Raw genomic sequence first — 57671 nt, forward strand, 5'->3', positions numbered from 1 at the left:
GCATCCAAAGGAAAAGGCCGATACGGTTACTGTGCTCGAAAAAATAGGCCACTTCATCGATACTGAAAACCAGGGCTTGTTCGATCAGTACAAACGTGAGGGATTAGATGATAACATGGAGATCAGTAAGCTTATAGCTAATGATATGGATGTTGCCAAGATCCTCCGTAAATCGGCCAAGAACTGGGATGGCGGTTATACTATTGCCGGGATCCTTGGCCACGGAGATGCCTTTGTAATGCGCGATCCGGTGGGTATCCGTCCGGCATTTTATTATTATAATGATGAGATCGTTGTTGCAGCATCTGAACGCCCTGCTATCCAAACGGCATTTAACGTGCCGATGGAGGAGATCAGGGAAATTCGCCCCGGCCATGCGTTGATCGTTAAAAAGAATGGTAAGATAACCGAGGATATGTTCAGTGAGCCAAAAGAAAAGAAAGCCTGTTCTTTTGAGCGGATCTACTTTTCGCGCGGCAGCGACTCGGCCATTTACCGTGAGCGTAAGCAATTAGGTCGCCTGCTTTGCCCGCAGATATTGGATTTTGTTAATCATGACATTAAAAATACGGTATTCTCTTACATACCCAACACCGCCGAAGTTGCCTTTTATGGTATGGTTGAGGGTATGCATAAGTATGTAAAGAAATATCAGTACGAAAAACTGCTTGAGCTTGGAAGCGACATTACCGAAGAAAAGCTTACCGAAATATTACAGGTAGCCCCAAGGGTTGAAAAAATAGCCATTAAGGATGTTAAACTGCGTACTTTCATCACCCAGGACGCGGATCGCAGCGAAATGGTGGCCCACGTATACGATACTACTTACGGATTGATCAGAAAAGGCACCGATACCTTAGTGGTATTGGATGACTCTATAGTTCGTGGTACTACACTGAAACAAAGTATCCTGAAAATTCTTGACAGGCTTGGCCCTAAAAAAGTAGTTGTGGTTTCATCTGCTCCGCAGATCCGTTACCCCGATTGCTATGGGATTGACATGTCACGTATGGGTGAATTTGTTGCATTTGAAGCAGCAATCAGTTTGTTAAAAGAGATGGGTAGGGAAGATGTGATCCTGGATGTTTATCAAAAATGTAAAGACAGCCAGAAACTGCCGAAGGAAGAAGTTGAAAATTATGTGAAAGAGATTTATGCCTTGTTTACCGATCAGCAGATCTCTGACCGTATTGCGCAGATCATCACACCTAAAAATGTGAATTGCGAGGTACAGGTAATTTATCAAACATTAGATAACCTGCACATAGCCTGTCCTGATAATCTGGGCGATTGGTACTTTAGCGGTGATTACCCAACTCCGGGTGGTAACAAGGTTGTTAACCGCGCCTTTGTTAACTGGATGGAAGGTAAAAACCAAAGAGCTTATATGTAATGCCCCCTAACCCCCTAAAGGGGGAATGATATACGAGGCGATGAGTTTTTCATCGCCTTTTTTGTTAATTGATCGTAGGTGAAATTATAAATGAGACTTGAGCGATCAATATCATTATAAAAAAACTTCAAAAAGAAGAATGAAAAAATCCTTAAACCAGTAGCCATAAATCGCTTGTTTTGTTCGGTCGTAATTCGGTTTATTCTTTTTATTACTAAATAATTAAACCAAAAATGAATAAGGATCGGCGCGAAGGCAATAATAGTTATTGGGGCAACAAAACCGAACGGTAAAAGGAAACTCGGGTTGAACAGGTGTAATAGTATAAATAGAACTAACGTTGCGCCAATCAAATTAAACTGGGTGTTGCTGAACCAACTCTTTTTATGAAGTTTCGAGTATACCAGTAGATCGGTCACTATTGCGAATAGCAAGTAGGCGAATTTGAGTAACATTATGATAAGGTTTAAAAATGGCTAAGGTTGAAATATGTAACTATTTACGATCCTGCCGGCGCTGCAAATACAAAATGCGTAACCAGCTTATCAATCAGCACCAACGAGGCAATAATAAGCGCAATGCCGGCAACCTCATTTAAACGGTGAATAAACTTAACCGAAATACGTGCCCGGAGTTTATTGGCATAAAAAGCTTTGAGGGTATCCATACCAAACTGGATGATCAGTATGGTTAAAAACATAACAGCTATATGAAACGACCTGTGCGGGGTGCCCACCAGGAATGTTGTACTGGCCGCGCCGATCACCACCGTCCAGTGGAAGAGGAGGGTAGGGTTAAAAATGCACATCAGGAAACCTTTAAGTATGTAACCAAAGCGGTCGGCGCCTGATGGTACTTTATTTTCATAATTGATCTCGCTTTTCTTGAACATGTAATATAGGCCAAGCGCGAATAATATGGCGCTGCCTACAACGCCTGCTATAACTTTGGTATGGTCAGATACATCGATATATTGCGAACCAAACAGGATTGCGCCCACAAAAACCACATCGCTGCAAACCACACCAAGGGCAAGCGAAACACCGGCATGAAACCCTTTTTCGATACTGGTTTTAATGAGCGCAAAAAAACCGGGCCGGTAATAAATGTAAGTACTAATCCAAACCCGATACCCGAAACAATGGCTTTTATCATTAAGTTAAGCTTTGTTCTTTTTTGAACATTGCGAATATGCAATTTTATCTCATAAACAACGAAAGTTAAAATTGTGATTTAATTTATTTAAAAAAGAGGTGAGACTTTTACCAAAATTGAATTATGTTTAGAGATTCAAAAATCAAATTAGTACAACCTATTTTACAAATGGAACAAAACGACAAAAAAAATTACGGGTCGGCGTTGCTCACGTTAATTACCGTATTTTTCTTCTGGGGCTTCGTGGCCGCAAGTAATGACATTTTAATACCCGTATTTAAAGAAAAACTAAGCTTAGCACAATGGCAATCACAAATGATTTCATTTGCCTTTTATTTAGCTTATACTGTTGGTTCAATTATATACTTCTTTGTTTCAAAGGCAAGTGGCGGCGATATCTTAAATAAGTATGGTTATAAGAATGGAATTGCTGCCGGTCTTATTTTATCCGCTTTGGGTACATTATTATTTTACCCGGCTGCCGAAACAGCTTCATTTTATTTGATGATTACGGGTTTGTTCATTGTTGGCTTAGGTTTTTCGCTTCAACAAATTGCTGCCAATGCGTTAGTGGTAGCACTTGGTGATCCTAAAACAGGTGCACAACGCTTGAGCTTAACCGGTGGGGTAAATAATTTTGGTACTACTATTGGGCCGCTGTTGGTTAGTTTGGCAATATTTGGCCAGGTTGGCGGTGCTACGCACGTAGCAAGCATCAGCGCTGTTAAATTTCCATACCTTATTTTGGGTGCTTTATTTTTAGTAGTTGCTGTTATCTTCAAATTCTCATCTGTTCCTAATAAAATAGCTTCAGTAACGGATGAGGATGTGATCAGCTCCCCAACAGATATTTCAAAAGGTGTAAAACCTGTCGGTAAAAAAGCGCGCTAAGCTATCTGCAATTATCATTGGGTATGATAGCAATATTTGTTTATGTTGGGGTTGAAGTATCGACGGCAAGTAACCTGCCGGAATATATGAAAGAAAAGCTCCATACTGAAACGGGCAATATTGCTCCTTTTATATCTCTTTATTGGGCAAGTTTAATGATAGGCAGGTGGACAGCCTCAATAGGCGCGTTTAATCTTGCAGGTGGTGCTAAAAAGATATTAAGAGTTGTAATGCCTTATATTGCTTTTGCAGTATTCCTCGCCGTTAATAAGCTTGCGCAGCATGATGTTACTCCTTTTTATATATATGCGTTTGTCATTGTTGTATTGATCGTTGCCGATTTGTTGAGCCGCGGCAACCCCGCCCGTCAATTATTAATATTCTCGGGCTGTGCAATTACCGCTTTGTTCATAGGTATGTTATCAAGCGGCATGGTTAGCGTTTTCGCGTTTATTAGTGTTGGCTTATTTTGCTCAACATTATGGCCATGTATCTATACGCTTGCTGTAACTGGTTTGGGTAACCATACCAACGAAGGTTCAAGTTTCCTTATCATGATGATTATGGGTGGCGGTTTCATAAGCTTATTACAAGGTTATTTGGGTGGTCCGGACCTAATCGGCATCCAATGGTCATATTTAGTTGGTGTTGCTTGTTTTGCCTACCTTGCATTTTATGCAATTAAAGCTAAAAGTGTATTAAAGCAGCAAGGTATCGACTTTGATACTGTTGAAGTTAAAGGCGGACATTAATATTTAACCAGTCACTAATCATTATTGGGTCATTAAGTCATTTTTAAATGAAGTAATGACCCAATGATATTTAATGACATAATGATTTTAAACTATGAAACCCAGCTTTGATCAGATTTTTATGAACCTGGCCACTGATCTGGCCGAGCGGTCGCATTGTGTTAAAGCACATGTTGGGGCGGTTTTAACGCGTGATACGCGGATTATTTCTATAGGCTATAACGGTCCGCCGGCTGGAACACATAATTGTGATGTGGAATGGCCCGAAACAGGTTGTGCGCGCGATTCAAAAGGCAGCTGTTCACTTGCCCTGCATGCCGAAGAAAACGCGATACTTTATGCGGTAAAAAACGGGGCACGACTTGAAGGCGCTACGTTGTATACCACGCTGTCGCCATGTTTGCCTTGCGCAAGGCTCATCTATTCGGCGGGTATAACCCATGTGTATTACGATAAATCTTATGCCGAATACAAAGGCCTGGCAAGCGATGAAGGGGTGGATTTTTTAAACAGGTTTGGGGTTAAGGCGGAGAAGTTTAAGCAGAACCATGATTCACTTGATTAAGGGATTTCTTGATAGGCTTTAAATATCAAGAAATCCTTAAATCCTAAAAATCATGGTTCATTACTCCGCAATAAACGGTTCAATATGGCTTATGGCAAACATCAATTGCTCATCCTGGCTTAGGTCGGTGTTGTCTAATATAATGGCATCTTCGGCGCGGGTAAGGGGGCTTTCCTCGCGCGTGGTATCCTGGTAGTCGCGGTGTGCCAGGTTATCAAAAACCTCTTCTAAAGTAATGTTAGGGTTGGTTGGTAATAACTCTTTATAACGGCGTTCGGCGCGAATCTTTGGATCGGCAGTCATGAACAGTTTCACCTGGGCATCAGGGAATACTACCGTACCGATATCGCGGCCATCCATAATAATATTTTTAGAGCGGCCTAAACGCTGCTGTTGCCTTACCATGGCTGCGCGCACTTCTTTTATAGCTGCTACCGAGCTAACTTTATCAGCAACGTGCATCTGGCGAATCTCTTCAGACACGTCCTCTTCATTTAAGGTAATAAAGGTTTTATGGTTTTGCGTATGAAAATTAAGATGGATATTATGCAACGCGTCCGCTATCTGGGCATGATCTTCAAGATCAATATTATGCCTTAAAAAGTATAAGGTTACGGCACGATACATAGCGCCGCTATCAACATAGATAAAATGAAGCTCTTTTGCTAAAGCTTTTGCCAGGGTGCTTTTCCCGCACGAAGAATAACCATCAATGGCTACTACGATATTGTTGTTCATAGAGCTGCTAAAATAGCAAATTATTAGCAAATGGCCCGATAGCGGTAACTCAATAAGGCTTATTTTTGAAGATGAATTTTAACAAAGCCGATCTCCAAAAGGAAACGAGCTACAAAACATCAAGAAGCGGGGAAAGGGCGGCCAAAACGTAAATAAGGTTTCGAGCAAGGTTGAACTGTTATTTTCAATAGGTTCGTCCGCTTTGTTTAACGATGAGGAAAAGCTGCTGCTAACCGAAAAACTGCAGAACAGGCTTAACAAAGATGGTTACGTGCAGGTAATATGTGATGAAGAGCGAAGCCAGTATCTCAATAAAGAAAAAGCAATTGAAAGGTTAACAACGCTGCTAACAAAAGCCCTTCAAAAGCCCAAAGTGCGTAAACCCACTAAAGTGAGTAAAGCCGCAAAAGCGGCAAGATTGGACAGCAAGAAAAGGCAATCGGTAAAGAAGGAGAATAGGAAAAATGATTTTGGTGAGTAGTTAAGCGAACTCTCTAAAGCTATGTCATTGCGCAGCGTGGCAATCGCATACTCTACAGAGTGGCAATGCTTCCGTGCGATTGCTTCGTTCCTCGCAATGACATGATGGTTCAGGTAGCGGTTCTTCTAATCACTAACCTCCAACCTCTAATCTCTTTACTTAAATCTGTAAAGCCCGGTAATTGAACCCCATTGGTGCGAGCGGAGCATTTCCTTAGTGTCTTTGGTATGGAATATTGCCGCTATATCAAAAGCGAAACGGCTGGTTGTAAAAGCTACACCTACCTGTTGGCTAAATATAAACGGTTTCTTTTCTGAAACAACTTCCAGGCTGTTTGGGTCGTCATGTTTGCGGAACAGGCTGCCCTGGATGGTTGCATCATAACCAACCAAATTGGCTAAGGGCTTGTAGTAAAAAAAGATCTCGTGCTTGTGCAGTAATTTTTCCTCACCGCCGGTTGATACCGTACTTTGGGTACTGATGGAATTGAATAGCTGGTTGAAATTTCCCAGGCGTACCATCCCCCGGCGCCAGCGCCGGTAAAGCCGTTACCCAGGTTGGCATATGAGCTAAAGCTCAGGTCAATCCATGAGGCACGGGCCAGCAGCTTATTATACTCGGCCGAAAGATTGAGCTCTAAATCATTTTTGACCTGGTATTGCCAGCCGTTAAGTTTGTAAAAACCGAAAGTATTGTGAATAAGTTTCTGCACAGGTTCGCCGCCCGCGGCCGGGCCTACCAAGCCTATCTGGGCGCCAAGCTTCAGGTTACTTTCGTTTTTGTAAAGCAAGTTAAGTGTGGAGCCTAAATAAGTATACGCTGCAAACGGCCTGTCAATATCAAATGGTCCGCGTACAAAGCCCGATTGGGGGTTGAACATTTTTTGCCCTAACTCAAATCCTAAAACTTTGTTTTGGAGTGAATTTTCGGACGGTTTTACGGTTAACGCCTTTCGGTAGTAAAAGAAAATACCATTGGTGTAATACCTGTCAGATCCCTGACCAAGGAACGAATCATTGTCAGTTTGAATACCAAATTCATGACCGCGGGTTTGTGCAAATAAACAGGTAGCGCTTAACAGGCATACCAGTGTTAAAAATAGTTTATTAGGCATTGGGGTTTATATAGTATAATAGTATATATGTGCGCTAATATATAAAAAACCCGATGCAAATAAAGCAGTTATAAATTTAGGGAATGTTACAGTTTAAAATTTGGTTGATGAGAAAGAAATGAATTAGGGTTTTACTAAAAATAAAACGAAATTTAAAAAGCAAAGCAAGCAACCCATAATCCCATATTTTATATGAACGTGCAGCAACAAACCGAAGAGTATATTACCAGCCAACCCGAACCCAAACGTGGTGATATGCAAATTTTACATAGACATATACTTCAAATATTACCGGGATGTAAATTATGGTTTGAGGACGGCAGAAACGCTGAAGGCCGGATTGTTAGCAACCCTAACGTGGGATATGGATCTTACACCATAAAATACGCTAACGGAACAACCAGGGAGTTTTTTCAGGTTGGTATGAGCGCCAACACTACGGGGATTTCTATCTATATCCTGGGTATTAAGGATAAAAAATATTTACCCCAAACATATGGAAAAGAGATAGGCAAGGCCAGCGTGACAGGGTATTGTATTAAGTTCAATAATTTAAAAGATATAAACATTGATATACTTGAAGTGGCAATAAGGGATGGGGTTGAGATTACAAATGAAAATTAAACTTCGAGCCGCGAACACTATTTTAAGTTGGGCATTATGTTTCGATACCTTGTCATGAAGAACTTCTAAAACAAAAAAGTTTTACAGCGCATAACTGTAAAACTTTTGTTTTATGCCAGAAAATAGTCCTGCTTTAGTTAATTGCTGCTTTCTCGTCTTCTTTAACGGTAAGATTTATTGGATTTTTAACCTTTTCATTAAGCAGGGCCAGCGTTATCACGTCCCTCATATCGGTAACGTAATGAAAGCTAAGGTCTTTGATGTAATCTTCCTTAATTTCCAGAATATCTTTTTGGTTCGATTTGCACAGGATGATCTCTTTTATGTTGGCACGTTTTGCAGCCAGGATCTTTTCTTTGATACCGCCCACAGGCAAAACCCGACCCCGGAGGGTGATCTCGCCCGTCATGGCCAAATTGGGCTTTACTTTACGCTGTGTAAATGCCGAAACCAGTGCTGTAAGCATGGTAACACCTGCCGACGGGCCATCTTTAGGGGTAGCGCCTGCCGGTACGTGTACATGCACATCCCACTGATCAAACAGTTTAGGGTTGATGTCAAAATCGGCAGCATGAGCGCGCAGGTAAGCGAGGGCTATAGTTACCGACTCTTTCATTACATCGCCAAGGCTGCCTGTAAGTGTTAAGCGGCCTTTTCCGGGGCTTAAACTGGCTTCAATGAACAGGATGTCGCCGCCTACAGAAGTCCAGGCCAGGCCTGTTACAACGCCTGCTACGTCATTGCCTTCATAAAGGTCTTTATCAAAAATAGGTGCGCCCAGTATCTTTTCGATATCTTTTTTACTTACAACACTGTTGTAAGGCTCTTCCATGGCTATGTTCTTAGCCACGCCGCGCACAACCGAACCTATCTTTTTCTCCAGTGAACGTACCCCCGATTCGCGGGTGTAATCAACTATCACCTTTTCGATAACATCTGCTTTAAGACTTACATCTTTTATTTTTAAGCCATGTGCTTCGCGCTGTTTAGGTACAAGGTGTTGCTTTGCTATCTCAATTTTTTCTTCAATGGTATAGCCGTTCACTTCAATGATCTCCATCCTGTCTAACAAGGCAGGTTGGATAGTGCTCAGTGAGTTGGCAGTAGCTATAAACATTACGTTTGAAAGGTCGTAGTCCATTTCAACATAGTGATCAGAGAAGGTGCCGTTTTGCTCGGGGTCAAGTACTTCAAGCAGGGCCGACGATGGATCGCCCCTGAAATCGTTGCCTACTTTATCTATCTCATCCAAAATAAATACCGGGTTTGAAGCGCCCGCCTTTTTTATCGACTGGATAATGCGGCCCGGCATAGCACCAATATATGTTTTACGGTGACCGCGGATCTCGGCTTCATCACGGATACCGCCTAATGCCATGCGTACATATTTACGGCCTAAAGCCTTGGCTATTGATTTACCCAGCGATGTTTTACCAACTCCCGGAGGGCCAACCAAACAAAGAATAGGCGCTTTCATGTCATGCTTCAACTTAAGCACAGCCAGGTATTCAATAATACGTTGTTTTACCTTATCCAAGCCAAAGTGATCTTTATCAAGGATTCTTTGCGCACGCTTAAGGTCAAAGTTATCTTTGGTAAACTCGTTCCATGGTAAATCAAGCAGCAGTTCAAGATAATTGATCTGAACCGAGTAATCGGCTGCTGCGGGATTGGTACGGCTCAGTTTTTCAAGCTCTTTGTTAAAATGATCTTTAACTTCCTTTGCCCATTTCTTTTTGATGCCACGCTGGCGCAGGCTCTCAATTTCCAGGTCGGGCGTATTGCCGCCCAGTTCTTCCTGTATAGTTTTTAGCTGCTGGTTAAGGAAATAATCCCTTTGCTGTTTGTCAAGGTCAACGCGTACTTTGGTCTGGATCTGGTTTTTTAATTCCAGCATTTGCAGGTCGAGCGTTAAATGCTCAAGCACAAGGTTGGCACGTTCGCGCAGGTTGGCAATTTCAAGCAGGTGTTGCTTAGCGGTCATATCAGCGTTCATATTTGATGATATGAAGTTGATCAGGAACGATGTGCTTTCGATATTGCGGATTGCGATCCCTGCTTCACTCGGGATATTTGGCGAAAGCTGGATAATATTCATGGCCATATCCTTAATGGATGATACCATGGCTTTAAACTCTTTATCTTCCTTGATTTTTATCTCATGAAAGGGCTCAACTGTGGCTTTTATATAGGGTTCGCTCTGTACTTCTTCTTTTAAATAAAAACGTTTTTTGCCCTGGATGATAACGGTGGTGTTTCCATCAGGCATTTGCAGCATTTTTATAATGAGTGCTATAGTGCCAACTTTGTTAAGCTGGTTAAAAGTAGGGTCTTCAATCCCCACATCCTGTTGCGAAACCACCCCAATCATGCGGCTGCCTTTATTAGCATCGCGAATTAGTTTTATTGATTTATCCCTGCCAACTGTAATTGGGATCACAACACCCGGGAAAAGTACAGTATTGCGCAAGGGTAAAATAGGCATTACATCGGGCAGTTCCTCATTATTCATCTCCTCCTCATCTTCCGATGACATTAGCGGGAAAAATTCTGAATCCTCGTTTATAACCGGTAAAGCATTTTTAAAATCAAACGGATCGAAATTCATTATTATATTTTAGTAGAATAAAACGTCATGTTGTCAGCCTGTAAGATAGTTTCCACTTCAATTACAGGTTAAATTGCGATTATCAATCGCACATAACTATGGTTCAAGAGCTGTGCCAAGTTACGATAATAAATAGCAACAATTAATCTGGTGATTTAACGTACTGGTTACATGTTTGTTACAAATTTGTAAAACGAATTGTAAATAAATAAGATTTTATTGGTAAAGATGAAAAAAAGTCATAGTATCGCTTTGCTTAAATTATTTGTACGTGTGAAAAATTTTATATAAAACCACAATATGGCATAATAATTTAGGATATTAATAGTTAATATTATACCATTTTTGTTTTACCAGTAATCCGTTTAATGAAGTTATCAGTTATCCTGCCCCTTCTGATCATGTCTTCGCTCGAGTCGGCTATAGCACAAAACGCTTATGTACGGCTCGGCCAGCAGGCGCTCATGGATGGCGATTTCCGTTCGGCGGTGTCACACCTGGAAAAGGCGTGCATAACTGATTCAACAAATGCAAACGCTATGTGGATGCTGGGCTACTCATACTACCACAGCGATAACTACAAAAAATCGATACTGGCATATACCAAGGTAATTGCCGTAAAGCCGGCAGATGCTACTGCTTATTATTACAGGGCAAGGGCAAAAAGCTACCTGGGGAGAGACAGCCAGGCTTCGGCGGCGGATAAGGAACTATACCTGTTAGGCGCTATTGTGGATCTTACAAAGGCCATCTCTATTAACAGCGATCTCAGGGATAACAAATACTACCAAAACAGGGGCATAGCTTACCGCGACTACGGTATGTTTAAATTGCAGGCGACATCTCGTTTTTATGACAAAGCAAGGGGAATAAACTCGTTAAAGGCTTCAGTTGCCGATCTGGAAAAAGTACTGGCAGATAATCCGGGCCGCATGGACATTTCCGCACTGATCGATCAGTCAAAAGAGAAACTCATCCAGGCTACTACAGGGGTTAATACTTTAGTGAAGCAGCACTAAAATCCGGTTAAACTTTCTCTTTTACCTTTTAGGCAGGGTTCCCTGCACCTTGTAATCGTTCCGGCCCATCAATTTCACATGTTGCGTTTTTTGGATCAGGTAAAGTGAATCGGGAAAATAACTCAATTTTTCGTTGGTTTCGTACAGTAGGTTTTTGGTGTGGTTATAGATCAGGATCCACGCCACTTTATCGCCGGCTTTTTTGATGATGATGCGACGGGTTTTAAGCTCGGGGGTACGGGCCTTATAAATAATAGCGCTATCGCTTGTACTAACTGCATAACTGTTTTTCCAGGCCGGGCGGTTAATGTCCGACTGGATAAACAAATTAAGCTCCTGGTTCCAGTTGCCAATGTGTACTATTTTGGTTTCGGTAACGCCATTGTGGGTAACCGTTTTGTTTACTGCGGGGTTTAGCCTGGTAAGCCGTGCCGAATCGGCCCTGAAAAATTCTTTCAGGTCAAAGTAAACCAGTTTGGCACCGCTTTGCCTGTTATCGGGCCGGCAGGAATACAAATTTGCTATTAACAATAAAAAGCCGCCCATCAGGGCGGCTTTGCTTATGTTTTTTGGATTACACCAATACATTACCAGTCATTTCGGGAGGGATGGCAACACCTAATATGCTTAATATGGTTGGCGCCACATCGCCCAGTTTTCCGTCTTTTACCTCTTTTACATCTTTGTCAATCACGATACATGGTACCAGGTTGGTAGTATGTGCCGTATTGGGCGATCCGTCTTCGTTGATCATGTAATCGGCATTGCCATGGTCGGCCAGGATAATAAACGAATAGCCGTTGGCCAAACCTGCTTCAACAACAGCTTTGGTGCAGCTGTCGGCAGTTTCGGCTGCTTTAACTACGGCGCTAAAAACACCGGTATGGCCCACCATATCGGTGTTGGCAAAGTTAAGGCAAACAAAATCAGGCCAGCCGGTTTCCAGTTCAGGGATAATGGCATCACGGATGCCCGCAGCGCTCATTTCTGGCTGAAGATCATAAGTAGCCACTTTTGGTGATGGTACTAATAAACGTTTTTCGTTATCAAATTCTTTTTCGCGGCCACCCGAAAAGAAGAAGGTTACGTGAGGATATTTTTCGGTTTCGGCAATCCTGATCTGTGATTTACCTGCGTTTTGCAGGATCTCGCCCAATGTTTTGGTCAGATCTTCCTTGTTGAAAACAACCTGAACATTCTTAAACGTTTCATCATATGGTGTCATGGTGATGTAACGGATATCCAGCGGGTGTAAATTATATTCAGGGAATGATTTTTGAGTTAGAGCAATACTGATCTCTCGGCCCCTGTCGGTACGGAAGTTAAAGCAGATCACCACATCGCCATCTTTAATCACGGCTAAAGGTTTTCCTGCGTCATCAACAGCAACTATTGGTTTTACAAACTCATCGGTAACATCCTCAAGGTATGAATGCTTGATTAAATCGGTAACGTTTTGAGTTGGTGCACCTACACCGTTTACCAACAGGTCATAAGCCAGTTTAACGCGCTCCCAGCGGTTATCACGATCCATAGCATAGTAACGGCCGATGGCAGAGGCTATTTTAGCGCCGGTACCTGCAATATGCTCTTCAAGTTCGGTAACAAAGCCCAAGCCCGATTTAGGGTCGGTATCGCGGCCATCTAAAAAAGCATGGATGTATACATTGTTAACATTCAGTTTTTTAGCGGCATCGCAAAGGCCTTTCACATGGCGAATGTGCGAATGTACACCACCGTCAGATACTAAACCGATAAAGTGTACATCTTTATTATTTTGTTTCGCGTATTCAAACGCATCTTTCAATACGGGGATAGTTGGCAGCTCATTGTCATCAACTGCCTTATGAATGCGGCCAAGTTCCTGGTAAACCACGCGGCCTGCACCAAGGTTCATGTGACCAACTTCCGAATTGCCCATTTGCCCGGCAGGTAAGCCTACTGCTGTTCCTGAAGCTTCAAGCTTTGAATTTGGATATTGCTTAAGCAGGCCATCAACAAAAGGAGTATTGGCAGCCAGTATAGCGTTTGATTGATCGTTGCGGCCATAACCCCAGCCATCAAGTATTATTAGTGCGAGTTTCTTTTTGTTTTCCACAATGCAAATATAAAGGCAACTGGGTACTTTATATATAATTTTTTAATTTAGGTTAGCAGCCTGAAATAAAACTTAAATTATACTGTTAGTGTTTATTATACAGTTTTAATGAACACCGCTTTTTAGTTTATTAAAAAACGAGTAAACACTTAACCGCTCTTTGTAACTTTAGCACCCATTAGTACGTTATTATTGTATGAAATTAATATACCTGCCGTCGTTTATTTTTTTACTGCTGCTCCCATATGTCTCATCGGCAGATGCTATAGATAACGTGGCCAATCTTTTAAAAACAGGTAATACCAAAGAGCTTTCCAAGCTATTTGCCAATAATGTTGAGATCACCATTATGGAAGACGAGAATGTTTACTCGCAAAACCAGGCTACAGTTATACTGGATAAGTTCTTCGCCCGGAATAAGCCTAAAAGTATTAAGCTGTTACATAAAATAAATTCGGGGGTAATTATCATTTTGGTGTTTATATTTTGAATACAGATAAGGGCGAATTTCGGGTTGCCATCACCCTTAAAGACGCGGGTAAAGGTACTAACGTTGTTGAGCTGAAGATTGAGGATGAAAAGGTGAAATGACGTAGTTTATGGATCATAGTTAATGGTTCATAGCACCTGTTTGGAGCTGAACCGTTTTCATAGTCAGAGATTTGCCATGAACCATGAACAATGAACCATTATCTTTACCGTAATCAAACCCCTCCATTTAAAAATTGTTGTTACTTTTGACACTCAAAAAGTACACAATTGGATAAAGAACTCATACATCAGTTTATAAATAATGCTTTAAGTGAGGATGTGGGCGATGGCGATCATACCTCGCTTTCAACTATCCCGGCCGACGCTACCGGCAAAGCAAAACTTTTAGTTAAGGACGAAGGAATACTGGCCGGTGTAGAGCTGGCCGCCGAAATATTTCATGTGGTTGATCCAAACCTTAAACTTAACGTGTTTTTGCAGGACGGAGCCCCGGTTAAATATAAAGACATAGCTTTTGAGGTTGAGGGCAATTCGCGCAGTATTTTGACCGCCGAGCGTTTGGTACTAAATTGTATGCAGCGTATGTCGGGAATTGCTACAAAAACCCGGCAGATAGTTGATTTGCTGAAAGGGACTAATACTAAAGTTTTAGATACCCGTAAAACCACACCCGGGCTTCGTTATCTCGAAAAATGGGCGGTGCGCATAGGCGGAGGCGTAAACCACAGGTTTGGTTTGTACGATATGATCCTGATTAAGGATAACCATGTGGACTATGCCGGCGGAATAAGGCAAGCTATTGAAAGTGCTAATCAATATTTAACCGACAATGGGAAAAAACTTGCCATTGAAATTGAGGTACGTAACCTTGATGAACTGGAGCAGGTTTTACAAACCGGCCGGGTGAACCGCATACTGCTTGATAATTTCAATTTTGATGACCTGCGGCAGGCTGTTGGTATAATACAAGGGCGTTATATTACCGAAGCTTCGGGCGGTATCACCATTGATAACATACGTGAATATGCCGATTGTGGGGTCGATTATATTTCTGTCGGGGCGCTTACTCATTCGGTTAAAAGCCTTGACCTTAGCCTGAAAGCCGTAAAATAGGGGTAATTAAAACATCAAATAACACATTGTTAAACAAAGTTTAGTGGTAAAAGCGCTGTGATTAAAACGCTTTTACCGCTTCAATTTTGTAATATTGCAGGAGAATGATAACCGTTTACTCTGTTACAGCACTTATAATGGCTTATCTGTGCGGCTCAATACCTACGGCTGTTTGGATTGGTATGGCTTTTTACAATGTGGATGTACGCGAGTACGGAAGCGGTAATGCAGGTGCTACAAATACTTTTCGTGTGCTTGGTAAAAAGGCGGGCATCCCCGTGATGCTGCTTGATATATTTAAAGGCTGGGCAGCAACAAACTTCGCTTATTTCATTGGTGCATCTGCTACAGGTGCCATCAATTCAACAGCATACACTAATTATGAACTGGCCTTAGGCATAGCGGCAGTTATGGGCCACCTGTTCCCTATTTTTGCAGGTTTCAGGGGCGGCAAGGGCGTAGCAACTTTGTTTGGAATGATTTTGGCTATACATTTTCATGCTGCTTTATTATGTATAGTGGTTTTTATAACGGTGTTACTGATCTCAAAATATGTGTCGCTTAGCTCAATTGCAGCTGCCTTTACTTACCCTATAGGCGTTACATTTGTTTTTCCGACACCTATACGGTCTATAGTAATTTATGGCATGTGTATTTGCGTACTTGTGCTGGTAACCCACCAAAAAAACATTGAACGTTTAATAAGAGGCAAAGAATCGAAAGTTAATTTTTTTAAGAAGAAAACAACAGCTGCCTAATCACCATGAAAAAGTTTAAACCTTTATTAGTCCTGATAGCCATCATGGCTGTCTTTTCCTGTTCAACTGTGCCGCTAACCGGCCGTAAACAATTAAGCCTGGTTGGCGATGCCGAAGTGAACCAGTCGGCAGCGGCAAGCTATAAGCAACTGCTTTCCGACCCTAAAACTAAAGTGGTGGCCAGCGGTGCCGATGCGCAACGTGTTAAAACCATTGGTAACAGACTGGCTGTAGCCATTGAAAAATACCTCAAAGAAAACGGTTATGGCGATCAGTATAGCTTTAATTGGGAGTTTAACCTGATCCAGAGTAGCGAGGTTAACGCCTGGTGTATGCCTGGTGGTAAAGTTGCGGTTTACAGCGGGTTATTACCTGTAGCCAATACCGATGCCTATCTTGCTGTAGTTATGGGCCATGAAATTGGGCATGCCATTGCCCGCCACTCGGCCGAACGGATCTCGCAGGAGATGTTGGTACAAGGGGGCGGACAACTGGTAGGAGCGGCGACAAGCCAGCAGTCGCAGGCTACACAAACTGCCATAAGTACTTTATATGGTGTTGGAAGCCAGCTGAAATTGTTGGCGTATTCCCGTAAACAGGAATCAGAAGCCGACCGTTTAGGTTTAACTTTTATGGCTATGGCCGGTTATGATCCGCACAATGCCATTGCCTTTTGGCAACGTATGGCAGCCCAAAACAAAGGTGGGGCACCGCCTGAATTTTTAAGCACTCACCCTGCCGATGCTACGCGTATTGCCGATATCCAGAACCTCATACCCGAGGCTATGAAATATTATAAAAAATATTAATCATTTTAGTATATCCCGCTCGTAAAAAAGGCGGGATTTTTCTTTTTATGGCTAAAAGCGAATTTTTAAAAGCCCAGTGGAAAAACCTTGTAATGCTCAATTACGAGGTTGATGCGGCAATATTAAAACCTTATAAGCCGGCAGGCACGGTGCTTGACCTGTGGGAAGGAAAAGCGCTGGTAAGTATGGTTGGTTTCATGTTTTCGGATACCCGGGTACTGGGTATTAAATGGCCCTGGCATGTAAACTTTGAAGAAGTTAACCTGCGATTTTACGTGCGATACTTTAATGGTACCGAATGGAAGCGCGGCGCTGTTTTTATAAGCGAAATAGTACCGAAAAGCATGATAGTGCTTATTGCCAACAATCTTTACAAAGAGCATTACCGTGCCCTGCTTATGCGTAGTTCTATCACTTCAGCTGCAGATAATCACACCCAATTTTTATATGAGTGGAAGCTAAACGGCCGCTGGAATAAACTTGGTGCCACCGCGAGTAATGAGTTAGTAAATATTAAAGCCGGTAGCGCAGAAGAATTCATTTTGGAACATTACTGGGGATATAATAGCTTAAGCCCCATAAAAACCATGGAGTACCAGGTTGAGCATGTTTCATGGCAAACGGGTTTGGTGCGCGAGTATGTTTTTGATGCTGATGTTGCCGCACTCTATGGTGAAGCAGTTAGGCCGTTTTTGGAAAAAGAGCCGGTTTCTGCTTTTTATGCGGTCGGGTCGGATATCGTGGTGCGAATGGGGGAGAAGATAGTGGTGGGGAAGTAAAGAGTTATGTGAAAAGGAGTGATGCTTCGAGTCTTTATGGTAAACTTATGGAAGTGAATTATTAAGCATAATGATCTGCCCCTCTGGGGCAGCCTTTCAATTTCTTAAATTTAAGTTAATGATATCGCTTGTAGCAGTAATCTGATCCGTTCCGAGTTAGCAGTGCTTTAAATCCTTATTAAAGCAACTATAATTAAAGAATCCCCCATCACCCCGTCGTCAAAAAAATAATCAGTTCATTAATAATCACGTTGTTTGCTATTTTTGCCACCCATACAATTTTTGATACATGGCAAATTACAACAACCGCATTGCACAGTTAAAAATCGAGATCCATCCTTTACGCGATCAGCTTATCAGTCACGAGCTTTATAAAAATATTACATCGCTTGATGAGCTTACCGTTTTTATGGAGCATCATGTGTTTGCTGTTTGGGATTTTATGTCGTTGTTAAAAGCTTTGCAGCAAAAGCTTACCTGTACGGTAACGCCATGGATGCCAACCGGGAACGCCAATACCCGTTACCTCATCAATGAAATTGTTGCCGGCGAGGAAAGCGATATCGATGAGCAGGGAAACCGTGCAAGCCATTTCGAACTTTATCTGCGTGCCATGCAGCAGGCCGGCAGCCAAGCTGAAGGGATCAACAATCTGTTTAATGAATTAAACTTCGGTAAGCATATTGATGAAGCGCTGATCATTGCCAATATTCCTGTTGCCGCCCGCAATTTTGTGCAGCACACATTTGACGTTATCGATACCAATAAAGATCATCTGCAAGCTGCAGTATTCACTTTTGGCCGCGAAGATTTGATTCCGGATATGTTTGTAAGCATAGTAAAAGAGCTGAGCCAACAATTGCCGGGTAAGGTTGATATATTGTTATACTATCTTGAGCGCCATATAGAAGTTGACGGCGACCATCATTCCCAACTGGCCTATCAAATGACTGCCGAACTTTGCGGCGATGATGACAGCAAATGGGCCGACGCGACTGTTGCTGTTAAAGAAGCATTACAGGCGCGCATTGCACTTTGGGATGGGATTTTGGAAGCGATTAAAGTACAGGAAATAAGTTCCCTTTAACCATATGCCGGTAGGAAGGTCATTTTGACAGAGCATGGTTAGGGATTTTCTTTCGCTTCCTAACGCTCGTCCTTTTCTTAGCTCTATCGGTTTGCTATCGTAGTATATAAAAATACCGCCGATTCTCCCAATATTACCTGGTCGCCTTCACTTAGGGGATGGCCAATTTGAGTGGAATTGAGTTTGATCATCTTACCATCAGCCGCAATATGGATCTTGGTTTTATTGCGCGGAGGTACGCCGCCTTCATCAGCAAAGATCATGAAGCGCTCGCTTTCGCCGTCCCATTCAATATGGGCATGCTGCCTGCTGATGTATTTATTACTTTCGTCCCTGCTCTCTCCCGGAAAAACAAATTGATTTAGCCTGAACGATCCATTTTCGGTAACAGACTTTTTATCCCTCCCAATGTAAAGTTTGGGGTCTGTTGCTTTAATCAGGTATTCTTCTTTTTCGGCCTCACCACTCAGGATGCGTAAATAGGCTGTAAAGGAAGCTGCATTGTGTGCAACCTGCTTGCGGGTATTCATGATAAAGGCTGCATCCAGGTCGGGAATCCTTTTCGCTTCCGCCGGGAGCTCATCGGTGAACTCAACATCCAGCGTCCAGTCAGAAGGTAAATTGATGTCAAAATCGTCGGCTATTTTTTGAACCTCGTTTTTGAACAGCGCTTTATCATGTACATAAACCGCACCCTCATAAATAGGCTTGTCCTCAGCATCGGCAACTATAAAAAGCTTCAGCTCTTTAATATGGCCGCCTTCTCCACCTTCTATCTTTTGTAACGATTCTTTAATGAAACGTAATATAGCTTCACGTAAGCTTTTTACATCCCAGGGTTGTTTTTCGCCGCTTCTTTTAAATAAACTAAATGCCATTTGCTCTTCCTTTCTGCTTAAACACTATTCTTCGGTAGTGGTTTCCGTTTCCATGCTTTTTATATAACCTTTTTTCAGCAGGAAAGGGATCACATGATTGCCGGCCAGGTGTACCGCGTCTGATGATCCGCGGGTTGATTCTATCCGGATACAAACCACCATATAGCCACTGCCTTTTTCTTTTGGTGCAAAGAAAACATACCAGCCATCGTTAACGCTCTGGTTCCTTACAATACGTTCCGGCGTACCGGTTTTGCCCGCTACCTTGATGCCTAATATAGGCGTTTTAGGCGCACTTTGCTCAATCATATATTGTTTTAACAAAGCAGCATAACGCGGATCTTCGGCCAGCTTGATACCGCTTTTTACAGCCACTGTTGAATCGGCAATTTTTAGCGCGTACCTGTTGGGCAGTAACATACCGTCATTAGCCACACCTGATACCAGCCTCGCTACCGCCGCAGGGGTAGCAATCAGCTCGCCCTGCCCCCAGGCCATACCCGAAATACCTTTAGCCCTTGTTTTATGGATATTGTTAGGATCGTACCGTGGTTTGGTATTAAATTCGGTTTTACGCCATAAGGTGCGCCATTTATCTTCCTGGGTGGCATTCAATACCGGTTTATTATAATAGTAACCGCCTACGCCATGCAAAAACATCCCTGTTTTAAGGTAAAGCGTTGCCATGTACTCTTCCAGGTGTTCCTGGTTGGCCAGTTTAATAAAATATACGTTGTTTGATTTGGCAATGGCGCGCTCCATGGTGATCATCCCGGTTTCGTCGGGCTCGATGCCCTTGGTACGGATCCGCTCCTGGGTGCTTACATGATATTGTATTGCAGATGCAGCGATGCCTAATTTATTAAATGCTGACATCGCCGTTAAAACTTTAGCCGTTGAACCGGGCTGACTGGCATAGGTAAAACCCAGATCGGTAGTGGTTAACCAGGTAGCCAGTTTATTCTGATCGGCCAGTGGCATAGTCAGCTGGTCCCAGTTATGCACAGGAGGCAGCGGGTATTGTGCCGATGTAAGCACATCGCCGGTGTTGGATTCCATGATAACTACCGAAACCCTGTTATCATACAGTGAAGTATCGGAAGCGATAGATTGCTGAATACTGGTTTGCAGATCGGCATCCATCGTAAGCTTTACATCGCGGTTTTTGTTTTTGAAAGCTTCTACCTCCGGGCCGTTGATATCACTTACAAGGAGATTGGCTAAAGCGCTGTAGTCTTTTTTAGCTACGGTCATTTCTTTCATTCCGCGGGGCAGGAACCGGTCTTCCTGGTAACGTGATGCCTTCACATTATAATTGGTGATAGGCATATGAAACCCGCGAAGTTCGGCGGCATGCTCATACTCGGCAAAATAACCGTTGGTGCTGCCATTAAATACCCCGGTGTTTTGATCGCCCGTCCAAAAAAACGTTTGCTCTTCAAAAGGATAAAACCTATCCAGGCGCTTATGCATAGCCGAATCCAGGTCATAATGCAGCATGCCCGAAGCGCTTAATTTGTTCTTTTGTTTTTCGATAAGTTCGGGTTTGCTGGTAGCCAGGATAAGGCCGTTACGGTCATATATAGTACCGGCCTGCAACCTGTTCATCAATATAGCGATACGCGGGTTATAACTAAACATCCGCAGACCGCTTTTATCGGCAACCAAAGCAGGCTTTACAACCCATTGCTTATTATCTGTTGTATAGCGCGATACATTCACCACCAATAATACCACCCCGGCAAGCGCGGCTGCCAATGCAGGTACCAGGTTTTTATCCTGCTGTTTGGTGATATAGTCCATTTGCACTGCTGTGCCCCTTACTGATGAGACCGACAGCAGGAAGCCCGCAGCCAGCAGATTTATTACCAATGATGAGCCGCCATAACTTTCAAAAGGAAGGGAAACGCCGGATAATGGCAATGCCCCGATAGAGCCGCCCGCAATCAGCAAAAACTGCACAAAGGTACATACCCCGATACCTGCACTTAGGTAAAACAGCAGGGGCATCCCGGTTTGCCTGCCTATGATGATGGAGCGGTGCAGGTACAACAAAAACAAGATGAACACCGCGGCCATGCCGGCCCAGCCAAACTCTTCGCCGATTGATGGCAATATCATATCGGTATGTGCTTCGGGGATAGTTTTGGCAAAGCCCTGCCCAACACCTTGTCCGCTTACCCCTCCACTGGCCATGGCCCAAAGTCCGTTAGCTACCTGGTCGCCGCCGTAAACTTCATTATTCCAGGCGTCCTGCCAAATAGCCTTACGCTCAACCAGTCGTTCCACCGGACCGGGGATAATTTTATCGAGCCCCGGAATTTTATCGATGGTTAAAAAAGCAGTGATCACCACGAGCGCCATAATGGCCGATTCACTCAATCTCCTCCGCCTGAAAAATACTACGCTCCCAAGCGAAAAAAATGTGATGCCTGCGCTAAGCCATATATTATCAAAAAACCAGGTAGTGAGCACAAATAGCACCACAAAGCCCGCCATATACAGGAAATCGCCCCGTGAAAAAGAGAACAGGATAATGAATGTAAAACAGATCACCATGGCCGGGCCCAGATCGCCTAAAACCAAAAACAGCAGCAGGGTTATTATTGTGGCGATAAGTGCAAAAGAAAAGAACGACCAACGCTTGCTCCAGCTGGCGTATTGACTGATGAATTTTTCGTTGGTGGCAAAAAATCCGGCAAGAAAAATAACAATGAGGTATTTTACAATTTCGCTTGGCTGAAAACCCAGCAGGTTAACTTTTACACCGCTACCCTCGGGGCCGGTACCAAACAAGATGGTGGAAAACAGGATGCCCATGGCAACAATAGCCCAGGGCCAGCCGTTGGCAGCGCTCCTGCTCCATTTAAAAACAAGCAACCGGTAAAAGCCCGAGTCGGGGTTAAGACGGCGAAGGTTAAATAGCTGAATGATGCAGATCCCGGCCATGCCGATGCCCAAATAAACAAGCGTATCTTTAGCCAGGAACCTATCGCGCAGCGGGTCTTGCAGGCTTAAAAGCGTAAGGAACGAGATACCGGTAAGCATCATGATCAGGGGTAAAATGATCTGATCGGCATCGGGGTACCGGGCGCTTAGTAACAGGTGTACAATGATAAAACCGGCAAAAAAACTGCCAGCTATGATCCAGTACCACATATTAAACTCCTCCTGGTAGCGCACGATAAAGGCACCCTCTTTTTTCAGGATGTTAAAGTCGCGGGTAGAGAGCAGCTTGATGCTATGGGGTGCCTGGCTAAATTTAAAACTTACATCTTTGTCCAGCTCGTCAACGCCCTGCGAGCGGCCAAACTCAAAGCCGGGCTGCATGGGCAATACCGAAAATGCTTTACCGGTTGGCAATTTGGCAAATACAAAGCGCCCTTGCTCATCGGTACGGGCAAAAGCTGTTAGTGACTGCAGTACCTTCTTTTTCTGATCGTTAAGTACATACAGTTTTTTGTATGATGAGGCATTTTCTGAAAAAGATGTTTTTGCTCCCGTTTCTTCATCACTGAAGATACTGTCGCGGGGCAAAATCATGGTGAGCTTTACCAGTACACCGGGCACTGGTTCGCCTTTGTGAGCTATTATACCTTTAATGCTGTATTCGCCAAGGTTGAGATCGGTTTGAGCGCCCAAAGCAGGAGGATTTTTCAATTCCTGCTCAAAGCGGATGGAATCATCGCCGGTATAGCCTAAAAGTGTGCGGGAGGTAAGTACGCGTTTCTTGAAAGTTTCACCGCCCTTTTCAAAGGCCTCGTCGGCATTTACGTAGTATTTGCGTTTGTTAAGCTCGCCGGTATTATCTACCAGGTCGCCGGTTGTTTTACGCGATGCTATTACCGATTCAATGTAATCAACATCCCTGGGATCATCGAAATAATAACCCTTTTTAAGCAACGCCTTTACGTTTTGAGCGGTATTGGGCGAGTTAAGGTTTACGATGGTACCGTCCTTCAGGCGCTTATCAACATCAGTGAACTTAAGTTGCAATACGCCGAAAAGCTTCACAAATAAAACGGCCAGCAATATGCCTGTAAGCAACAGGAACAGCCGTTCCATTCTCCTGCCGGGTACCTTGGGATTTTCCTGGGCCATTTATTAGTGGGTAGCTTTAGTTGGAACAGAATCAGTTTTGAACATGCTGCCAAACAACCTGCCCGAGATGTATTTTTTATTAGGGAACATGTACAATGCCTGGACCGGCGTTAAGCAGTTATTAAACTGCACATTTTTTAGCACCAGGGCATCGTTGTGTGTAATAATGGCCGTGCGGAAGCCGTCAAAAGCAACGCTATCCAATACTACATATTTACAATTAGCAGCCAGCGCGATAGCCGGGCCCGAATAGGTAGAATCTTTTTTAAATACGACGGCACCCTTTGTTTTAATATACAGGCTATCCTTATTGATATGCAGCGTATCGCTCAGCACAATAGGCTGCTGAAAATCAGCTGCCGAAAGTAACAGCGTATGGCCTTTTAATTTGTTAATAGTATCCTGAAGCTTGAGCTCCACCGAATTTTTAATATGCTGGGCAACCAACGTATCTGTTTTTTTAGGAATAGCAGCCTGATCGGCATTCTTTTTAAACTGCCAGATAAACCCACCCAAAAAATAAAGCAAAGCAGGGTAAGTACAGCCACTGTGCCGCCATTGCCTTTGGTTTTCACCACAGGATCAGGCTCTTCCGGCCTTTTTACCGGGGCGGGCGCAATTGCTTCCGGCTGTTCGGCAGCTTTTACAGCAGCCACCACCGGTTTCGTGGCGCTGTGTTGCTTGCGCTCCTTATCGTTATGTACCAGCACCACGGTGACATTATCTTTACCCCCACGGTTATTGGCTGCATCAATCAGTTTTTTACCTTTTTCGGGCAGGTTATCGCTGCTGGTAAGGATATTGGTGATCTTGCTTTTATCAACCAGGTCGGTTAAGCCGTCGCTGCAAATGAGCAGGATATCGCCCGGCAAAAAGGGCGAGTTACCAGTCTCTACAAAGTCGGGATCCTGGCCTATCTGCCCGGCAAAGCCAAGGGCTTTATTAATTTCATTGCGCTTGGGATGGTCCATGGCCGCTTCCTCGGTCAGCCGGCCCGAATCTTCCAGGAAGCCCACAAAAGAGTGATCTTTCGAGATCTTGATCAGCGAATAATCGCGCAGCAGGTACAGGCGGGTGTCCCCAACGTGGGCGTAATAAAATTTATTGTTGATCACATCAACCACGGCCAAGGTAAGCACACAGGCCATGTTTTCAAGATCTTTGTTCTGTACTTTTTCGTCGTAGATCCGCTGGTTGGCAATAGTAAACGTATTTACCAATAGCGGTACAATATCGCCGGCTATATATTGCAATTGCTCCAGGATGGTGGCGCGGGCAATTTCGGCAGCTATTTCGCCCCCGGCATAACCGCCAACCCCATCAACCACACAGGCAATGATAAAATTGCCATCACCAGATTTTTCGGCAATAAAAACGTCTTCGTTGTTTTGCCTTTGCCTACCGGTATCTGTTATCCCGAAAAAATTATTTGCCATGGTTTTAACTGGATTTTTTTATGTCGATAAAATGAGCTACCAATAACAGCACACATATTGCCAGCAGCCCTATTGATAATACCTGTGACATTATGGTTCGGGTTTGAATATGTTAATACCTACTATGCCATTGAGCAGGATCCTGGAGTTGAACGGCAGCTCAACCCATTGCGGCGAGTTCACGTCGCTCCCGGCCACTTCCAGCTCATTGATCAGGGTGCGCTCGCCAAAAGAAGCCATGTAAAACTTACCATCGGCTTTATTTAGCCTGATGCGCAGGTGCGGGGTGTTCACCCATTCAGACGGTACCTTAAACACGGCCTGCTCGTCCCTTTCCTCATCACTGCCCGATACAACAATATCATCATCCTTGATCAGGTACTCCACCTTGCGGCCAACAAACTGTTTATCTGGCATAATGGTTTCCAGCCGGGCCAGTACTTTTGTACCGGGTTTTGCTACGTCCTTTTCGTTATAATGCAGATCATTGGCATAAGGCAATTCATAATAACCTTCGCTGTAATAAGTAAAGCCCTTTAAAACCTCGTTGCTAATATCCAGCGTTTGGGCAACACCCGTTTGGCGTGGAATGAAGGTAACCCGCAGGTTCTCCTCTTTTTTAGCGCTTGTGCCGGGCAGCAGTTTACCTATAAAACCCTTATCGCCGCGTTTATAGTCCGGGTGCGATACCAGCCTGAATACCCATTTTGAGCTTGAAGGCTCCACCTTTTTGCCTACTTCCTGGTGTTCGCGCAGCAATTCATAAAACTTCTTTACCGATTCATTAACGATAATGCCGAACAAGCCAGAGCGGTTATTTACAAAATCCTGGTAATCTTCCTCGTTAAAGCTGATGATAAATTCATGGTAAAAAACTATCCTGTCGGCAAAAGAAAGCTGCTTGATCGATTCCTTGAATTTTTCGATGATGTATAAATACACGTCATCGGGCGTTAGCGCTTTTATTTTTACAGCCTCTTCGTTTACTGGTTTGCCGTTTGGTAAAAACCAGTCCTGAAGGCCTATCCGTTTCCAAAATGTTGATTTAGGTTCCATTCTGTATATGCTAAATCATTAAAAGTTTAAGTTAGAGGTATCCGCTTTTTTCACACTATCGCGATAAAACTGCGTATCTTCCTTTTGTTGTTTTGCCCGTTGTATGTTACGCAATATCGAATCGGCGGTTGAATCAACTTCAGGTGGAATATTGCTCTCATCTTTGTAATCACTGGTCTTAAGCTGCTGTACGGAGTCTTTTTTTGGGGTAGGATAATTTTATTACTTGCGGCCGAGTCGGTTGCTTTTTTTGAAGGCTTAAACAGCCTGCTAACCACCCCATTATAAATACGCCCGCCAAACTTATCCATCACCACTGCCGAAAACACTGTGAAACCGCAAAGCAATATCATGAACAAAACAAAAATTGGCTTTGACATGCGTACGACTTTGTTATCAGCAGGTGCATCGCTGATTACCTGTGCCGGTTGCTTGTTCTCGTTTTCCTGGTAATATAAAACGAGGCCTTGCAGGCGTTCATTTTCCTTTAATAAAACTTCGGTGTTCCACGATTCATCAGGATTAGTTTTACTAATGGCTCCTATGCTACCCTGCATCAAAGCTTCCTGCAATTCAATGCCGTTGGCATACCGGTTATTGATGTCTTTTTGCAGGCATTTAGCCACAATCTGTAATAACCAGGCCGGAACCTGCATCTGCATTTCTTTTTCTCGTCAGACCAGCTTTCGGGCAGGTTTTTGCGGCGCAGCTCCATTACATCAGGCATCTCCGACTCCATGTGGGCCAGCATCACGGCGTTGCGTGCTGTTTCGCCATTATCTTTTAGCGGGAAAGGCACCTGCCCGCCAATCAATTCATACAGGATGATGCCGTAGCTGTACACATCTGTTTGGAAATACATCAGGCCTTCATTTTGCTCGGGTGCCATAAATTCAATGGCGCCCGCATGACGGATACTGGTACGGCGCTGATCATCAGACATGGCCGAAAGACCAAAGTCAAGCAGCACGTAGTTTCCGGTATGTACGTTGAACTTTACATTATTGCTTTTGATGTCGCCGTGCTTTACCGAAACTTTGTGACAGTGCGATAACGCGTTTGCCAGCTGATCGGCCAGTTTGATGATCTCTTTAATGCTGAAGATAGCCTCATGGGGTGGTTTCAGCAGGTCCTCCAGATCGGGGCCATCAATATATTCCATTTCGATAAACGGGAACGAACCACTTTCGGTAATGCCCGAATTAAGGATCTTAACCACATTTGGGTTAGGCTCTTCGTTTACCTTTTTTAGTTTTTCGACCTCGTTTTGGAAATTGCGAAAATTTTTATCGTCGGTGCTTTCGGTGTGAATAGGAGTGGGCAGGAGCTTTACCGCTGTGATAATAGGCCCATAGCGGCGACCTTTATAAACAGAGCCCTGACCGCCCGTTCGTAAAGCCCCCATGTTTTCCAAACCTTCGGTAATAGTAAATACTTTGCTCATTGAGTTATACTTGGGGAATGAGTATTCGTGACAAATATTAAAAACTTTTTACTCAACATAACGCAGGCATTAGTGTTTGGTATAAAAATATAAAAAAATAACCGCTGATTTGGGTGATTTCGTTGATTGCGCTGATTAACAATTCTGTCTGAACCCGAATTTATTGAATTAAAAGAATGGACAGAATGCTCAGCAAATTCAATAAATTCCCTTAATTCAATAAATTCGAGTTCAGACGACCATAGTTCATTAATTCACAATTATCTCATCCACCATTAACCATGCCTTTGCCCCGGCAATATACTCACCCGGCGGAATCATCCCTTTGTTGGTTGCTTTTACCCTGATATATCTTGCCTGCTGTGTTTTGATGTTTGCCCTTACAGCGTTGATGCCGTTATCCGGGAAATCAGTCTGGCGGTAAACTTCGGTATAATTGCTTCCATCTGTTGATACCTCAAAGGTAAGCAGCGTTGGCTCCCACATTTTTTGCCAATGGTATTTTAATATGTTAATGCCAAGCTTTGATACGTTTTGCACGTTTCCAAGGTCAACTACTGCTTCAAGGTCATCTCCGCTAAAGCCATACCATTGCCCGTCATTATAAAGCTTGCTGCCGAAGATGCCGTTCACTAAACCAAAGGTATTGCCCGGATTAAACCCTCCCTGCGGCTGGTTTTTAAGCGTTACCGTTTTGCCAATGGCTTTATGAATGCTAAATGATTTTTCATAGGTTCGGCCCTGCTGCCTGCCATTATTAAAAACAGCTGCTTTAATAATGCTTGATGATGCTATTGTAATTGCACCTGTGTAACCTTGGCTGTTTAAGCCCGGCTCAGTACCATCTGTTGTATAAAATATTTTAGCGCCGGGTAAAGTTGTTTGGATATTTAACGCTACCTGATGATTAGCTGTTTCGATTACAGAATCGGTGATCTCATCAAATACATCAGCCGCGTTTATGTTTAGCTTTTTAAGTAAAGGCTGCTGGTACCTCAGTCGTTTCAAAAAGTCAGGATAGCTTTTATTTTTCTTCGAACTCCAGGCAACTTCGGCCAAAGCCAGCATTCGCGGGAACAATTGCCGCTCGGCCTGTGCGGGGCTGGCCATGTATTCGCTCCAAGCATTGGCTTGTACGCCTTTGATATATTTTGCTTCCTCGCCGCTTAATTCATTAGTTATTGGTTCGTAATTATAGACCTTGCTTAATGGCGTGTAACCGCCGCCGGCTAGTGGCTCGGCCGGGTAAAGGGACTGGTAGTAATCCAGGTATACATATTTTTCGGGCGTCATGATGGCATCGTGATGCTGTTTGGCAGCGGCTATGCCGCCCTCTTCGCCAGTCCAGCTCATTACGGTTGCACCAGGGGTAAGCCCACCTTCCAGGATCTCGTCCCAGCCTATGATCTGCCGGCCTTTACTGTTCAGGTATTTTTCCATGCGGCCGATGAAATAACTTTGCAGTTCCTTCTCATCTTTCAGGTGTTCGTCCTTAATGCGCTGCTGGCATTTGGGGCAGACCTTCCATTTGGTTTTAGGGCACTCATCACCGCCGATGTGAATATATTTTGAAGGGAACAACGGCAGTACCTCATCCATCACATTTTGTAAAAAGGTAAACGTTTCTGTCATTGCCGGCGCAATACACATCATCAAAAATACCCCAATAGGTAGCGGTTTTATACGGGCCGCCGGTACAACCCAATTGCGGGTAAGCAGCCAGCGCCGCCATTGCATGGCCCGGCATTTCAATTTCCGGGATTACCGTGATATGCCTTTGAGTGGCATACTTTACAATTTCCTTAACCTCATCCTGGGTATAATAACCGCCATAGCGTTTACCATCAAACCTGTGCGGACTATCCTTTTTGTGGCCAATGATGGTTTCATCGCGGTAAGCCGAAATGCTTTGCAGTAAAGGATATTTTTTATTTCGATGCGCCAGCCCTGGTCATCAGTTAAGTGCCAGTGGAAGGTGTTGATTTTGTATAATGCCAACAAGTCTATCCATTTTTTGATAGCTTCGGGCTTGAAAAAATGACGGCTTACGTCTAAATGCATCCCGCGGTATGCAAAACGGGGATAATCCATAATGACGCAGCTTCGCGCAGTTACTTTTCCATTGGATACTTTTAGTAACTGGATAAGTGATTGCAATCCATAAAACACACCTGCTTCATCATGACCGGTAATTTTTATACGTTTAGCTGTAACCGATAGCTTATATCCCTCTGGTTGGGTAACATATTTATCATCTATATTTAACTGAACAGGAGCATTCGACCTATGATTTGTTCGGAGGCCGAAACCTGAAACAGATTTAAAATAGGTATTGAAAAATGTAAGGTTATCCCGGCCGATGTTAGGTGTGGTACCTATTGCTGTTGATTGATTAAAAGTAAAAACCTGGTTTGCATTTGTCTTTACCATTATAACGGGCTTAGGGATTATGCCTTCTTCCTTTACCTGAGCGTTGGTTACCGCTGCAAAAAGCACGCATAACGGAATACAACTGAGAAATTTGCGGAATGTAAACAGGTTGATCATCAATGTAAATGTAAAACCGAATATACTTTTTTTGCCGAAAGGCGGATAATGAAATCGTTTAATAATAAAAAAACACTCCCCCGTTTTTCTTATCCTACATCAAGTGCCGCCGGTGATTTTGACCGTAATTTTGAGTCATAATAACACAGCAAATATTAAAATATTTAAAACAAGGAAAACAATGGAAAACACTATAAACGGCATTCATCACATCACTGCAATTGCAGGCAATGCCAAAAAAAACTATGATTTTTATACCCGTGTATTGGGCTTAAGGTTAGTTAAAAAAACTGTAAACTTTGATGATCCCGGTACCTATCACTTATATTATGGCGATGGCAATGGTACTCCCGGCTCCATCCTTACTTTCTTCCCATGGGAAGGTATCACAGCAGGTCGCCGGGGCGCAAGGCAGGTAACTGAAATTGGTTATTCGGTACCTGAAGGTAGTTTAGATTTCTGGTTGAAAAGGTTTGAAGACAACAATGTGATCTACAACAAACCGGCCGAAAAATTTGGTGAGCAGTATCTTACTTTCCTTGATCCTGATGGTTTGAAATTTGAGCTTATCGTTCCTAAAAAAGCCGATAACCGCACACCATGGGAAACTGCCGAAGTAACCGCTGCCAATGCAACCAAAGGTTTTCACAGCATTACCATTACATCAAATAAAATTGAGGCTACAGCCAAAATATTAACCGGTGTATTAGGCTATCGCTTACTGGAACAACATGTTAACCGCTACAGGTTTATTACCGATGCTGTCGACAATGCAGCTATAGTTGATTTGGTGGAAGTTCCGGGAGAAGTTGCCGGTCATGTAGCAGGTGGTTCTGTTCACCACGTAGCATTCCGTGTACCAAACGAAAAAGTATTGATGGAATACCGTGAAAAGATAGCCAACCTTGGCTTGCATATCACCGACAAAATAGACAGAAATTATTTCTACTCATTATACTTCCGCGAACCAGGTGGTGTTTTGTTTGAGATAGCAACCGACAACCCAGGCTTCGCGGTTGATGAACCAGCCGAATTATTGGGCACAGGTTTAAAATTACCTGCACAGTATGAAAACCTGCGCGGCGAGTTGGAAAAAACATTACCATCATTAGTTTAATCAAACAGATGTACAGGCACACAAAACAGGTTGTTTCGGCGGGAGTTCCCGCCGAACAGGCCAAAAAGCCATCATTATGCTGCATGGCCGCGGCGCATCGGCAAGCAGCATTATCTCGCTTAAAGATCATCTCGAATTAGATGGTTACGCTATCTATGCGCCACAGGCCAATCAACATAGCTGGTATCCCTACAGTTTTATGGCCCCGGTGCAAAATAATCAACCGGCACTTGATTCGGCCCTTGAAGTGATTGACGAACTGGTTGAGGACCTCAGGCAAAAAGGAATAGCAAAGGAAAATATCTATTTCCTTGGTTTTTCGCAGGGCGCATGTTTAACGCTTGAATATACCGGCCGAAATGCCGGCAGGTACGGCGGGATTATCGCTTTCACCGGCGGATTGATAGGAGAGGAATTGGTTAAGGGAAACTATAAAGGCGATTTTAACAATACCCCGGTACTGGTCACCACTGGCGACCCCGACCCGCATGTACCGGTTAGCAGGGTTAATGACAGTGTTGAAATATTAAAAGAATTAAATGCAGATGTAACCCTCAAAATATATAAAGGCCGCCAGCATACTATTTCCCATGAAGAAATTGTGTTGGCAAACGAAATACTGAAGAATTGATTGTTTTCAAAGTTGAGTGTTTAAGAGTGGAGAGCTGCCCGGAGGGGCGGCTCTCTTTTTTGCCGGATAGCATTGACCAACCTGTATAATAAATAAGTTATGCCTATGCTTTTGATAACCTTTGGGTTATTTTATATTAATAACCGATAGTTTGAAATGATGGTTAAGTGATTCATAATTAGCGTATAAGCTTATTTTTACTTTTTAAATATATTAAATTAATATTTAAGTAATTTTAGCCTTTGTTTCCCGGACGAACTTAATTAGTAAACTATGCCCGACAAAATTGTGATGAGCGATATGCAGCTCATTAGCCGGTTAAAGGCTGATGATGAAGCGGCGCTTACCATGATTTACAGGAGATATTGGGCTTCACTTTTTAAAGCGGCTTATAATATCTTAAAAGACAGGCAGGCATGCGAGGATATTATCCAGGAACTGTTTATTAAGCTTTGGGATTGCCGGGCCGAAGTGGAGATCAATATATCGCTTAAAGCCTATCTGTATGCATCGGTACGTTACGGGGTTTACAGGCAAATCCGCACAGGTACGCCCGTAAGAAGCGAGATTTTTGACGATCTGATTGAGCGCCTGCACACCCCAGCTACCCACAACACCATTGAGCACAAAGAACTGCTACTGCAAATAAACCAGGTGATTGATACCCTGCCCGAAAAATGCCGGGAAGTTTACAAACTGAGCCGCGAAGAATGCCTTAGTCATAAGGAAATAGCCCTGCAGCTAAATATATCCACTAAAACCGTCGAAAATCATTTAACCAAAGCGCTTCGCCAGTTGCGCGGCTCGTTAGGCTCCGCTTTTATCCTGGAAGCGTTGATGTTTTTTTAGATAAATAGCATCAAATGAAATCTTATCTATTTAAAAATGTAAGATATTTATTGCCGTTGGTTTTAACCAACGGTGAAATAATTCTAAAAGTCTGGCTTTAGCCCAATTATGCAGGTGGGTTTAGGCTAAAGCCCTCTTTATCGCTATTTAATATTCCGTTGGTTAAAACCAACGGCAATGAAAATTCTATTGAGTGATTAGATATTCTGATTGTTTTTAAACAGCTTTTTGCTGGATTTTTTGGGGGAATAATTGATTTTTCGGCTAACATTCGTTTGTTAAAGCTTATTCATAAAATATTTTAATTTTTTTCATTTCGACGTAGGGGATACCCCCGTTTTTTTACTCTCCTTATCAAAACCACATTTGTGCAAAAGGAAGAATTTTTACAACTGATAGATAAATACCTGGCCGGGCAGGCAACTGCTGCGGACAAGGAACAGTTGTTGAATTTTTTTGAAAGCTTTCAGGGTGATACCGACGAGATGGGACGAAATAGTGCTTGGTGTAAAGCAGGAACTGGAAGACCGCATGTTAACTAATATCAGGCAGGCGATAGCCGAGCCGGCATTTAACGCGCAGCCCCGGGTTATAAAGCTGCACTTTTTCAGAAATGTGGCCGCCGCAGCTATCATATTGCTGCTATCGGGTACTGCTGTTTATCATTGGTGTATTAAACATGAACAGCAAAAACTGGTGGCTCAAAGCAAAGCAATTGAAAAACATGACGTTGAGCCTGGCGATAACAGGGCTGTTTTAACCCTTGCCAACGGCTTCAAACTGATACTGGACTCGGCTAAGATCGGCTTGCTGAATCAATCGGGTAACATCAGCATTAATAAAACGCAGGATGGGCAGGTGGTTTACACCGCAGATAAGGACCAACAGCAAAATGGACCGGTTGCCTATAACATCATTAGCACCCCCAGGGGCGGTCAGTACCGGGTAGTGCTTCCTGATGGTTCAAAGGTTTGGCTTAATTCGGCCTCATCTTTAAAATTCCCTACGGCATTCACTGGCAATGAACGGGATGTTGAACTCACCGGTGAAGGATATTTTGAAGTGGCCAAAAATAAAGCGAAGCCTTTTAATGTAAGGGTTAAAGACATTAAAGTAGCCGTACTTGGTACGCATTTTAATATTATGGCCTATAATGATGAGGCCGCTGTTAAAACCACCCTTCTTGAAGGATCAGTGAAATTAACACAGGGTAATATAAGTAATTTACTAAAGCCCGGTCAGCAGGGCATTATAAATGATAAAAACATTAAAATTATTGATGTTGATACCGACGAGGCGGTGGCCTGGAAAAATGGCTTCTTTGACTTTGAGCGGGCAAACATACAAGATATTATGAAGCAGCTTTCGAGGTGGTATGGTACCGAAGTAATATACGAAGGTAAAATACCTGATGATGAGTTTGTAGGTAAGATCAGCAGGGATGTAAAACTATCGCAGGTATTGCACATCCTTGAATTAAGCCACGTGCGTTTTAGGATTGAGAACAAAAAAATAATTGTTACGCCTTAAATACCGGCAGCTGATTTTTAACTGCTAAACCCAAACTATGAAGAAACACTGACGATATAATCTCAAAATATTCCAACCTAAGCTCCCCTTATCTAAATCAAAGAAAAGCCGGAAGCGCTGCAACGCTTCCGGCATAATGAATTGGATCAAGCTTTCCTGAGTTTTCAATAACAGATTTTTTTAACCCAAACATCACGAAGTTATGCATTTAAACTTTACTGGTAAAGTATTTAGTGCCTTTGGTACACATTCAAAACTGTTTTTGACGATGAGATTAACCGTCTTATTACTAACTCTCGGCTGCCTCCAGCTAAGTGCTAAAAGTTTTTCACAATCCATAACCCTGAATGCGAGGGGGATAGCACTTGATAAAGCTTTTAAAGCAATTGAAAAACAAAGCGGCTATTATTTCTTTTACAGGTATAAAGATATTTCAAAAACCAAACCGGTTAATCTTTCACTAACTAATGCTTCATTACAGGAAGCGCTGCAGCAATGCTTTAAGGATGAGCCTTTAACGTATGTTATTGATGATAAAAATATTATTGTAAATAAAAAGAAAACGCCCGATGTAAGCACTGCCCAGGTACCCATAACCATAAGCGGTATTGTGGTAGATGATAAAAATCAGCCGTTACCGGGTGTTAATGTTAAAGTAAAAGGCACCAATGTTGGTGCCATAACCGGGGTGGACGGTAAGTATTCCCTAAATGCCGAAGATAATGCAGTTTTGGTATTTACATTTATCGGTTTTCAAACCAAAGAAGAACCGGTTAATAAAAGAACAACTATCAACGTTGTTTTAAGTGAAGATAACAAGGAATTAAAGGAGGTAGTTGTTGTAGGTTACGGCAACCAGGAGCGTAAGGATGTAACGGGTGCTGTTGGTTCGGTAAAAATGGGCAATATCAAAGAGATCAAAACAGCGAGTCTTGATTTGAAACTGGCCGGCCAGCTTGCGGGCGTAACCGTAAACCAGGTAACCGGTACTCCGGGTGGTGGTGTTTCTGTAAATATACGCGGCGCCGGTTCAGTAGGTGCCGGTGATGATCCTTTATATGTAATTGATGGATTCCCCATTTCTCCGGGGTTTGATCAATATCAAAATCCTTTAAGTACCATCAATCCCGACGATATAGAAAATATCAGTGTATTGAAAGACGCTGCTTCTACAGCTATTTACGGTTCGCGAGGGTCAAACGGTGTTATTTTGGTCACTACCAGGAGGGCGAAAAAAGGCGAGTCGTCAGTAACGGTAAATACTTCAACAGGTGTTCAAACCATATTGCCCAAAAGCAAATTAAAAATGATGACCGCCGAACAATACGCGCAGTGGCGTATTGAAGCTTTGCAGGATCTGGATAAAGTGAACGGAGTGCCATTCAGCATGAATCAGGTGCCTGAGGCGTTCAGGAATCCAAAAGCACTTGGCAAAGGTACTGATTGGTATGATGCAGTTACCCGTAATGCGCCTATGCAAAATTATGATGTTACTGTTTCAAATGGTACCGATAAAGTACGCTCTTTGTTTTCATTGGGATATTTTGATCAGCAAGGTACGGTGCTTAACACCGGATTCAGGAGATATTCGGTAAAAGTCAATATGGATGCCGATCTGTTTAAAAATGTTACGGCCGGTCTTAGCATCGCTCCAACTTACAGCCAGCGTAAATTACAACAAACAGACGGGCATTTTGACCAGGCTGTATTAAGCCAGGCCTATCTTGAAAGCCCGCTTACGCCGGTGAAACAGCCCGACGGTTCATATACCAATGTGGTAGGTTCGGAGGGAAACGGGAATATCGCAGGCACAGCACTTAACGCCAATCCGGTAAGTGAGCTGGTTAATACCACTAATAAGTATTCACAATTCCGTACGTTGGCTAATACATACGTTAACTGGGAAATAATTAAAGGCTTAGATGTAAAATCTACTTTTGGTATTGATTATCAGAATAGCAATGGCGATTACTTTCGCCCGTCGTTTTTAGGAAGCTTCCGCATTCCCAATAAGGACGGAAACCAGGTTAAAGCTATAGGATCATTTAATTCGTCTAATTCCTTCAACTGGCTTAGCGAAAACTCCGTAACCTACAAAAAAACGTGGGGCAGTCATACATTAACTGTTTTGGGCGACTATTCAATACAGCAGGAAACCAGCCACTATCGTTTAACCTATGGCACCGGTTTTCCCGACGATGTAGTCCGTTCGGTAAGGGCCGCTACCATTATCACAGCTAATGCCGGTGACGAGGAATGGAGGCTATTATCGCTGATTGGCAGGGTGAACTATGCATATAAGGATAAGTATTTATTAAGCGCCTCCATACGCCGCGACGGATCGTCAAGGTTTGCACCGGGGCACCGGTGGGGAACTTTCCCTTCAGTATCGGGCGGCTGGCGGATCTCTGACGAATCATTCTTCCCAAAAACAAATGTGATCGATCAGCTGAAATTCACAGCCAGCTACGGTCACGCGGGTAATAACAGCGTGGGTAACTACGACTATGTAGCCGCTGTAGACGAAACCAATTATACTTTTGGCGGAGCACTGGCTCCCGGAAAGTCAATTACGGATCTCGGTAATGCTGAAGTTGGCTGGGAAACAACCAAACAGTTTGATGTAGGCATGGACCTTTCGTTATTTAAAGGCCGGGTTTACTTAATTGCCGAGTATTATAACCGCTTTACCGAACGGTTACTGCAATATATACCCGTGCCGATAGCCTCGGGCTACGGATACGCGTTATCAAATGTTGGCAACGTGCGTAACCGCGGCTTTGAGTTTACGGTAACCACCAAAAACATAGTTAGCAAAGCTTTTAACTGGAGTACAGATTTTAATATATCGTTAAATCGTAATAAGGTTATAAGCCTTGGCCCTACACCTCAAATCTATGACGCGCCCCGGAATGACAACCCAACCAGTATTACACTGGTAGGGTTGCCGCTTGGGCAGTTTTACGGATATATTTTTGAAGGTATATTCCAAAGCCAGGCCGAACTTGACAAATACCCGCATTTTGAAGGTGAAAATGTTGGCAATATCAGGTATAAGGATGTTAATAATGACGGTGTTATTGATGGTAAAGACCAGGTACCTATTGGCAACCCCTGGCCTAAATTTACATTTGGTTTTAACAACCACTTCAGTTACAAACAATTTGACCTGAACATTATCTCGGCCGGCTCGGTAGGGGGGCATGTGTTTGATATGTACAAACAGTTTACAACCAATTTGGATGGTATTTTTAATGTTGAGCAAAGTGTTATAAACCGCTGGAGATCACCGGAGCAGCCGGGGGCCGGCATATTGCCTACTACTACTTCAAACACTGGCCTTGCCCGCGATTTTTATCCCTCATATTGGGTAGAGAGCAACTCGTATTTAATGGTGAAGAATATTGATCTCGGTTACAATTTCAAAACAAAATTCAGCAAAAACTTCAGGGTATACTTCAGCGCTCAAAATGCCATCCTGATTACAGGTTATAAAGGAGGCAGCCCCGAGGTCGGCATTGAGGGGCAACAGGGTAACCGTTCGTTATCACCCAATGTGAATTTTACAGGCTATCCTGTTTCGGCAATTTACACATTAGGTTGTAACGTGACATTTTAGTGGATACAGCGATTTTTGAAAACACAATTGAGCAACATTAAGAATCAGAAGACATGAAAAAAAACATATACCTTTTTCTTAGCCTCGCAGCTATTGGTTTTTACGGCTGTAAAAAGGATTATCTTAACCTGCAACCCACAGATACTCAAAACAGTGCCAACTTTTTTAAAACAAAGGCCCAGTTTGTTCAGGCTATTAATGGTGCCTATGCCCCTCTTCAGGGTTTATATAACGGGTCATTTTGGGCAATGGGCGAAATGCGGTCTGATAATACTTCATATGAATATGATCCTTACGATCGTTCAGGCAACAATAAGGAGGAGTTGGATGAGTTTCGCGAATTGAATAATAATGATATTGTGCAGGCGTACTTCAGCTCCTGTTTCACCGGTATCGGCCGCTGCAATGTTATCATCAATCGCTTGCCGGCTGCCAAGCTTGATGCCGCCACTACCGATACCATAGGAGGGCAAGCTTTATTTTTACGGGCGTTCAATTATTTTAACCTGGTACGTATGTTTGGTGATGTACCGCTGGTGCTTGTCGAGCCAAAATCGGTAGGTGATGCTTATGACCTGTCCACTAAGTCACCGGAAGCTGCTGTTTATACCCAGATCATCGCGGACGCCCAGGCCGCGATAGCTAAACTACCTGTAAAATACCAAACCACCGCTAATAAAGGCAGGGTAACCAAAGGTACTGTCGAAACCATGCTGGCCGAAGTTTATATGACCCAAAAGAAATTTGATTTAGCCATACCACTGTTACGCAGTGTTATATCGTCAGGGGCCTATAACCTTAACGCTAATTATGCGGATAATTTTGATATTGCTAAGGAAAACGGCCCCGAGTCAATTTTTCAAATTCAGTATATTGAAGGCCCTAACGGCCTGGGGGCTGATTTTATAGATACTTTCATCCCATGGGATTACTATGATAATGATGTTACCGGCTTTTACATCGGTAACAATGCTCAAAACGGCTGGAATATCCCTACTCAGGACCTTGTCAATGCCTATGAAGAAGGCGATAAAAGGAAAGATGCTTCACTGATAAACTTTACATCAGATGAGTACGGCATCGATCTGCCTTTCATAAAGAAGTATCAGAGCATCGGATCGGTACAAGGCATTACCGGCAACAACTTCCCGGTTTATCGTTATGCAGATGTTTACCTGATGCTTGCCGAGTGTTTAAACGAACAAGGCTTTGCAGCAGGTGGCGATGCTTTCAAATATCTGAACCTGGTTAGGCAGCGCGCGGGGCTTGAACCTAAATCAATGGGTAATGCCAATCCCGACTTGAACGTTACCAGCCAGGAGGAGTTCCGTGCTGCCATAGCACACGAGCGCCAGGTTGAGCTTGCGTTTGAAAACCACCGTTGGTTTGACCTTTTGCGCACCGGCAAGGCCGTTGAGGTAATGAAAGCACATGCTATCAGCGAACGGGCGTATAAAAATAGCTCATGGCAAATTAATTCTGCTGCCTATAGCAATATCCGCCTGCTGTTCCAGTATCCTTTAAATGAAGCAAACCTCGAACATTAATAATGTTACATGGCCAGGGTGAAACTTTTACCCGGCTATATTACGTTTATAGGTGTATATTGCGATGAACGCACATTTTGTGGGCAGGCTCGATGAAAAATTTCAGGTGCATATCAAAACAATATTGCTGTTAAAGTTTATTTAATAGCATGAACTATTAAAACCCCAAAAAAGGTATGTGTAAAAAGGTATGCACACGCGTTATTATATTGTTTTTTTCTTTTCTGCCAATAATTGTACAAGCACAAAAAGTGCCGCCTGTTCCTCCGCCGTTCCGGGTTGATAACCTGGTTTGTGAATACAAAATAAACCCCATCTCTGTCGACGATGCCGTTCCCCGTCTTGGTTGGAAACTAATAACCCGGGATCGCAACATTCAGCAAATTGCCTATGAAATAAGGGTAGGCAGTAATGCCGTATCCTTACTGAAAGGTAAAGACCTGCTCTGGACCTCGGGAAAAGTTAACTCCAATGAATCGCTGCATGTTTACTATGGCGGCCCTGCGCTCGCTTCACGTCAGAAAGTTTACTGGCAGGTACGCGTTTGGAATAACCGGCAGCAGGTTACCCCATGGAGCATGGTTAACTCATGGAAAATGGGCCTGCTTAAACCCGCCGACTGGAGCGCCAAATGGATAGAAAATAATTACCTGTCGGATACTACCGGTGGCCCATGCCCCATGTTCAGGAAAACATTTAAGCTTGATCATAAGGTACGTGCGGCGCATTTATACATTACTGCCCACGGTTTATATGAGGCGCAATTTAATGGTAAACGAATTAGCAGCGACTATTTTGCCCCCGGCTGGACGAGTTACAATAAACGCCTGCAATACCAGGTTTATGATGTAACTGCCGACCTGCTAAAAGGCGATAACGCTGTTGGCGTAACCCTTGGCGACGGCTGGTACCGTGGTTATACCTATAATCGAAAAAAGAATGTGTATGGCACCAAACTTGGTTTGCTTTTTCAGTTAGAGGTGGTGTACACTAACGGTAAACGGATACTCATTAATTCGGATAAAACCTGGAAGGTAGCTTATGGGCCGATCCGTTCATCATCATTTTTTGATGGCGAAGTTTATGATGCCCGCAAGGAGAAGAAAGGCTGGTCGACCATTGCTTACAAAGATTTAAACTGGGATTCGGTACGCACCGTTGATACCGTTAAAGAAAATTTAGTGGCCACATTTGGTCCGCCGGTGCGCAAGCACGAAATGTTTAAGCCGCTCAAAGTATTTACCACTCCTGCGGGCGAGCATGTGGTTGATTTTGGGCAAAACCTGGTTGGCTGGGTGCAGTTTAAATTAAAGGCAAAAGCAGGCGATACGGTAAAGCTGTTCCATGCCGAGGTTTTGGATCAGAAAGGGAACTTCTACACAAAAAACCTGCGTACAGCCAAACAGGAAAACGTTTATGTTTTTAAGGGCGATAGTATTGAAACATTCGAACCTCATTTTACCTTCCAGGGCTTCAGGTACCTGAAGGTTGAAGGATATGAAGGCCAGTTGGATTCGACCAATGTGGTTGCCTTTGCCTTGTACTCGGATATGGCGCAAACGGGTATGTTCTCTACCTCTAATCCACTCATTAACCAGTTGCAGCATAATATTCAATGGGGGCAAAAGGGCAATTTTATCGATGTACCTACCGACTGCCCCCAGCGCGATGAGCGTATGGGCTGGACGGGCGATGCTCAGGCTTTTTCCCGCACCGCTACCTTCAATATGGATGTGGCCGGATTTTTTACCAAATGGCTAAAAGATCTTTCGGCCGACCAGCATAAAAACGGCGCGGTACCTTATGTGATCCCTAACATGCTGGATAGCGCTTCGGCAGCAGCCTCAGGATGGAGCGATGTGGCAACCATTGTCCCCTGGAATATTTACCTGGCTTACGGCGACAAAAAGGTATTGGAAAACCAGTACCCAAGCATGACCGCCTGGGTGGGCTACATTACCCGGCATACCCGAAACGGCCTTTGGGACACCGGTAACCACTTTGGCGACTGGCTGTTTTACGCCGGCACCGACTACGAGGATGGCGCCGCCCTAACCGATAAAAACCTGATAGCGCAGGCTTTTTATGCTTATTCAACTCAGCTGGTTATTAATGCCGCTACTATATTGGGTAAGGAAGATGATGTTAAAAAATATACCGCGCTGTTAGCTGATATCAAAAAGGCTTTCCAGGCAGAATATGTTACACCTAACGGACGTATGATTTCGGGTACGCAAACATCATATGTACTTGCCCTGAACTTCGACCTGCTGCCCGAAAACCTGCGCGAATCTGCAGCAAAAAGGCTGGTAAACAATATTGAAGATTATGATGAACACATTACAACAGGCTTTTTAGGCACGCCGTATATCTGTCATGTGTTAAGTCGTTTCGGTCACACCGATATTGCCTATGACCTGTTGATGAAAGAATCATACCCTTCATGGCTTTATCCCGTAAAAAACGGGGCTACTACCATTTGGGAGCGCTGGGATGGCATAAAACCCAATGGTACTTTTGAAGACCCGGAGATGAACTCCTTTAACCACTATGCTTATGGCGCCATTGGCGATTGGATGTACCGGGTTATTGCAGGGATCAATACCGACGAGAGTAGCCCTGGCTTTCATAAAATAAATATCTTCCCGCATCCCGGCGGTAAATTGACCAATGCCAATGCCGAGCTGGAAACATTATACGGAAAGGTAAAATCGGCCTGGAGTATTGATAACGGCATTTTTACCCTTGATGTAATTGTGCCGCCAAATACTACTGCTACGGTCACTTTGCCGGCGGTTGATGGCCCGGTGACAGAAAGTAATATCGACATTAATACCAATAAAGATATCGCCAACATCAAACCGGCCGGCGGCGATATGCAGATGGATGTGGGCTCGGGTACTTACCAGTTCAAATACATTTTAAAAACCCATAAAAAAAATACCTAATGGTACTATAATACATGGCAACTATGGTAATCAATCAGCAGGAAGCGCTTAAAAACACAGGCACAACAAAGGCAAGCCGCCCAAGACTTTTGTCGCTTGATTTTTTCAGGGGATTTACCGTAGCTGCTATGATCCTGGTAAATGACCCCGGCGATTGGGGGCATATTTACTGGCCGCTTGAACACTCCAAATGGAACGGCTGTACCCCAACAGACCTGGTGTTTCCCTTCTTCCTGTTTATGGTAGGCGTATCTATCGTATATGCCATGGAAAGTAAAAAAGCGGATATAGCTAATCATAACAAATTGCTGTTATCCATCCTGCGCCGTACGCTGATTATCATAGCCCTTGGCGTTTGTTTACCACTGATCAACGATTTTCAATTCGCGCATCTGCGTTTTCCCGGTGTGTTGCAGCGCATCGGGCTTGTTTTTGGCATAACTGCCTTGCTGTACGTTAAAACCGGCATCCGTACACAGGTAATTATCGCTGTAAGCTGTTTAATAGGTTATTTTTTATTGATGACGCTGGTACCTGTACCGGGTTTTGGTACACCTAACCTTGAACCGGCAACCAATTTGGGCGCCTGGATTGACAGATCGGTATTTACCGAAAACCACCTCTGGAGCTCATCCAAAACCTGGGACCCGGAGGGTTTGCTTGGGACAATCCCATCTGTTGCTACCTGTTTGTTAGGTGTATTCACCGGTACCTGGCTCAAAATGGGCAAACTTAAAACCAGTGCTGATCTGCTTAAAATAATGGGAGCCGGCATCGTATTGATCATACTGGCTTTGATCTGGAATCCATTTTTTCCAGTTAACAAACAATTGTGGACAAGCTCATTCGTGTTGCTTACTGCCGGGCTGGCTATTAATATTCTTGCATTGTCATACTGGTTTATTGATATCAAAGGGAATAAAGCCCTGCTGCCGCCATTTTTAGCGTTCGGGCGTAATGCCATTGCTGCCTATGTTTTGGCCGATATTATCCCGGCTTTAATAGCTGCCATCCCGGTAGGTAAAACCAATTTATGGTCGTTCACTTATAATCAGTTATTTGTGCCATATCTCTCGCCCGAAAACGCTTCACTGGCCGGAGCTATCCTGACTGTGCTGATCATTTTTATCCCGGTTTGGATCCTCTACAAAAGGAATATTACCATTAAGGTATAATCTTTATTCATCATCTACCGAAATGAAGAAAACACCATTTTTTAAACATATTTTACTGTTCACCTCACTGCTTTTATTGGCAATAACGGTAAAAGCACAGTTTCATATCATCCCGCAGCCGTTAAGTTTAAAGGAAGGGAAGGGCAGCTTTATTTTAAGTAAGTCTGCCGTGATCGGGGTTAATAAAGAGACAGAACCAATAGGCAAATACCTGCAGGATTACCTTAATCAAAACTACGGCCTGCAAACAACGGTAAAAGTTTTTGAAAAGATCCCTGCCAAAACAGCCATCAGGTTAAACAATGTTTGGTCTAATGCTGAGAGTGCCTACACGATGAATGTAAACCCTGCATCGGTAAGTATCAGCGGCAGTGGGGCTGGTGTTTTTTACGGGGTACAATCACTAATTCAATTGTTGCCGACAGATAAAGCAGCACCCCTAAAAGTAACTACCTGTACCATAGCCGATCAGCCACGTTTTGGCTGGCGTGGCCTAAGCCTTGATGTAAGCCGCCATTTTTTTACGGTTGATGAAGTAAAAAAATACATCGACGTAATGGCACATTACAAACTGAATGTGTTTCATTGGCACTTAACCGACGATGAAGGCTGGCGCATCCAGATTGATAAATATCCGCGCCTTACCGAAGTTGGTGCCAGGATCAGCTACTATGCTAAACGGGGCGAATTCCGTAAGCTGGACAATCTGATAGATGACGGTCGCGACGGGTTTTATACCAAGGATGAAATTAGGGATGTGATTAAATATGCGCAGGACAGATTTGTGACGATCCTGCCCGAAATTGAAATGCCGGGCCATAGCGAGGCTGCTATTTTTGCTTACCCGCAACTGGGCTGCCAGGATTCGACAGGGGCTAAACACCGCGTGCGGATGCTTGACCCGAGTGAATATACTTTCAAATTTATGGAAGATGTGCTGACAGAAGTGATAGCACTGTTCCCGAACCAATACATTCATATCGGCGGTGATGAAGCTGAGATGGCCGATTGGCTCAAAAGCCCTACAGCAGTTGCACTCATGAAACGTGAGCACCTGAAAGACGAAAAAGAAGTACAGAGTTATTTTATTAAACGGATAGAAAGGTTCCTGCTGTCAAAAAATAAGAAGTTAGTTGGTTGGGACGAGATTTTGGAGGGTGGCCTTGCCGAGTCAGCGACAGTAATGAGCTGGCAGGGCGAAGCAGGAGGGATAGCTGCCGCCAGGATGCATCATCACGTAGTAATGACGCCGCTGCCATACATGTACTTTGATGCCCCGCAAGCCAATGAGGATCTGGAACCGATAGGCTGGAATCCGCCGGTTACCTGGCAAATGGTTTATAATTATGAGCCGCAGTCGAAAGAACTAACCAATGCAGAAGCGGAGTATATCTTAGGTGCCCAGGGCAATATCTGGAACGAAAAGGTGCCCAACGCGCAGCACCTGCAATACATGGTTTACCCCCGTGCCCTCGCCGTAGCCGAACTCACCTGGAGTCCGAAAAATGAAAAAGACCTGGAGCGCTTCGGCTGGAAAATGAAAAACCAGTACGGCCTGTTTAAGTTGTGGGATTTCAACGCCCGCCTGCCTGATATTGACGGCGTAGACAACGTAATTACCAATAAAAGCCGGTTTAAACTAACGCTGAGCTACCCGCTGAAAGGAGCTAAAGTACGTTATGCGTTAAACGGTAAAATGCCGGATGCCAATAGCGTGGCTGTACCTTTCCCGGTAAATATCAATGTACCCTTAAAAGACAGCATCGGTTTAAGAACCTTCACCACCTGGACATTGAATGATCAACACATTCGCCAAATGGCCAGCATCAGGCGGGTGAATATCAAGTCTGCACATGAAAAAGTTGCTAACCTCAAACCCGGAATGGCTTACGAGGTTTTTAAAACGAGGGAACGCGATATAGATAAGCTGGAAAATGAAAAGCCAACGGAAACCGGCGAAACAAGCCTGATTGTACCCGTTAAAATTGCAACCGAAGGTTTTATTAACTGGGTTAAAATTAAAGGTTTTATCAAAATAGACAAGGAAGCGGATTATGAATTAACTACCGGTTTTGAGGTTAGTCCTGCTTTGTTTTTGGATGAAGTACCGGTAATTAAACCCGGGCTGAACACTTATGTAGAACCGCAAAAAGCTCTATTACATTTGAAAAAAGGCATCTATGCTTTAAGCGGACATTACATGGCTGATAAAGCTAATGAGAATCAAACCCTGACAGAATTGAAGGTAGCCGGAGGGGAAAAGCTTTATTCTAAGTTTTATTTGATGCATTGAAGGGATAAAATCGGTTTCTATGCCGTTGTTGGTGACAACACCATAGGTGTACGGAAGATGCAGATCAGTTGAAATTATTGGTTTAAAAAACCATGTTATTGCGAGGAGGAACGACGAAGCAATCTCGTAGTTATACAGAGCGGACATGCATTGGCTACGAGATTGCCGCGCTACGCTCACGATGACACGCTCTTTAACGTCCTATCAGGGTCTCTCGCAGAGGACCCTGATGTCGACGCCACGCCGGTTCGCTGTTCTTTATCCTGGTAAATGTTTAGAACGCAAAGAACCTCAGGGTCCTCTGCGAGAGACCCTGAGGGAACATGATGAAAATATGCCGTTGTTGGTGTTGTCACCAACAACTCCTATGATTTTTATTTTCTGAAATGCCGCATGAAAAGTTGTTGGTGACAACACCAACAACGGCGAGGAGGACAAGCAACGATGCTTTGCATGTGGGAGACGCATGTGATGCGTCTCTACATTTGAAAATTAAATATCTGGATACTATGCAAAAGAAATTATGCCTGTTTACCGCGTTTGCTTTTGTAATTAACATCGGAGCCGCACAGGTTTATAAAGACCCCAAGGCACCTGTGCCTGTACGCGTGAAAGACCTGTTAAACCGTATGACGCTGGAAGAAAAGGTGGGCCAGATGAGCATGAACTCGTTAAAAGGCTCCATGCAAAACCCAATTGCTTATGGCGTTTGTGAAAGCCCTTTTACCAATATCAATGATATCGCCACGCTATCTGTAGCCGCAAAGAAATATGCTAAAGAAAAAACAAGACTTGGTATCCCGCCTATACAAATAGGCGAATGCCTGCATGGGCAACTGGCGGCAGGCGCTACCATCTTTCCACAGGCTATAGCGCAAGGCAGCACCTGGAACCCGGCGCTGATTGAAAAAATGGGTTCGATGATCGCTTATGAAGCGTCCTCGTCAGGAGTTGACCAGGCGCTTTCGCCTTTGTTCGATCTCATCCGCGACCCGCGTTATGGCCGTAATGAGGAATGTTATGCCGAAGATCCATATCTCGTGAGCAGGATGGGTACATCGTTTGTAATTGGGATGCAGGGTGATCCTTCACAAACAATAAACGGTATTGGTAAAGACAAAGTAATGTGCACGGCCAAGCATTTCGCGGCCTACAGCATCCCTGTGGCAGGTATCAATTTAGCCCCGGCATCAGTAGGGGAAAGGGAGCTACGGTCGATGTTTTTGCCGCCTTTTAAAGATGCCGTGCAAAAGGCAAATATTTACGCTGTAATGCCTGCTTACAACGAAATTGACGGCGTGCCTGCACATGCTAACCATTTCCTGCTGCAAACCATATTGCGGGAGGAGTGGGGTTTTAAAGGCTATGTTTTTTCGGACTATGAAGGTTTAAAGCATTTATACACTTTTCATCATATTGCTAAGGACGCCGAAGGCGCTGCTCCAATTGGCCTGAACGCCGGGGTTGACCTGGAAGCGCCTAGCCCCGATGTATATGATAAACTGATTGGCCTGGTGAAAAGCGGAAAAGTAAATGAAGCCCTGATTGATAGCGCCGTTGCCCGCATCCTTACTATAAAATTTAAAGCAGGTTTGTTTGAAAAGGCATTGCCCGATACATCAGCGCTAAAGAAACGGGTACACACCGCTGATCATATCGCCTTATCCCAACAGATAGCCGAGGAATCGATCATCCTGCTTAAAAACGATAAACAGCTTTTACCGCTCAATATGAACAGCCTGAAATCGCTGGCGGTTATCGGCCCCAATGCCAACGAGGTTCAGTATGGCGATTACAGTTCAACCCGCGACAGCCGCTCGGGCACAACAGTGCTTGATGGCATAAAACAGTTGGCCGGCAATAAAATAAAAATCAATTATGCTAAAGGCTGTGCCCTGTCGGGCCCGGACAAAAGCGGCTTTCCCGAAGCCGTCAAAGCAGCAAAAAACAGTGATGCCGTGATAGTGGTTTTGGGCACCACCAGCGTGGTATTCTCCGGCGTAGGCTGGGACGGGCATGCACCCGAAAGCGAGCCTAAAGACCCATTCACCTGCGGCGAAGGTTATGATGTAACCGACATTGATCCCGATGGGGTACAACGTGAACTGTTGCAGGCTGTTTATAAAACAGGTAAACCTGTAATTTTGGTACTGGTACACGGTCGGCCGCAAAGCATCAGCTGGGAAAAAGAGAATATCCCGGCTGTTGTGGAGGCCTGGTATCCCGGCGAAAGGGGAGGCAATGCCATTGCCAACATCCTGTTCGGCAAGGTAAACCCATCAGGCAGGCTTACGGTATCTATCCCGCAGTCAACCGGGCATATCCCGGTTTTTTATAATCATGTGGCATCCAACAAAGGTTTTTATCATAATCCGGGTTCAACCGAAAAACCGGGACAAGACTATGTTTTTTCATCGCCGGATGCGCTGTTCCCCTTTGGTTATGGATTGAGCTATACTTCATTTAAATACAGTAATCTGCAGGTATCGGCAGCGTCGTTCGGAAAAAATGAGACTATAACGGTTTCGGTAGATGTAACCAACAGCGGTGGCATGGCCGGTAAGGAAGTGGTACAAATGTACCTGGGCAATAAGGTAAATTCGGTAACTACGCCTGTAATGGCCCTCAAGGGTTTTGACAAGATCAACCTTAAACCCGGCGAAACCAAAACAGTTAAATTTACGGTAAAGCCCGAAGATATCGCTATCTGGAATAATCAAATGAAACAGGTAACCGAACCCGGTACATTTGATGTGATGATAGCACGCTCGGCCGAAGATGTTGTGTTAAAAAAGACAATTGAATATAAATAGTAAAAGGTCATGAAAAAGCTGATTGCCGTTTTATTAGTGTTGACTTTGGCTGTTGAGGTTAATGCGCAATCGTATAATAAATACGTAAACACCTTCATTGGCACTTCCGCAACCGGGCATACCTTTCCGGGCGCTACGGTGCCTTTTGGTATGGTTCAGCTTAGTCCTGAGACCGGGAATTTTGGTTGGGACTACTGCTCGGGATATCGTTATGAAGATAACGTGATCACCGGTTTCGCGCATACCCATTTAAGCGGTACAGGTGGTGTTGATTTAGGAGATGTGCTGTTTTTCCCTTTCAGGGCGATCAACCTCAAAAGTTTCAAAGCAAATTTTCTCATCAGGAAGAAAAAGCATCGCCCGGTTATTATGAAGTGATTTTGGGCGATAACAATATTAAGGCTCAACTAACTGCTTCTGCCCATACTGGTTTGCACCGGTATACTTTTACAAAAGCCGGTAAAGCACATTTGCTTGTTGATATGCAAAGCGGACTGGTTGATAGCCCGGAGCAATTGGCTGAGCATGTTTCTGACGGGGAGATCACTATCGATAGCAAAATAACTATCAATGGTTATGCCTTCACCAGCCAATGGGTAGATAAAAAAGTATATTTCACGGCTGTTTTTAACCGCCCGTTTACCGGACAGCATTTTATTGATGGCGATAATAAACGCCGCTTAATATTGGATTTCGATCTGAAACCCGGTGAAACTATTGAAGCTAAAGTTGGGGTATCGGGCGTAAGTATTGCCGGTGCGCGTAAAAACCTGCTGGCCGAAACACAGCACAAAACATTTGAACAGGTAAAAACGGAAGCAGCCCGTACATGGGAAAATAATCTTGGTAAACTTAAAGCCGAAGGCAGCAAAAAAGAGAAAATAGCATTTTATACCAGCCTGTACCACGCCTTGATCCAGCCTAACAACATTGCGGATGTTGACGGTCAATATCGCGGAGCCGACAGCCTGGTGCACCGATCCGCTGATAAAGTTTTCTATTCTACGCTTTCATTATGGGATACTTACAGGGCCGCCCATCCACTGTATACTATTATTTGTCCTGAAAAAGACGGGCAAATGGTAGAGAGCATGTTACAACACAACGACGTGGCAGGTATGCTGCCAATCTGGACGCTGTGGGGTAAGGAAAGCTACGCCATGATCGGTAACCATGCCGTACCGGTAATTGTAGATGCCGCGCTGAAAGGGATTAAAGGTTTTGATCGGCAAAAGGCATTTGCTGCCATTAAGAACACGCTTACACATAATAAAAATCCAAAATACGATTGGAGCCTATATCTGCGTTATGGCTACCTGCCATCAGATACTGTAAAACGCGAAGCTGTTTCCCGTACACTGGAGGCCGCTTACGACGATTGGTGCGCCGCTCAATTAGCCAAGGCGCTGAACAAACAAAGTGACTACAATTATTTCATCAAACGATCTCTGTTTTATAATAGCCTGTTTGATAAAAGCACGCGCTTGATGCGTGGCCGAAAATCAAACGGCGAATGGGTACAGCCTTTTGCCAATTTAGATAGTGGCCAACTGGCTATTGGTGGTGACTATACCGAAGGCAATGCCTGGCAATATACCTGGCAGGTTCAGCATGATATTCCGGGTTTGATTAAACTCACGGGCGGCAAAAAAGCATTTTCGGGCAAGCTGGATTCATTGTTTACTATGGATTCAAAAGTGTTTGGAAAAGGCTCAACGCTTGATGTTACCGGGTTAATAGGCCAGTATGCACATGGCAACGAACCTAACCATCATGTGGCTTATTTGTACACGCTTGCCGGGAACCCTGCCAAAACACAGGAACTGGTAAGGCAAATTGCCGACCAGTTTTATATAAACAAACCCAATGGCCTCTCTGGCAATGATGACTGCGGACAAATGTCGGCCTGGTATATCTTTACTGCTATGGGTTTTTATCCCGTTAATCCGGCAGATGGCCGTTATGTTTTTGGTGCGCCGCTATTAGATAGGGTTAGCATTGCTTTACCTGGCGGCAAAAGTTTTGTGATAGAAGCAAAGGGGCTATCCGAAGAGAATAAATATGTGCAAAACATCAGCTTAAATGGTAAACCTTACCCCAAAGAATATATTACACATAAGGATATTATGAAAGGGGGAAGCTGGTATTTGTGATGGGTGATAAGGCGAAAGCGCCGGTGTTTTAAGGCTTTTGAGTTCAAGCGTCCACGCTTACTATTTGTTAGATGTGAGCGTGGACGCTCACGCTTTAAGATGGTTCAAGCGTGGACGCTCACGCTTTAAGATGGTTCAAGCGTAGACGCTTAAACCTGCGTCATTAAATCAAGACCTGGTATTGATAAGCTAATACCGGTCCAACGTTTATACTCTCCACAACTTTCCATTCCTTCAACTCCCTTATAAACTCCGGCTTTTCAAAGCCCGAATCAAGAGCAGCCTGTGTATAAAAATCAGCCTTAGCAGGGTGAACCGGCGAGCATCCATTAAAAAGATAACCGAATGCCTCTTTAGCCAATATCGCTTTGCTAATGCCGATACAATCATCAAGATGGATGAGGTTTACTGGCGCGTCACCGTTAGGGATCTCCTTTTACCGGCAAAAAACCTGCCGGGATTGCGTCCGGGTCCAATCAATCCTGCAAAACGGATAATGGTTGTTTTAAAGCCATCCTCGGCACGGAAAAGGTTCTCAGCTTCAAATAATATCCTGCCGGCTTCTGTATTGGGCTGTGGATCGGTTTCTTCATTCACGTGCCTGTTGTTATCGGCATAAACCCCTGTGGAGCTGACGAAAATCACTTGCTGTATAGCAAACCTTTTTATGGCATGGACAATGCCTTTAACCTTCTGTAAAAAAATATCACCCTCACCGCTGCGGCTTTTGGGCGGAATGGCTATCCACAAAACATCGCAATCAAAAAAATCGGCATCATATATTTCCTCGTCCGGCGAAAAGTTAACTACATAGGGCCGGATGCCCAAAGCAGCCAGGTTATCCATTTTTGCGGTAGAAGTGGTTGAGCCTTTTACCTGCATGCCATCGGCAATTAACGCTTTAGCCAATGCGCTGCCGTACCAGCCGCAGCCTAAAATACTGATCTTTGTTTTACCGGGCATGTTATAAAAATAATGCTTTGGCGCAAAGGTAATTAAATAATGATAAGGCGTTTGGCTGCCGTTAATATGCTTTTGTTTTAAACTTTTTGGGCATAACAGGCGTTATTGGTTTATGAAGAAAGAGATCATTGCAACCTCTGTAGCATTAGGTTTAACTGCTTTAGCCTTACAAGCAACCCGCTGCAAACCGCTTGAAACTGTTCCTTATGTGGATTTGAAAAAATATGTTGGTTCCTGGTTTGAAATTGCCGCTTTCCCGCAATGGTTTGAGTCGGATTGCACTTTTACTTCGGCAGCCTATGGTTTAGCAAAAGATGGTAGTATCATTGTTAAAAACCGTTGTATAAAAGATAATAAGATAAAAATTGCCGAGGGCAGTGCTGTTGTTGCTGATAAAACAAGTAACGCAAAGTTGGAAGTACAATTTCAGTGGCCATTTAAAGGTAAATACTGGATCATTGCTTTGGCTGATGATTACAGCTATGCCATGGTAGGGCATCCGAATAGAAATTACTTATGGATCCTGAGCCGCCGTTCAACACTTGATGAACAGATCTATAATCAGTTGGTGGTACAGGCTGCCAATCAGGGATTTGATGTGCGAAAGCTGGTGAAAACGGTGCAGGTGTAGGTAGGTGAAAAAATGTCATTGCGAGCGTAGCGCGGCAATCGCACGGAAGCAGGGCCGCTCTGTATAGCATGCGATTGCTTCTGTCGTTCCTCCTCGCAATGACATGAAAAAATTTACTTCACCACTTTTATCTTAATAACCAATTTCTTCACCTTATCATAACCATCAACCTTGATATTAGGCCGGTGGCCATCACTGGGGAAAAACAGGAAAAATTCGTCGGGAGTGGCGGTGTAGCATTTACCCTCGCCGCTGTAGTTGGCACCGTCTTTAGCCGGGTCATAGGGTTTAGTAACAGTAAGGCTTTCAATAGGGGCGACACCGATCTTTTCCTTGCCTTTGATTACATATTGCAGGTCGATATAGTTTTGGTGCGATTCCCAGGCCGATTGTTCAAACTCTTTGGAAGGGCCTTCAGTAACGGATGCATAAACGTTATCGCCATCTATAGGATATTTACCGGGAGCTATCTGATCAAGATTGCGTTCGCGCAGAAATTCAAAAGCCTTATCCCATACCGCTTTATTGGCGGCATATTGTTTTGCAAATTCGAGGTTATTGGTTGAGGAGTTTAATTTAAGCTTTAACCCATTAGCCCAGATGCGGCTTTTTACCCATGTTTTTGCACTTTTAGTTGTAAGCTCCTGCTGCTGGGCATTAACAATGCCTGCAACAAGCAACAAGACGGTTAGTAGTGCGATGTTTTTATAGGCTGCTAATTGTTTCATAGTTTATTAGTTTACCGGTTATTGAATTGGCGTTGCCCTGGTTCGGCAGCTCATTAAGTACCAATAATACAAGCTTAATTAATTAAAATGATATATGATCTGTTAAATATTTACTTTAACGTTATAGTTTAGCTTTTAAATGGTTTAGTAATCGTGTTATCACTATAACGTTGGAGTGAAAATAAGGCTTAAATGGCTTTTGAAATCGTTTATAAGATTGTAGAATTGTATTTATTAACAAAAGATTTTCTAAAACAACATTTGCTTTGAAAACAATACACAGTGTCCACCCAACGGATTTTAAAAGCTACGATACCACTACCATACGCGAAAGATTTTTGATAGATAAACAGGTTCAGCCCGACCAGATCAATTGTACCTATACCCATTACGACAGGATGATTGTAGGTATGGCTAACCCGGTAGGTAAAACACTTGGGCTGCCAAATTATCCAAACCTGCGTGCCGAATATTTTTTAGAGCGACGCGAGATCGGCATTATTAATGTAGCCGGTGCCGGTGTAGTAAAAGCCGACGGAGAAGTCTTTGAAATGAATAAGCTTGATTGCCTGTACATTGGCAAAGGTACAAAAAGCGTAACCTTTGAAAGTGCCGATCCCTCAGTGCCGGCTGTATTTTACCTGCTGTCATCACCGGCACACGCGGTATACCCAACAACCCTGCTTACCCACGCCGATGCGATTAAGGTTGAGCTGGGTTCGGTAGCAACGGCAAATAAACGCACCATCAATAAATATATCCACCTGGAAGGTGTACGGAGCTGCCAGCTGGTAATGGGGCTTACCATATTACATGAAGGCAGTGTTTGGAACACCATGCCGGCCCACGTGCACGACAGGCGTATGGAGGCATATTTTTATTTCGACGTACCTGCCGGCCAAAAGATCTTCCATTACATGGGCGAAGGACAGGAAACAAGGCACATCACCATGGATAATTACGATGCCGTAGTATCGCCGCCATGGAGCATCCACTCGGGCAGTGGTACGTCAAACTATAGCTTTATTTGGGGTATGGCAGGCGAAAACCTCGATTACACCGATATGGACGCCATTGCTATAACAGATCTGAAATAATTATACATCAACCTTAAAAATATAGTTTAAGTGGAGAATCAATTTTCATTAGCCGGTAAAGTAATTGTAGTAACCGGCGGAACAGGCATATTAGGCAAAGCATTTATAGATGGTATTGTTGAGGCGGGGGGCGCGGTAGGCATTCTTGGTCGTAATGCCCAGGTAGCAGAAGAACGTGCCAACGCCATAAATGCAGCCGGGGGCAAAGCCATAGCACTGGTAGCCGATGTAATGAACGAGGCTGAACTGGTAGCCGCCAAAGATAAATTGCTGGCAGCTTTTGGCAGGATAGATGGCCTGGTGAACGGTGCGGGCGGTAACATGCCCGAGGGGTTTTACAGCCCGATGAGGATATTTTTAAAATGAACATCGATGGCATGAAAAAAGTAATGGAGCTGAACCTTTGGGGTACACTGATCCCTACACAGGTTTTCGGCGAAGCCATTGCCAAAACGGGTAAAGGCAGCATTGTTAATATATCGTCAATGAACTCAAAACGCGCCATAACCAAGGTATTAGGCTATAATATAGGCAAGGCCGCTGTTGATTGCTATAACCAATGGTTTGCGGTTGAGCTGGCTAACCGTTATGGTGATGCAATAAGGATGAACGCGTTGGCACCGGGTTTTTTCCTTACCGAACAAAACCGTTACCTGCTCACCAAACCCGAAGGCGGTTATACCCAAAGGGGCGAACTGGTGATCAAACAAACGCCGTTTAAACGCTTTGGCCATGCCGATGAACTTAAAGGAGCACTGGTATGGTTACTGAGCGATGCCTCGGTATTTGTAACCGGTTCGATGATCTGCGTTGACGGCGGGTTCTCGATTTTTGGTGGAGTTTAGGGGAATAAGATAACTAAGGTCATCCCGTATTTATTTCGGGATCGCATTGTTAAGGTCAGCTTCATACATGACAGTTACTTGGCGAGTGGGGTGCTGAAACAAGTTACCCATGACAACTTAAAAAAGGAGTGTCATACTGAGCCTGTCGAAGTATGGCGGGCAGGGTCTCTGCGCACGAGTCTTCGACAGGCTCAGACTGACAGGCCCTCTTTGTCATCTAACCTTTAGAGGCCCCGGATTTAAACACTCAGCATGACCGCTGAGATATATGGCCGTAAAGCTGGGCACAAACACAAGTGTTCAATTTTTTAAAAACAAGGTGTTCAATTTTTGATCTTGTAAAATATTAACTTGTTGATTATCAATGGACATGTGTTCATTTTTGCTAAAAAGGTGCTTTTTGCTAAAGTTAACATGTTGATTATCAGTATTGTTTTTTTTGAAAACAAGTGAAAGTGTTTACACCTAAAAAAATTGAACACCTGGAAAATAGATAAAAAAGTTAAATGTATGGTGATAACACCTACCGCAGGCTAACCAAATAATAAACCTACTATGAAACTAAAATTATCCCTTATAACCCTGTTCTCCCTTGTCGGCTTTGCCGCAAGCGGTCAAACTGTAACGCTCGATTATTATTTTAACCATGAGGTACATAAAGGAGCCAACGGGCAGTCGGAGCGCTTTCATTATCTGTGGGATGAAGCGGATAATAACGGTTTCAAGATCTTTGGCGAGGCTTTTACAAGCCGCGGCGCTAAGCTGGATACGCTTGGTATGGCACCGACTTTGGAAAACCTGAAAGGTTCATCTGTTTATATAATTGTTGACCCTGATACTAAAAAGGAGAGCCCGAACCCAAACTATATCCAGGAAGATGATATTGAGCAAATTGCTGCCTGGGTAAAAAAGGTGGTGTGCTGCTGCTGATGGCTAACGACAGCGTTAATGTGGAGCTGCCTCATTTCAATAACCTTGCTGCAAAATTCGGGATGCATTTCAATAACGATCTGCAAAACCATGTAATTGATGATGCTCATTTTGAGGATGGTGCTGTCTACGTAAAAAACAATCCGGTATTGAAAACAGCTACTAAGGTTTTTATGAAAGATGCCTGTTCAATAGGTTCAACGGGGACTGCCGTATCTGTGCTTAAAAACAAAGATGGTGCTACGATTATAGCATCTGCCAAATATGGTAAGGGCACGGTAATAGCTGTTGGCGATCCATGGCTTTACAATGAATATGTGAACGGCAGGCTACCTGCCGGGTATCAGAATGACAAGGCAGTGAATGATGTTGCTCACTGGCTGTTGAAGCAAGCGAAGAAGTAACTATATATTAAAGTCATTTCAAAACGAAGAACGAGTGAGAAATGTGTTGTGCGTCTGCATTGTGGGGTGTAGAAGATTTCTCTTTCACCTTATGCTTGTTCCTTCGCTGCTATATCTAAATGACGATTTTTATTTTGTGAAAAAGACGCGTACATACTCTGGGGTGTAAAATTGGAGATTGGTATCATCATCACCCCAAATAAGTAGTATAACCAAGGGTAGCATTGGCCCCTGCTCCGCCGATAACCAATTTTTGCGAGGCAGGATCGGCAAGGAGGTTAAATTGTATGCCGGTGCCTAACGGTATAAAGTAGGATAACAATACGTCAATAGCTTTTGCAGCAGATGTGCCGGGTAAAAACTCCAGCATCCTGGTGGCGCTCACGGGGCCTATGTTCATGATTAATTTTCGCTCGGCCTCAATAACCTGCCCGGCAATAAAGTTTACGCCTAAAGTACCGGCGCCAAGGGCTGTTCCGCCTTTTATAATGGTATTGTTTTTTTGCTTCGGGTATACCGTTTTGTAATGCAATGATAAGGGTACATTGAACATCATATTAATAATACTGCTCACAAAATTTATATTATTGCGCTGCTCATGTATTACAGGTAAAACATGTATCAAAATAAGCATCTGCTTTTTTGTAAAACACTCAAACTCCTGCCATTCCTTTAAAAATATATTGATCAGCTCATCGTATTCATTTTTTTTGTCGAGCCGGTTTTCATAAAGCTCGACCAGTGTTCTGAAATAGTTAAGCTCGGCCTCAAATGGGGCAAAAAAGCGACGGGTTTGTTTTTCTTCTTCGCGGCGGGCTTTAATATCTTTGATCATATCCTCCTCGGTGATCATCACACTCGAAGCCGGCGGCCGGTGAAACAATCCCTCGGGCAGCATATCATAAAACCCATCGCGGTTAACCCAAATGGTGGTTACCGGTTTTTTACTTTCAGTTTTTTTATCAGCCGTTATGCCTGCTATCTCCTTATCATAGGCACGCTTTTTAGGGCCTTTGGGCAGTATTATTACATCACCGGCACTAACCATTTCATTTTCAATAATTTCTGCCGCTATAGCTGCCGCTTTAAAGTCGGTATCAATTTGATTAGGCTTTTTTATTCTCATTGTGATTTAAATAATTGATGCTATCCAAAACAATAACCAATATTATCGGTAATTGATTATACTAAATTGAAATTAATATAAGATAGCTGCCCGGCCTACATATTTAATACTCATGAACCTTAAATCGTTTTTTATAAGTTATCTGATAGCTCCTGTCCTGTTCTTCATTGCCGCGCTGATCATGTCGGTGGTGAACAAGAAAAACAAATATCTAAGTAACAGGCGCCTTATCATCACTTTACTTTTAACGGCTGTTATATTGGGAGTTCCGGGTTTTTTGGGCTTTTTAGGTATGCAGTTTATGCCGTGGGGGTACTTATTTTGCCAACTGATA

At 43.7% G+C, this 57671-nt stretch carries 48 protein-coding genes and 3 pseudogenes (2 of these 51 running past the window's edge); 32 read left to right on the plus strand and 19 right to left on the minus strand.

All coding sequences use genetic code 11. From position 1 onward, the window contains the following. Positions 1-1393: the 3' portion of a class II glutamine amidotransferase gene (locus tag ACQ86K_RS05575; protein ID WP_091172525.1), read on the plus strand. 515 nt of this gene lie to the left of the window's left edge; the window shows 1393 of its 1908 coding nt (coding positions 516-1908); its start codon lies off the left edge, out of view; its stop codon occupies positions 1391-1393. Positions 1394-1892: 499 nt separating this feature from the next. On the opposite strand, the gene ACQ86K_RS05580 is transcribed toward ACQ86K_RS05575, so the two are convergent. Continuing rightward, complete coding sequence (locus ACQ86K_RS05580) at positions 1893-2501, minus strand: LysE family translocator (protein ID WP_431200797.1); 609 nt, start codon at positions 2499-2501, stop codon at positions 1893-1895. On the opposite strand from ACQ86K_RS05580, the gene ACQ86K_RS05585 reads away from it, so the two are divergent. The 4 genes from ACQ86K_RS05585 to ACQ86K_RS05600 all read left to right on the plus strand — a co-directional run bounded on the left by ACQ86K_RS05585 (position 2442) and on the right by ACQ86K_RS05600 (position 4756). Beyond that, positions 2442-2573 (plus strand): hypothetical protein, encoded by a 132-nt coding sequence (locus tag ACQ86K_RS05585; RefSeq protein ID WP_431199954.1) that lies wholly within the window; start codon positions 2442-2444, stop codon positions 2571-2573. The two genes, ACQ86K_RS05580 and ACQ86K_RS05585, sit on opposite strands and share 60 nt — an antisense overlap. 143 nt (positions 2574-2716) lie before the next feature. Further along, positions 2717-3439, plus strand: a complete 723-nt coding sequence (locus tag ACQ86K_RS05590; RefSeq protein ID WP_431199955.1) for an MFS transporter — start codon at positions 2717-2719, stop codon at positions 3437-3439. A 23-nt stretch (positions 3440-3462) separates the two neighbouring features. Next, on the plus strand, positions 3463-4191 hold the full coding sequence (locus ACQ86K_RS05595) for a hypothetical protein (RefSeq protein ID WP_431199956.1): 729 nt from the start codon (positions 3463-3465) through the stop codon (positions 4189-4191). Positions 4192-4285: 94 nt separating this feature from the next. Next, entirely contained in the window at positions 4286-4756 is a 471-nt protein-coding gene (locus tag ACQ86K_RS05600) for a deoxycytidylate deaminase (protein WP_091172520.1), read from the plus strand. A 60-nt stretch (positions 4757-4816) separates the two neighbouring features. On the opposite strand, the gene cmk is transcribed toward ACQ86K_RS05600, so the two are convergent. Next, on the minus strand, positions 4817-5494 hold the full coding sequence (cmk, locus tag ACQ86K_RS05605) for a (d)CMP kinase (RefSeq protein WP_091172517.1): 678 nt from the start codon (positions 5492-5494) through the stop codon (positions 4817-4819). A 118-nt stretch (positions 5495-5612) separates the two neighbouring features. Here cmk and arfB point away from each other — a divergent pair, with 118 nt between their 5' ends. Then, on the plus strand, positions 5613-5975 hold the full coding sequence (gene arfB, locus ACQ86K_RS05610) for an alternative ribosome rescue aminoacyl-tRNA hydrolase ArfB (protein WP_431200798.1): 363 nt from the start codon (positions 5613-5615) through the stop codon (positions 5973-5975). Positions 5976-6130: 155 nt separating this feature from the next. Here the strand turns inward: arfB and ACQ86K_RS05615 are convergent. Continuing rightward, positions 6131-7089: pseudogene (locus tag ACQ86K_RS05615) on the minus strand (lipid A deacylase LpxR family protein). A gap of 192 nt (positions 7090-7281) precedes the next feature. On the opposite strand from ACQ86K_RS05615, the gene ACQ86K_RS05620 reads away from it, so the two are divergent. After that, positions 7282-7713: a hypothetical protein gene (locus ACQ86K_RS05620; RefSeq protein ID WP_431199957.1), complete on the plus strand. Its 432-nt coding sequence runs from the start codon at positions 7282-7284 to the stop codon at positions 7711-7713. A gap of 133 nt (positions 7714-7846) precedes the next feature. Here ACQ86K_RS05620 and lon read toward each other — a convergent pair whose 3' ends face one another. Beyond that, the gene (lon, locus tag ACQ86K_RS05625) at positions 7847-10321 is read right to left on the minus strand and encodes an endopeptidase La (protein WP_112654782.1); all 2475 of its coding nucleotides are present in this window, start codon (positions 10319-10321) and stop codon (positions 7847-7849) included. 368 nt (positions 10322-10689) lie between these two features. On the opposite strand from lon, the gene ACQ86K_RS05630 reads away from it, so the two are divergent. Then, positions 10690-11340, plus strand: a complete 651-nt coding sequence (locus ACQ86K_RS05630) for a tetratricopeptide repeat protein (protein WP_090531867.1) — start codon at positions 10690-10692, stop codon at positions 11338-11340. Between the two features lie 21 nt (positions 11341-11361). On the opposite strand, the gene ACQ86K_RS05635 is transcribed toward ACQ86K_RS05630, so the two are convergent. Both ACQ86K_RS05635 and gpmI read right to left on the minus strand, forming a co-directional pair. Beyond that, entirely contained in the window at positions 11362-11886 is a 525-nt protein-coding gene (locus ACQ86K_RS05635; protein WP_431199958.1) for a hypothetical protein, read from the minus strand. Positions 11887-11914: 28 nt separating this feature from the next. After that, positions 11915-13438 (minus strand): 2,3-bisphosphoglycerate-independent phosphoglycerate mutase, encoded by a 1524-nt coding sequence (gene gpmI / locus ACQ86K_RS05640; RefSeq protein ID WP_431199959.1) that lies wholly within the window; start codon positions 13436-13438, stop codon positions 11915-11917. A 196-nt stretch (positions 13439-13634) separates the two neighbouring features. Between gpmI and ACQ86K_RS05645 the strand changes: the two genes are divergently transcribed. The 6 genes from ACQ86K_RS05645 (at position 13635) to ACQ86K_RS05670 (ending at position 18476) form a co-directional block, all read left to right on the plus strand. Continuing rightward, positions 13635-13928 carry a DUF4783 domain-containing protein gene (locus tag ACQ86K_RS05645; RefSeq protein ID WP_431199960.1) on the plus strand — a complete coding sequence of 98 codons (294 nt, stop codon included), beginning with the start codon at positions 13635-13637 and terminating at the stop codon, positions 13926-13928. A gap of 269 nt (positions 13929-14197) precedes the next feature. After that, complete coding sequence (nadC, locus tag ACQ86K_RS05650) at positions 14198-15043, plus strand: carboxylating nicotinate-nucleotide diphosphorylase (protein ID WP_431199961.1); 846 nt, start codon at positions 14198-14200, stop codon at positions 15041-15043. A 104-nt stretch (positions 15044-15147) separates the two neighbouring features. Further along, positions 15148-15801: a glycerol-3-phosphate 1-O-acyltransferase PlsY gene (gene plsY / locus ACQ86K_RS05655; RefSeq protein WP_090531854.1), complete on the plus strand. Its 654-nt coding sequence runs from the start codon at positions 15148-15150 to the stop codon at positions 15799-15801. Between the two features lie 5 nt (positions 15802-15806). Then, the gene (locus tag ACQ86K_RS05660) at positions 15807-16610 is read left to right on the plus strand and encodes a M48 family metallopeptidase (RefSeq protein WP_091172486.1); all 804 of its coding nucleotides are present in this window, start codon (positions 15807-15809) and stop codon (positions 16608-16610) included. Positions 16611-16657: 47 nt separating this feature from the next. Continuing rightward, a complete protein-coding gene (locus ACQ86K_RS05665; RefSeq protein WP_091172482.1) occupies positions 16658-17389 on the plus strand; it encodes a YqjF family protein in 732 nt (243 codons plus the stop codon). Positions 17390-17678: 289 nt separating this feature from the next. Next, positions 17679-18476 (plus strand): DUF3050 domain-containing protein, encoded by a 798-nt coding sequence (locus tag ACQ86K_RS05670; RefSeq protein ID WP_091172478.1) that lies wholly within the window; start codon positions 17679-17681, stop codon positions 18474-18476. Positions 18477-18559: 83 nt separating this feature from the next. On the opposite strand, the gene ACQ86K_RS05675 is transcribed toward ACQ86K_RS05670, so the two are convergent. The 9 genes and pseudogenes from ACQ86K_RS05675 to ACQ86K_RS05715 form a co-directional block, all read right to left on the minus strand. After that, positions 18560-19354 carry an FHA domain-containing protein gene (locus ACQ86K_RS05675; RefSeq protein ID WP_091172475.1) on the minus strand — a complete coding sequence of 265 codons (795 nt, stop codon included), beginning with the start codon at positions 19352-19354 and terminating at the stop codon, positions 18560-18562. A 24-nt stretch (positions 19355-19378) separates the two neighbouring features. After that, a complete protein-coding gene (locus ACQ86K_RS05680; protein ID WP_091172471.1) occupies positions 19379-23455 on the minus strand; it encodes an FtsW/RodA/SpoVE family cell cycle protein in 4077 nt (1358 codons plus the stop codon). 3 nt (positions 23456-23458) lie between these two features. After that, entirely contained in the window at positions 23459-23875 is a 417-nt protein-coding gene (locus ACQ86K_RS05685) for a hypothetical protein (protein ID WP_431199962.1), read from the minus strand. Further along, positions 23839-24891, minus strand: a complete 1053-nt coding sequence (locus tag ACQ86K_RS05690; protein ID WP_431199963.1) for a protein phosphatase 2C domain-containing protein — start codon at positions 24889-24891, stop codon at positions 23839-23841. The genes ACQ86K_RS05685 and ACQ86K_RS05690 overlap by 37 nt, the downstream gene beginning before the upstream one ends. Positions 24892-24981: 90 nt before the next feature. Next, on the minus strand, positions 24982-25947 hold the full coding sequence (locus ACQ86K_RS05695; protein WP_091172464.1) for a hypothetical protein: 966 nt from the start codon (positions 25945-25947) through the stop codon (positions 24982-24984). A 50-nt stretch (positions 25948-25997) separates the two neighbouring features. Next, entirely contained in the window at positions 25998-26573 is a 576-nt protein-coding gene (locus tag ACQ86K_RS05700) for a hypothetical protein (protein ID WP_431199964.1), read from the minus strand. Beyond that, positions 26504-27391 carry a serine/threonine-protein kinase gene (locus ACQ86K_RS05705; protein ID WP_431199965.1) on the minus strand — a complete coding sequence of 296 codons (888 nt, stop codon included), beginning with the start codon at positions 27389-27391 and terminating at the stop codon, positions 26504-26506. The genes ACQ86K_RS05700 and ACQ86K_RS05705 overlap by 70 nt, the downstream gene beginning before the upstream one ends. Positions 27392-27640: 249 nt before the next feature. Further along, entirely contained in the window at positions 27641-29044 is a 1404-nt protein-coding gene (locus ACQ86K_RS05710; protein WP_431199966.1) for a glycoside hydrolase family 20 protein, read from the minus strand. Then, a pseudogene (locus ACQ86K_RS05715) lies at positions 28983-29938 on the minus strand (beta-N-acetylhexosaminidase). The gene ACQ86K_RS05710 and the pseudogene ACQ86K_RS05715 overlap by 62 nt, the downstream one beginning before the upstream one ends. Before the next feature lie 181 nt (positions 29939-30119). Between ACQ86K_RS05715 and ACQ86K_RS05720 the strand changes: the two are divergent. The 11 genes and pseudogenes from ACQ86K_RS05720 to ACQ86K_RS05770 all read left to right on the plus strand — a co-directional run bounded on the left by ACQ86K_RS05720 (position 30120) and on the right by ACQ86K_RS05770 (position 50613). Beyond that, positions 30120-31055, plus strand: a complete 936-nt coding sequence (locus ACQ86K_RS05720) for a ring-cleaving dioxygenase (protein ID WP_091172453.1) — start codon at positions 30120-30122, stop codon at positions 31053-31055. Positions 31056-31131: 76 nt separating this feature from the next. Further along, complete coding sequence (locus ACQ86K_RS05725) at positions 31132-31686, plus strand: alpha/beta hydrolase (RefSeq protein ID WP_431199967.1); 555 nt, start codon at positions 31132-31134, stop codon at positions 31684-31686. Positions 31687-31959: 273 nt separating this feature from the next. Then, a complete protein-coding gene (locus ACQ86K_RS05730; RefSeq protein WP_431199968.1) occupies positions 31960-32535 on the plus strand; it encodes an RNA polymerase sigma-70 factor in 576 nt (191 codons plus the stop codon). A 456-nt stretch (positions 32536-32991) separates the two neighbouring features. After that, on the plus strand, positions 32992-34065 hold the full coding sequence (locus ACQ86K_RS05735; RefSeq protein ID WP_431199969.1) for a FecR family protein: 1074 nt from the start codon (positions 32992-32994) through the stop codon (positions 34063-34065). A gap of 268 nt (positions 34066-34333) precedes the next feature. After that, positions 34334-37684, plus strand: coding sequence for a TonB-dependent receptor (locus ACQ86K_RS05740; RefSeq protein ID WP_176844539.1), 3351 nt, complete (start codon positions 34334-34336; stop codon positions 37682-37684). Between the two features lie 53 nt (positions 37685-37737). Further along, on the plus strand, positions 37738-39231 hold the full coding sequence (locus ACQ86K_RS05745; protein ID WP_091172437.1) for a RagB/SusD family nutrient uptake outer membrane protein: 1494 nt from the start codon (positions 37738-37740) through the stop codon (positions 39229-39231). A 176-nt stretch (positions 39232-39407) separates the two neighbouring features. Next, entirely contained in the window at positions 39408-42179 is a 2772-nt protein-coding gene (locus tag ACQ86K_RS05750) for an alpha-L-rhamnosidase (RefSeq protein WP_091172434.1), read from the plus strand. Positions 42180-42193: 14 nt separating this feature from the next. Continuing rightward, positions 42194-43354 (plus strand): acyltransferase family protein, encoded by a 1161-nt coding sequence (locus tag ACQ86K_RS05755; RefSeq protein WP_256337509.1) that lies wholly within the window; start codon positions 42194-42196, stop codon positions 43352-43354. 22 nt (positions 43355-43376) lie between these two features. Continuing rightward, the gene (locus ACQ86K_RS05760) at positions 43377-45647 is read left to right on the plus strand and encodes a beta-N-acetylhexosaminidase (RefSeq protein ID WP_091172431.1); all 2271 of its coding nucleotides are present in this window, start codon (positions 43377-43379) and stop codon (positions 45645-45647) included. Between the two features lie 509 nt (positions 45648-46156). Then, a complete protein-coding gene (locus ACQ86K_RS05765) occupies positions 46157-48460 on the plus strand; it encodes a glycoside hydrolase family 3 N-terminal domain-containing protein (RefSeq protein WP_176844538.1) in 2304 nt (767 codons plus the stop codon). A 9-nt stretch (positions 48461-48469) separates the two neighbouring features. Then, a pseudogene (locus tag ACQ86K_RS05770) lies at positions 48470-50613 on the plus strand (GH92 family glycosyl hydrolase). A gap of 163 nt (positions 50614-50776) precedes the next feature. Here ACQ86K_RS05770 and ACQ86K_RS05775 read toward each other — a convergent pair. After that, positions 50777-50974: a hypothetical protein gene (locus tag ACQ86K_RS05775; RefSeq protein WP_431199970.1), complete on the minus strand. Its 198-nt coding sequence runs from the start codon at positions 50972-50974 to the stop codon at positions 50777-50779. Between the two features lie 44 nt (positions 50975-51018). Next, complete coding sequence (locus tag ACQ86K_RS05780; RefSeq protein WP_431199971.1) at positions 51019-51576, minus strand: NAD(P)H-binding protein; 558 nt, start codon at positions 51574-51576, stop codon at positions 51019-51021. A 112-nt stretch (positions 51577-51688) separates the two neighbouring features. On the opposite strand from ACQ86K_RS05780, the gene ACQ86K_RS05785 reads away from it, so the two are divergent. Further along, positions 51689-52207: a lipocalin family protein gene (locus ACQ86K_RS05785; protein ID WP_091172422.1), complete on the plus strand. Its 519-nt coding sequence runs from the start codon at positions 51689-51691 to the stop codon at positions 52205-52207. A gap of 113 nt (positions 52208-52320) precedes the next feature. On the opposite strand, the gene ACQ86K_RS05790 is transcribed toward ACQ86K_RS05785, so the two are convergent. Further along, positions 52321-52935, minus strand: coding sequence for a YhcH/YjgK/YiaL family protein (locus tag ACQ86K_RS05790; protein WP_091172420.1), 615 nt, complete (start codon positions 52933-52935; stop codon positions 52321-52323). 266 nt (positions 52936-53201) lie between these two features. On the opposite strand from ACQ86K_RS05790, the gene kduI reads away from it, so the two are divergent. The 5 genes from kduI (at position 53202) to ACQ86K_RS05815 (ending at position 56211) form a co-directional block, all read left to right on the plus strand. Continuing rightward, positions 53202-54032, plus strand: coding sequence for a 5-dehydro-4-deoxy-D-glucuronate isomerase (gene kduI / locus ACQ86K_RS05795; protein WP_091172417.1), 831 nt, complete (start codon positions 53202-53204; stop codon positions 54030-54032). Positions 54033-54062: 30 nt separating this feature from the next. Further along, entirely contained in the window at positions 54063-54398 is a 336-nt protein-coding gene (locus ACQ86K_RS05800; RefSeq protein ID WP_431199972.1) for an SDR family NAD(P)-dependent oxidoreductase, read from the plus strand. Next, the gene (locus tag ACQ86K_RS05805) at positions 54395-54877 is read left to right on the plus strand and encodes an SDR family oxidoreductase (protein ID WP_431199973.1); all 483 of its coding nucleotides are present in this window, start codon (positions 54395-54397) and stop codon (positions 54875-54877) included. The genes ACQ86K_RS05800 and ACQ86K_RS05805 overlap by 4 nt, the downstream gene beginning before the upstream one ends. A 555-nt stretch (positions 54878-55432) precedes the next feature. After that, complete coding sequence (locus ACQ86K_RS05810; protein WP_431199974.1) at positions 55433-55807, plus strand: hypothetical protein; 375 nt, start codon at positions 55433-55435, stop codon at positions 55805-55807. Further along, positions 55807-56211 (plus strand): hypothetical protein, encoded by a 405-nt coding sequence (locus tag ACQ86K_RS05815; RefSeq protein WP_431199975.1) that lies wholly within the window; start codon positions 55807-55809, stop codon positions 56209-56211. Before ACQ86K_RS05810 ends, ACQ86K_RS05815 begins: the two co-directional genes overlap by 1 nt. A gap of 190 nt (positions 56212-56401) precedes the next feature. Here ACQ86K_RS05815 and ACQ86K_RS05820 read toward each other — a convergent pair whose 3' ends face one another. Then, on the minus strand, positions 56402-57337 hold the full coding sequence (locus ACQ86K_RS05820) for a type VI secretion system baseplate subunit TssG (RefSeq protein WP_091172411.1): 936 nt from the start codon (positions 57335-57337) through the stop codon (positions 56402-56404). Positions 57338-57449: 112 nt separating this feature from the next. Here ACQ86K_RS05820 and ACQ86K_RS05825 point away from each other — a divergent pair, with 112 nt between their 5' ends. Further along, on the plus strand, positions 57450-57671 hold the 5' portion of the coding sequence (locus ACQ86K_RS05825) for a TssN family type VI secretion system protein (protein ID WP_091172409.1). 672 nt of this gene lie beyond the right edge of the window; only the first 222 of its 894 coding nucleotides appear in the window; the start codon lies at positions 57450-57452; its stop codon lies beyond the right edge, outside the window.

This window comes from Mucilaginibacter sp. P19 (assembly GCF_050632265.1).
In the GTDB taxonomy this organism is placed as follows: Bacteria; Bacteroidota; Bacteroidia; order Sphingobacteriales; family Sphingobacteriaceae; genus Mucilaginibacter; species Mucilaginibacter gossypii.

What these genes read in the sequence shown, in the direction of transcription:
- ACQ86K_RS05585 (WP_431199954.1), top strand. Translation starts at nt 2,442, where the DNA reads ATGAAACCCTTTTTCGATACTGGTTTTAATGAGCGCAAAAAAACCGGG.
- ACQ86K_RS05590 (WP_431199955.1), top strand. Translation starts at nt 2,717, where the DNA reads ATGGAACAAAACGACAAAAAAAATTACGGGTCGGCGTTGCTCACGTTA.
- ACQ86K_RS05595 (WP_431199956.1), top strand. Translation starts at nt 3,463, where the DNA reads ATGATAGCAATATTTGTTTATGTTGGGGTTGAAGTATCGACGGCAAGT.
- ACQ86K_RS05600 (WP_091172520.1), top strand. Translation starts at nt 4,286, where the DNA reads ATGAAACCCAGCTTTGATCAGATTTTTATGAACCTGGCCACTGATCTG.
- cmk (WP_091172517.1), bottom strand. Translation starts at nt 5,494, where the DNA reads ATGAACAACAATATCGTAGTAGCCATTGATGGTTATTCTTCGTGCGGG.
- ACQ86K_RS05620 (WP_431199957.1), top strand. Translation starts at nt 7,282, where the DNA reads ATGAACGTGCAGCAACAAACCGAAGAGTATATTACCAGCCAACCCGAA.
- lon (WP_112654782.1), bottom strand. Translation starts at nt 10,321, where the DNA reads ATGAATTTCGATCCGTTTGATTTTAAAAATGCTTTACCGGTTATAAAC.
- ACQ86K_RS05630 (WP_090531867.1), top strand. Translation starts at nt 10,690, where the DNA reads ATGAAGTTATCAGTTATCCTGCCCCTTCTGATCATGTCTTCGCTCGAG.
- ACQ86K_RS05635 (WP_431199958.1), bottom strand. Translation starts at nt 11,886, where the DNA reads ATGGGCGGCTTTTTATTGTTAATAGCAAATTTGTATTCCTGCCGGCCC.
- ACQ86K_RS05645 (WP_431199960.1), top strand. Translation starts at nt 13,635, where the DNA reads ATGAAATTAATATACCTGCCGTCGTTTATTTTTTTACTGCTGCTCCCA.
- plsY (WP_090531854.1), top strand. Translation starts at nt 15,148, where the DNA reads ATGATAACCGTTTACTCTGTTACAGCACTTATAATGGCTTATCTGTGC.
- ACQ86K_RS05660 (WP_091172486.1), top strand. Translation starts at nt 15,807, where the DNA reads ATGAAAAAGTTTAAACCTTTATTAGTCCTGATAGCCATCATGGCTGTC.
- ACQ86K_RS05665 (WP_091172482.1), top strand. Translation starts at nt 16,658, where the DNA reads ATGGCTAAAAGCGAATTTTTAAAAGCCCAGTGGAAAAACCTTGTAATG.
- ACQ86K_RS05670 (WP_091172478.1), top strand. Translation starts at nt 17,679, where the DNA reads ATGGCAAATTACAACAACCGCATTGCACAGTTAAAAATCGAGATCCAT.
- ACQ86K_RS05675 (WP_091172475.1), bottom strand. Translation starts at nt 19,354, where the DNA reads ATGGCATTTAGTTTATTTAAAAGAAGCGGCGAAAAACAACCCTGGGAT.
- ACQ86K_RS05680 (WP_091172471.1), bottom strand. Translation starts at nt 23,455, where the DNA reads ATGGCCCAGGAAAATCCCAAGGTACCCGGCAGGAGAATGGAACGGCTG.
- ACQ86K_RS05690 (WP_431199963.1), bottom strand. Translation starts at nt 24,891, where the DNA reads ATGGCAAATAATTTTTTCGGGATAACAGATACCGGTAGGCAAAGGCAA.
- ACQ86K_RS05695 (WP_091172464.1), bottom strand. Translation starts at nt 25,947, where the DNA reads ATGGAACCTAAATCAACATTTTGGAAACGGATAGGCCTTCAGGACTGG.
- ACQ86K_RS05705 (WP_431199965.1), bottom strand. Translation starts at nt 27,391, where the DNA reads ATGAGCAAAGTATTTACTATTACCGAAGGTTTGGAAAACATGGGGGCT.
- ACQ86K_RS05710 (WP_431199966.1), bottom strand. Translation starts at nt 29,044, where the DNA reads ATGATGTGTATTGCGCCGGCAATGACAGAAACGTTTACCTTTTTACAA.
- ACQ86K_RS05720 (WP_091172453.1), top strand. Translation starts at nt 30,120, where the DNA reads ATGGAAAACACTATAAACGGCATTCATCACATCACTGCAATTGCAGGC.
- ACQ86K_RS05725 (WP_431199967.1), top strand. Translation starts at nt 31,132, where the DNA reads ATGCTGCATGGCCGCGGCGCATCGGCAAGCAGCATTATCTCGCTTAAA.
- ACQ86K_RS05730 (WP_431199968.1), top strand. Translation starts at nt 31,960, where the DNA reads ATGCCCGACAAAATTGTGATGAGCGATATGCAGCTCATTAGCCGGTTA.
- ACQ86K_RS05740 (WP_176844539.1), top strand. Translation starts at nt 34,334, where the DNA reads ATGAGATTAACCGTCTTATTACTAACTCTCGGCTGCCTCCAGCTAAGT.
- ACQ86K_RS05745 (WP_091172437.1), top strand. Translation starts at nt 37,738, where the DNA reads ATGAAAAAAAACATATACCTTTTTCTTAGCCTCGCAGCTATTGGTTTT.
- ACQ86K_RS05750 (WP_091172434.1), top strand. Translation starts at nt 39,408, where the DNA reads ATGTGTAAAAAGGTATGCACACGCGTTATTATATTGTTTTTTTCTTTT.
- ACQ86K_RS05755 (WP_256337509.1), top strand. Translation starts at nt 42,194, where the DNA reads ATGGCAACTATGGTAATCAATCAGCAGGAAGCGCTTAAAAACACAGGC.
- ACQ86K_RS05760 (WP_091172431.1), top strand. Translation starts at nt 43,377, where the DNA reads ATGAAGAAAACACCATTTTTTAAACATATTTTACTGTTCACCTCACTG.
- ACQ86K_RS05765 (WP_176844538.1), top strand. Translation starts at nt 46,157, where the DNA reads ATGCAAAAGAAATTATGCCTGTTTACCGCGTTTGCTTTTGTAATTAAC.
- ACQ86K_RS05780 (WP_431199971.1), bottom strand. Translation starts at nt 51,576, where the DNA reads ATGCCCGGTAAAACAAAGATCAGTATTTTAGGCTGCGGCTGGTACGGC.
- ACQ86K_RS05785 (WP_091172422.1), top strand. Translation starts at nt 51,689, where the DNA reads ATGAAGAAAGAGATCATTGCAACCTCTGTAGCATTAGGTTTAACTGCT.
- ACQ86K_RS05790 (WP_091172420.1), bottom strand. Translation starts at nt 52,935, where the DNA reads ATGAAACAATTAGCAGCCTATAAAAACATCGCACTACTAACCGTCTTG.
- ACQ86K_RS05805 (WP_431199973.1), top strand. Translation starts at nt 54,395, where the DNA reads ATGAACATCGATGGCATGAAAAAAGTAATGGAGCTGAACCTTTGGGGT.
- ACQ86K_RS05810 (WP_431199974.1), top strand. Translation starts at nt 55,433, where the DNA reads ATGAAACTAAAATTATCCCTTATAACCCTGTTCTCCCTTGTCGGCTTT.
- ACQ86K_RS05815 (WP_431199975.1), top strand. Translation starts at nt 55,807, where the DNA reads ATGGCTAACGACAGCGTTAATGTGGAGCTGCCTCATTTCAATAACCTT.
- ACQ86K_RS05820 (WP_091172411.1), bottom strand. Translation starts at nt 57,337, where the DNA reads ATGAGAATAAAAAAGCCTAATCAAATTGATACCGACTTTAAAGCGGCA.